Genomic DNA, 49,383 nt, shown 5'->3' on the forward strand with positions numbered 1-49,383 from the left:
AGTGGCCTGTGGATTGCCCGGGAAAGCGACGACGTGATCATGTACGGAGCCGACTCCGAATGGCATGCCGATCACATCATCGCCCACGAGATCGGACTCGCCGCCGCTCTCGCCGAAAACCTGGGGCGGTTGGTGAGGTGAACCCGGACGTGCGGTATGCGGGGTTCACTCGCAGTGGCACGGGGTCCTCCTGTGAGTCTGTCACCAGGGCACTGTTCCAGCGTCGGAAAAGAATCCGCCGGTCGGTCCGTCGTCGGGCAAGGTGGCGAGGTGAATCGCGATCGCCGCGCCCTGTTGGGGGGTTCGGACGCCGCGGAAGCCGTTGAGGTCGGTGGCGGTGAAACCGGGGCAGCCGGCGTTGATCAGGATGTTGGTGTCGCCCAGTTCCTTGACGTATTGGACGGTGACTGCGTTCAGGAATGTCTTCGATGCCGCGTACGCAGCGGAAATCGGGCCCGTGTCGGTGCCGGGGGTGGTCTGCAGCGTGAGAGAGCCGACGCTGCTGGACATGTTCACGATCCTCGGTGCTGCCGAACCGCGCAACATGGGCAGCATCGCGTTGGTGACACGGATGACCCCGATCACGTTGGTTTCCACGGCAGCTCGCACGGTCGCGGCATCGACCAAGGTGGGTTCCTGTGGCATGCCGCCGGTGATCGCGGCGTTGTTGACCAGGACGTCGAGCCCTCCGGCGCGGTCGGCGATCAGATCGGCCGCGGCGGCCACGCTCGCGTCGTCGGTCACATCGAGCGGAACGCCGAATGCATCGGTTCCAGCCGCGCGTAATTTCTCCACCGCCGTGTCGCGGCGTTGTCCATCGCGCGCGCCCACACCGATTCGCCAGCCGAGGGCGCCTAGACCCGCCGCGATCTCGTATCCGATTCCCTTGTTCGCACCGGTCACCAGCGCGATTGTCTGTTCACTCATACCGTCGATCCTGGTTCGGTCTCGGGTGGTGCGTCCAACACCAGCTGGGTGGCCGCTCATACCGCACGGGTATTGGTGGCGGTGAGCGCCGGATACGATGACATGGTGGAGACGCGGGAGTTGCGATACTTCGTCGCCGTCGCGGAGGAGTTGCATTTCGGGCGAGCGGCACAGCGACTCGCCATGGCGCAACCACCGCTATCACGGGCGATCCAACAGCTCGAGCGGCGGCTTGGCGTGGTTCTGCTGCACCGCACCACTCGCTCAATCGCCCTGACCGAGGCCGGGTCGGTGCTTTTGCGGGAGGCCCGCGCCGCGCTCGACGCGGTCGAAGCCGCGGAGCGGCGCACCCGCCGCGCCGCCGATCGGCCCGGTGTGGTGCTGGCCACGAAGGCCGGAGCGTCCAGCGAACTGCTATCGAAGCTGCTGGACGCCTACGCTGCCGAACCGGGCGCTGTCACCGTCGAGGTGATGCTGTGCGGGCCCGGCGAGCAGGAGGGACTGCTGCGCGACGGCCGTGCCGACGTCGCCCTGCTCCACCGGCCCTTCGACACGACCGCCGGATTCGACACCGAGGATCTGCACACCGAACAGCAGGTCTTGGTCCTGCCCGCGGGCCACCCCCTCGCCTACCGGCCCCACATGTCGTTAGCCGAGGTCTCCGCCCTGACGGATCTGCCCCTGCCGCGCTGGCCCCGACGGGACGGGAGCTATCCCGACGGCCCTGGCCCGCAGGTTCGCAACCACACCCAACTGGCCCAACTGATCGCGCTCGGACGAACCTGCGCAATCATGCCCGAGTCGGTCCGAACCCAGCTACGCGACGATCACGCGATCGTGCCGGTGCCGGACGCACCAGCGGTCACGACCGTCATCGCCTGGCCACCACACAGCAGATCCAAAGCCGTCGCCGACCTCGTCCGCACCGCGATACGTCTCTAGCCGACACCACTGCGACACCGTGGTTCCTCGGCCGCCTTGTGCCGATTTGTGATCGGGCGGGCGAAGGAACACCGGTTCGCAGGCATACAGTTCAACGCGGTGGCAGAGCGCAACCACCGGGCGGTTGACCTCTACCAGCGTCTGGGGTTCGAGATCACGGGAACCGTGCCTGATGCGTTTCGCCACCCCACGCTGGGGAGAGTCGGCCCGCACGTCATGTACTGCGAGTTCTAGGCATCGGCAGCGGATAAGGCCGGTATCGTCCCGGACCGATTCTATCGGTGGTCAACACACCCTCGTAACCGCATACCGCGCTGACCGAACCGGCCAGCATGGGCGCGGCCGACAGCGAAACCGACTGCGCCCCAACACATCCTCTTCCGCCGAGTTCAAGGGGGCAACTGACGCACAGAACGTCTTTCTATGCCGCTGATCGTGTGTCGGGCTCGCCGGTCATATCTTTGTGTCCGGGGTAGGCGACGTGCCTGCGCGTTCCAACAGCTCGGCGGTCGCCTCCCACAGGCGCCGCTCCCGGCCGCGGTCGTGGGCCACTGGCTGAACCTCGGTCAGCTTGGTCTTCACGACGAACGCGCCGTCACGCAGGTGTGCCCACCGCTTGTCGAGGGCCATCGCGGCCAGCAGCGGCCCCGAGCGCTGCGGCGTCGAGACCCCGGGAATCCGCCCCAGGGCGCGGCTCATCGCCTGGAACGCCGCGGGGGCGCCGCGACCCAGCGCGGTGCCGGGCATCCAGCCCGGCTCGAACACGGACACGTTGATCCCCGGGCCGGCCTGACGCTGCAACTCGTGGGCGTAATAGAGGATCGCGAGCTTGGCGTTGGAGTAGGCGATGCCGGAGGCCTCCATGCCCGGGGTTCGCTCACCACCGGCCGGGCGGGCGAGCTCGACGGGGTCGGTCCACTCGGCCTCGGCCACGTGTAGCAGCTTGCGCCAGAAGTTGGCGTGGTAGGTGTTCGAGCCGACCAGCACGACCCGCGCCGGGGCGGTGAACGAGATGAGTAGGTCGCCGATGAGCTGTGCGTGGGCGAGGTGGTTGACGGCGAAAGTCAGCTCGTAGCCGTCGGCCGAGACCCGCCGGGTGTCGGCCGACATGGTGCCGGCGTTGGCAACCAGCGCGCGCAGCGGACGGACGGCGCCGTGGGCGAGGAGGCCGTGAGCGGTAGCCGCGGCGGCACGGACCTCCGCCAGGCTCGCCAGGTCGCAGCCGATCTCGTGGACGCGCGCCCCAAGGGCACGAGCCTCGTCGGCGACCGCGGTCAGGTCACGCCCGGCGCGGCCGACGAGCAGCAGGTCGGGTCGCTGCCCGTCCGGGCGGTCGGCCATGGCCAGCACGGCGTGGCGGCCCAGGTTGCGCGTGGGGCCGGTGATGAGGACGGTTCCGGGTTCGGTCATGGCTCCAGCCTGCGAGCGCGAGCGGGTGGCAGCCAGTCGTCCGGTTTTCGTAGGACCGTCAGGACCAGGACAACCGGTGCAGACTCGTCCAGAATGGACCGCGTGGAAGCGTGGGAGTTCGGCCGGACGGTGCGTCGCTGGCGCGACCGGGTGGCACCCGAGGCCGTCGGTGTCTCGGCAGGCCGGCGGCGCCGGGCCAACGGGTTGCGCCGCGAAGAACTGGCCGCGCTCGCCGGCATCTCGGCCGACTACCTGACCCGCCTCGAGCAGGGACGCGCGACCGCGCCGTCGACGCAGGTCGTGGAGTCGCTGGCCCGCGCGCTGCGCCTGGCCGACACCGAACGTGACCTGCTATACCGGCTGGCCGGGTACGCCGCGCCCGGCCCGGACGTCGTGCCGTCGCGGGTCACCCCCAGTGTGCAGCGGCTGCTCGACCGGCTGTCGCACACGCCGGTGGTGGTCTACGACGCCACTTGGACGCTCGTGCTTGCCAATGCGCCGTACCACGCGCTCATGGGCGACACGACCACCTGGCGCGGGCTGGAACGCAACGCCGTCTGGCGCAACCTCACCCGGCTGCCCTCGCGGGTCGTGCACACCCCGCGCGAACAGGCCGAACACGAAGCCCGGCTCGTGGCCGACCTGCGCCTGACCGCGTCGCGCTACCCCGCCGACCGCGCGCTGCGGCGCCTGGTCGCCGACCTGGCCGGCGGTAGCGCGCGGTTCGCCGAACTCTGGGAAGTCGAAGCCCCGCCGTCCCTGGCCGCCCCATCCCGGCGCAAGACCATCGACCACCCGGCGGTCGGCCGGATCACCCTCGACTGCGACACACTGCTCGTTGCCTTGGACGACCTGCGTATCAGCGTCTACACCGCCGAGCCCGGCACCGAGGACGCCGACCGCCTGGCGCTCGCCGCCGTCCTCGGCACCCAGTCGCTACAGCTCTGAGCGCAAATGTTCGGAAGTGTCGGGTGAGACGCCGTCGGGCGTCCGGCCGGGTTTCTACCCAACATCCGCTCATAGCCGCATACCGCGACGACCGAACCGCCCAGCGTGCGGTGCCAGAGAAAACGACTGAGCCCCCACCCCGACACCGGATGGGGGCTCAGCAGAGTCTCTACCAGCAGCAGCGATACACGCGCCGCCCTACTTCTTCACAGAAGCTGAAACGCTATACGTTGAAACGGAACTCGACTACGTCGCCGTCGGTCATGACGTAGTCCTTACCTTCCATGCGGACCCTGCCTGCGGCCTTGGCGGCGGCCATGGAGCCGGCGGCGATGAGGTCGTCGTAGGCGACTACTTCGGCCTTGATGAAGCCTCGTTCGAAGTCGGTGTGGATTACGCCGGCGGCCTTGGGGGCGGTGTCGCCTTGGTGGATTGTCCAGGCGCGGGCCTCTTTTGGACCTGCGGTGAGGTAAGTCTGCAGGCCCAGGGTGTGGAAGCCGGTGCGGGCCAAGGCGTGCAGGCCGGGCTCGGATTGGCCGATGGATTCGAGCAGTTCCAGGGCGGATTCGTCGTCGAGTTCGAGGAGTTCGGCTTCCACTTTGGCATCGAGGAAGACCGAATCCGCCGGTGCGACAGCGGCTTTCAGTTCGGCGACCTTGGCCTCGTCGGTGAGCACGGACTCGTCGGCGTTGAACACGTAGAGGAACGGCTTGGTGGTGAGCAGCGAAAGTTCTTTCAGCAGTTCGCCATCCAGTTGGGTGCGGGCGGAGAAGAGGGTTTTGCCGCTGTCGAGAACTTCCTGGGCGGCCTTGGCCGCGTCGAGCAGCGGCTTGCGGTCCTTTTTGACCTTGGCTTCCTTCTCCAGCCGCGGGATCGCCTTTTCCAGCGTCTGCATATCGGCGATGATCAGCTCGGTTTCGATCACCTCGATATCGGCGAGCGGATCGACGCGCCCGTCGACGTGCACCACATCATGGTCGGCGAAGACTCGCACCACCTGGCAGATGGCATCGGCTTCACGGATGTTGGCAAGGAATTTGTTGCCGAGTCCGGCGCCCTCGGAAGCGCCCTTCACGATGCCCGCGATGTCGACGAACGACACCGTGGCGGGCAGGATGCGCTGGGAGCCGAAGATCTCGGCCAGCTTGTCCAGTCGCGGGTCGGGCAGCGCAACCACCCCGACGTTCGGCTCGATGGTCGCGAACGGATAGTTCGCGGCAAGCACGTCGTTCTTGGTCAGCGCATTGAACAGCGTCGACTTTCCGACGTTGGGCAGGCCGACGATTCCGAGGGTGAGACTCACGAGAGAGAGAGTCTACGCGGCAAGAAGTAGAGCTTCGGCAGCGGCCGAGCGAGCCGCCCACATTGCCGTAGCGCATCCGTAGCATGACCGTAGGCATTGCCGATATGGTGGGTACATGGGCATACCCGCCGAGCTGCCTGAGATCCCGCAGCGTGAACTCCGCAACGAGGCCAGCCGAATTCTGCGCGAGGTCCGAGCCGGACAGTCGTACACCGTCACCGTCGATGGCGCGGCGGTTGCCGATCTGGTGCCGCACCGCCCCGCGCGGCGGCGTACGGCGGTGCCTCGTGACGAGACGATCGCCGCGTTCGCAGGGCTGTCGGGCAGCGACGACCAAGACTTCGTCGATGACTCGTTGTACGACCCCTATGACCGCGCCTACCGCCGTGGGGAATTCGCGCCCGGAAGCGATTCATGACTGCCGTCCGCGAGCGAGGCTTGGTCGATACCAATGTCTTGATCCTCATCGACGCCGTCGACCCGGACGAACTGCCTGCCGAAATTGTCATCAGCTCGATCACAATGGCCGAACTCGCCGCAGGGCCGCACTTCACGACCGACCCCGGCGAGCGCGCCCGCCGAATCGAACGAGTCCAAAACGCAGAGGCATTGTTCGAGCCGCTGCCGTTCGATACGCGCGTAGCACGCCGTTATGGCCATGTCGTCGCGGCGGTGCTCGCAGCGGGGCGGAATCCGAAGCCGCGCCGGATCGATCTGATGATCGCCGCGATAGCGTCCGCGCATGGACTGGCGCTGTACACCGTCAACCCGGCGGACTTCGTAGGACTCGAGGATCTGGTGACGCTCTCGCCCGTGACGCACCCGGACGCACGCTGACTTCGTCAGGGAATCAGGACGACCTTGCCGAGGTTCGAGCGGTTCTCGATGACGGCGTGGGCCTCGGCGGCGTCTGCCAAGGGGAATTCCGCGTGGACGACCGGGCGCAGGAGGCCGGAGGCGAAGTATTGCCAGAGTTCTTGGCGCCAATGTTCGTAGCGATCCGGGGAGTTGCGGGCGATGCGGGCCATTTGGAAGCCGATGACCGATTTCGCGCCGACTAGCAGGTCGTAGGCCTGGATGGTGCCGCCGCCGGAGCTGTAGGCGACGAGTCGGCCGCCTGGGGCCACTGCCGCGATTGCCGGGGTGAGAAGGTCGCCCCCGACAGCGTCGAGGACGTAATCGACGGGTTCGCCCCATGATTCCTGGTCGTACGCGACGACTTCGTCGGCGCCGAGGCCGCGCAGGAAGTCGGTCTTGGCGAGGTCGGAGACCGCCGCCACCACTCGTGCGGCCCCGCGCACCCGCGCGAGCTGCAGGGCGAGATGCCCGACACCACTGGCGGCGGCCGTGATCAGGGCGGACTCCTCCGGCTTGGCATTCGCGGCATCGAGCGCACCGAGTGCGACCAAACCGCTGCGGACCAGCGCGACCGCGTCGACGGCCGAGGCGCCGTCGGGAACCGGCGATGCCATCGCGGCGGATAGCAGCGCGTAGTCGGCATAGCCGTGGCCGAAGACCAGACCGGTGACGCGATAGCCGGGCATACATGTGGTCACGCCCTCACCAACAGCGACCACCTCGCCCGCGACCTCGCCGCCCAGCGCGATCGGCTCCCGCGGCTCACGCACCTTACGAACGACCGGCAGCGTCACACCAACCGCCTCGACCCGGACCAGCAGTTCCCCGGGGCCCGGCGTCGGCACATCGGCCGACACCACCTCGAGTACCTCCGGGCCACCGCTGTGCTGGTATTGCACCCGCCGCATCACACCTCCAAAAATCCTTAGGAGAGGTAAAGGTAGCCCGGCGCTGCGACAACCCTCATCCACTTACCGCGCCGAGTGCGAAATCTCACCGCCGCGGCCGCCGGGTGAGCGGCACTACGATCCGAGCCCACGTACGAGCGTCTGCGCCAGGTCCTCGGCAAGTTCGTCCGGGGCGGGGGTGGCATCCGGGCCCTCCTCGTAGAAGCGCAGAAAGGCCTGGTGGAAGCAGGTGCCGTCGAGGAGGGCTGCTGCGGTGTCGACGTCGACTTCGGGGTCGACTCGGCCGAGTTGCTGTTCGGCACGCAGGTAAGCGGCGATTCCGGCGATGGCGTGGCCGGGGCCCGCGCCGTGCCGACGCATCGAATCGCGATGCGCCGCCATGCGTTTGGGTTGTGCGAGTAGTCCGCCGAGCAGGGGTAGGGACTGCTGATAGAAGGCCAGGGCGGCGCGGGCGAGTGCGGCGAGATTGGCTTCGACCGTGGCGGATCCTGGTTCGGGTCGGGTCGCGGCGGGGCCGGGCATACGGTGTTGGAGGACGTTCAGAATCAGGTCCTCTTTATCGCTGAAGTGCTTGTAGAGCGCGGCTTCGGAGTAGCCCGCCGCCTTGGCGATCTCCTTGGTCGTGGCCTCCACCACGCCGCGGTTGCGCATGATCTGCGCCGCGGCGTCGAGGATCTGGTCGCGCGTGCCCATGCGGCCTCCCGGTTGACAGGTTAGTAAGTACTCACCCATCCTAGGTTAGTAAATACTCACCAACCTGAAGGGCTCAACATGCGACTCACGATCTTCGGAGCTACCGGACGCACCGGCGGACATCTCGTGCGACAGGCACTCACGGCCGGCCACGAGGTGACCGCTGTCGTCCGCGGCCAGCACGCCATGACAGATCATCCACAACTGCGCGCGATCACGGCCGACATCATGAATCCCGACGACATCGCTATGGCCGTCCGGGGCGCCGACGCGGTGCTCGACACCATCGGATCACGGGACAAAGGCCCGACGACGGTCGCCACCGACGCAACACTCGCCATCACCAAGGCCATGGCATCGGTGGGTGCACGGCGGCTGATCCTGATCAGTAATAGCGCGAGAATCGCTGGACCGGGCGACGATTGGTTCACCCGCTTCGTAGTGAAGCCGCTCATTCTGCGTCCGCTGCTGCGGCACAGCCTCGACGATATGGCCGCGGCCGAACAGGCGGCGCGCGATACCGAACTGGATTGGACGATCGTGCGAGCACCGCAGCTCAATGACCATCCAGCGAAGGGTTCCTACAAAACCGCGGTCGACCGCAACGTGACATTCGGCATCCGGGTCAGCCGCGAGGACCTGGCCGCGTGCCTGCTCGAGCTGGCGGCGGACCCGCAGTCGATCCACCACCACATCAACGTTGCCGGCTGACTCACCTCGCGCTAGCCGACCGGCGGCGTAGCGTTGGCCGGTATGGAGCCGACCACCGAAGTGGTGACGGCGCGTCCGGCACCTGCGCTCGCGGCGTACATCGATGGGTACGTCGGGTATCGACTGAGCGGGTTTGCGTCCGGGTTGCATCGGGGACTGCCGTCTCGGCATATGACGTTCATCGTGTCGATCGGGCCGAGTATCGACGTTGTGGCGCAGACGGATTCGCTGCAGTCGCCGCAGGACTACCGGTGCGTGCTGAGCGGGTTGCAGGCCAGTTCGGCGGTTATTTCGCACAATGGCTATCAGGAGGGGATCGGGATCGAGTTGACGCCGCTCGGGAGCCGAGCCCTGTTCGGGATGCCCGCGAGTGCGCTGTGGAACACCTCGGTGGAATGCGCCGAGGTGGCGGGACCGGTCGGGCGGCAGCTGTGGGAGCAATTGCAGGAGTTGCCGTCCTGGCCGGAGCGGTTCGCCGCCTGTGATCGGGTTTTGACCGCGCTGGCCTGTCACGATCGCCTGGTGACACCCGAATTGACTTGGGCTTGGCGCACTTTGGTCCAATCCGACGGTGCGGCCCAGATCGGCCCGCTCGCCGAGGAAATCGGTTGGAGCCGCCAGCATCTGGCGCGACGCTTCGGTGCGGAGTTCGGGCTCAGCCCGAAGCTCGCCGCTCGGATCGCCCGCTTCGAACGCGCGAGGCGGATGATCGGGCACACACCGTCCTATGTGACGATCGCGCAGGTGGCCGCGACCTGCGGATATTACGATCAGGCCCACCTCAACCGCGACTTCGCGGAGCTGGCCGGTTGCAGCCCCACCGCATGGCTCGCGGAGGAGATTCCATCCGTCCAAGACCCGGAGGGGTCCCGCACGTGAGGCTGGATCCATGACAACACCAACAGGTTCAGCACAGACAACAACCCGCACCGCCGTATGGCCGTGCCTCAATTTCACCGACGCTCGTGCGGCAGTGGCCTTCCTGACCAGTGCATTCGGCTTCGAAGAAGTCGCGCTGTTCGCCAGGGAGGACGATGCGTCGTTCATCGAGCACGGCCAACTGCGCTGGCCGCTCGGCGGCGGAATCATGTTCAGTTCCATCGGCAAGGGCGATAACCCGTTCTGTGAACGGGGACCGGGCACCGACTCGATCTACCTCGTCTGCGAGGAACCCGATGCCCTGCACGATCGTGCGGTCGCCGCGGGCGCGGAGGTGGTGCGCGGTCTGCGCGATGAGGACTACGGTTCGCGCGGCTTCACCGTCCGTGATCCGGAGGGCAACCTCTGGAGCTTCGGCACCTACTGGGGCGAGTAAGAACGACGGCCGCCGTCGGCGCGGCCGTCAACGCCCGCCGAGACCCGATGCCGCGATGCCGCGCACGAACGCCCGTTGCGCGATCGCGTAGACGACCACCAGTGGCAGCAGAATGACCACGGCCGCGGCCATCAGAATCGGCCATTGCGTATGGTATTGGCCTTGCAGCCGGACCAGACCTAATGTGGCGGTGGCGATGTCATTGCGCTGGATCATGATCAGCGGCCACAGAAAGTCGTTCCAAACGGTGATCCAGGTCAGCACACCGAGGACCATGAGCCCAGGACGGGTGTGCGGCAACAAGACTCGCCAGAACACCTGCCAGGTCGTGCACCCGTCGACGATCGCCGCTTCCTCGAGCTCGGCAGGCAACGTTCGGAAGAACTGGCGCATCAGATAGGTGCCGAATGCGCTGCCGAACAGGCCGGGAACAATCATTGCCCACGGCGTGTCCACCCAGCCGAAGGCACGCATGATCAGGAATTGCGGGATTACCGTAACCGTCAAAGGCACCATAAGCGTGCCGAGGTAGGCGAGAAAAAGTACGTCGCGACCACGAAATCGCAAGCGCGCGAATGCATATCCAGCCAGCGAGCAGAAGAATACCTGCCCGGCCGTGACACATAACGCATAGCACGCGGTATTGAGCAGCATCCGCCCGAGCGGTAGTAGGTCGAAGACCTTCCCGTAGTTGGACCACTGCGGACGCGCGGGAATCAGTGTCGGCTCGGTGATTTCGCCATCGCGCTTCAACGAACCCGACAATGCCCACAGGATCGGAAACAACGCACACCAGGCGACACCAACGAGCGCCACGTAAATCAGGATGCCGCGCACCGTCCGGCGCAGAATGGCCCGCTCCACCCGGCTGGTACTGCGCGCCCGCACAACGATCCGCACCGGAAGCGACCGAACCACCTCGTGCGCATTCACAACTCGACCTCCGACCGGCGCGCGAACCGCAGTTGTAAGAGCGTCAGCACCAGCAGGATCGCGAAGATCACCCAGGCCAGCGCTGCCGCATAGCCGATCTCGTAGAATCCGAAGGCGTTCTGGAACAACATGATTCCGAGCAGGTATGTCCCGGTCTCCGGCCCGCCATTACCGCCGGTCAAAGCATAGGCCTGATCGAAGGCCTGCACCGAGTTGATGATGGTGATGACGAAAACAAAAGACAGCGGCCCACGAATCAACGGCAGTGTCACCGACCAGAACCGCCGCAGCGCCCCCGCGCCGTCGATTCGCGCTGCCTCGTACAGCGTCGCGGGCACGCCCTGCATAGCCGCCAGCAGGATGACCGTTGCGAAAGGCACGCTCTTCCATACGGTCACGATGCTCAGCGAAATCAGCGCCCAATCCGGGTCGGTGAGCCACGGAACCGGATCGAAGCCGACCCAGCCGAGCATAATGTTGAGCAGACCGTCATCGGTGGTGAAGATGAAGCGCCACACCACGGCCATGGCCACGGTCGAGGCGACCAGCGGCAGGAACGCGATGGTTCGAAAGATGCCGATACCGGCCAGCTTTCGATTGAGCACCGCCGCTACCGCGAGCCCGATCACCACCGTCGGCACCAGTGTCAACACGGTGAACACCGCGGTATTGCGTAATGCGATGAGGAACAACGGATCCGATGCGAACAACCGCCGATAGTTCGCAATCCCCACGAACCGTGGTGCACTGAACAAGTCCCACGAGTGCAGACTCAGATACAGCGATACCGCGAGCGGAACCAGCAAGAACACCAGCACCGCAGCTAGATTCGGTGCCACGAACATCCAGCCCGCCCGCTCACGCCGCCGCGCCAGCCGCGCTCGAATCAGTTTCATGAGGGTTCCAGAAGGGTATTGATATCGGCAGTCAGGGACGCACTCTCGGACTCCGCGGTGGCAGCTCCGCGTAGCACCCGATTGCCACCGCGTTCGAGCAGCGCGGAAACCTTGCCCCAAACCGGGGTAACCGGCAGCGGTCGCGAATTCTCCGGCCCCTCCGTGAGCACTTGAAGATTGCGTATCTCGCGATGCGCATTCGCGAATCCAGCAGAGCCCATTGCGGATTTCAACACCGGCACGAACAGACCGGAGGAGGCGATAATCGCTTGCCCCACCGGCCCGGTCGCGAATTTGACGAATTCCCAAGCTTGTTCGATGCGCGGACTATCGGCGGCGATCGACAACCCGGTACTCCCCACATCGGTAATCGCCCCAGGCCCGCCATGCGGGCCAGCCGGCAGCACCGTGACATCGATGGGCAAATCGTCCTGTCCGGCGAACTCGGAATACAGCCAATGCCCACCCATCGCCATTGCCGCCCGTCCTCGACGGAACAGATCGGGAGCCGAAACCGACTGCTGATCGGCGACTTTCGGCGCGACCCGATGGCGAACCGCGAGATCAGCATAGAACTGGAACCCCTCGGCGAACCGCGGATCGCCGAGATTGGTCCTGGTCGGATCCACCGACGGCGAGAACCACTCCGCCCCATTGTTCATACCGAAACAGGCGGCCGAGAAGTACGGCACCCAGGCATCGGCGAAACCCCACTGCCGGTTCCGCTCGGATGACTCTCGCCGCGTGAGTGCCCTTGCAGCATCGAGGAATTCGGCGAAAGACCAGGCATCGCGCCACCGCGTCGGCGCGGTCACTCCGGCTTCGGCGAAAAGCTTCCGGTTGTAGTACAGAAACACCCCCGACCACTGTTCCGGCAGCGCATATTGCCCGCCGCCATAGGTGAAGGTGTCATAGAGCGCCGGATAACTGTCGGCACGCAGTGCGGCAGCGTATTCGGGCTCCCGACCGAGCAGCGTACGCAGATCCAGCAGCACCCCGCGCTCGGCGAGTCCGGCATAAAGCAACTCCCACGCCATCATGACGTCGGGACATTTGCCACCCGCGCAGTAGGTCAACATCTGCTGCAGCGGATCCGGCCCGGACATGATGGTGCGAATCCGGATCTCCGGATGCCGCTGCTGGAACTCGTCGATGATCTTCAGCCGAACCCGCGCCTCCTCCGGCCTCGCCTGGAAGAAGAAAGTCAGCGCGTCGTCATCGGATCCACAGCCGGTGCCGGCGAGCAGCGGCGCGGTCAGCATCGAGCCGAGCAGCGTGCGCCTGCGCAACGAGGCCCTCCTCCAGGCGGGTGTGGAGCTTGGCGGAATCGCATGGCAGCATACGTTCGGCAACACCGAGGTGATGGCCGACACACGAACAAAACTTAACGTTGTCCAAAGCCGATCGGAAACGAGCCCGATCGACATCACCAATCGGATACGTTGTCAGATGTTTGAGCAGGATCCTGCGCGTTTTTCAGGAGAGTAAGCGGATGGCGACAATCGAATATTTGCGGACGGATCCCGATCTGCCGCCCGTCGGGGTGGTCGATCACTCCACGATCACGCCACGGAAGAAGGCGATCTTCGGGGCGATCGCAGTCGTCGGAGCGATAGCCTGGGCCGTCCTCGCCATCTCCCGCGGTGAGAACGTGAACGCGGTGTGGATCGTGATCGCGGCGGTCTGCACCTATGTGACCGCCTACCAGTTCTACGCCAGGCTGATCGAATACCGGATCACCAAGCCGCGCGACGATGTGGCCACGCCCGCCGAGGAATTGGAGAACGGCAAGGACTACATGCCGATGGATCGGCGGGTGCTCTTCGGGCATCACTTCGCCGCCATCGCGGGCGCCGGTCCACTGGTCGGACCGGTGCTGGCCGCGCAGATGGGTTATCTGCCGGGCACCATCTGGATCATCGTCGGCGTCGTCCTCGCCGGCGCGGTGCAGGACTACCTGGTGCTGTGGGCCTCGTCGAAGCGGCGTGGGCGCAGCCTCGGGCAGATGGCCCGTGACGAACTCGGTCCGATCGGCGGTGTCGCCGCGATCGTCGCGGTACTGGTGATCATGATGATCCTGCTCGCGGTGCTCGGCATCGTGGTCGTGCAGGCGTTGGCCGCGGTCAAGGGTCCGGACGGCGCGCTGCACGGCGGCAGCCCATGGGGTGTGTTCTCCATCGGCATGACCATCCCGATCGCCCTGTTCATGGGCCTGTACCTGCGCTTCGTGCGGCCGGGCCGGGTCGGCGAGGTATCGATCGTCGGCTTCGCGCTGCTGCTGTTCGTGATCATCTCCGGCCGTTGGGTTTCCGAGTCCGGTTGGGGCCGTGACCTGTTCACGCTGTCCGGCACAACGATCGCCTGGCTGCTGATCGTCTACGGTTTCATCGCCTCGGTACTGCCGGTGTGGCTACTGCTCGCACCGCGCGATTACCTGTCGACGTTCATGAAGATCGGCACCATCGGCCTGCTCGCGCTCGGCATCGTGTTCACCATGCCGGTGCTGAAAGCGCCCGCGGTGTCGCAGTTCGCGCACAACAGCAACGGTCCGTCCTTCGCGGGCAGCCTGTTCCCGTTCCTGTTCATCACCATCGCCTGTGGCGCGCTGTCCGGATTCCACGCCCTGGTCTCCTCCGGCACCACGCCCAAACTGCTGGAGAAGCAATCGCATGCGCGCATGATCGGCTACGGCGGCATGCTGATGGAGTCGTTCGTCGCGATCATGGCGATGATCACCGCGAGCATCATCGACCAGCACCTGTACTTCGCCATGAACGCGGGCGCGGGTCTCACCGGCGGAACCGCCGAGAAGGCCGCCGCCTACACCAATACCCTTGGTCTGAGCGGTGATCCGGTCACCGCGGGTGAGCTGACCCAGACGGCCAAGGATGTCGGAGAGACCAGCATCATCTCGCGCACCGGTGGCGCGCCGACGCTGGCGGTCGGCATGTCCCAGGTGATGTCCGGATTCCTCGGCGGCTCCGGGATGAAGGCGTTCTGGTACCACTTCGCGATCATGTTCGAGGCGCTGTTCATCCTCACCACCATCGACGCCGGTACCCGTGTCGCGCGCTTCATGCTCTCGGACTCACTCGGCAACCTTGGTGGCCCGGCGAAGAAGTTCAAGGATCCGTCGTGGCGGCCAGGCGCATGGGTGTGCTCGGCCATCGTGGTGGCGGCCTGGGGTTCGGTGCTGCTGATGGGTGTCACCGATCCGCTCGGCGGCATCTACACGCTCTATCCGCTGTTCGGCATCTCCAACCAGCTGCTGGCCGCGATCGCACTCACCGTCGTGCTGACCATTCTGATCAAGAAGGGCCTGGTGAAGTGGGCGTGGATTCCCGCGCTGCCGCTGATCTGGGATCTGATCGTGACGATGACGGCCTCTTGGCAGAAGATCTTCTCCGCCGATCCGAAGATCGGCTACTGGAAGCAGCACGATAACTACAGTGCCGCCCGTGATGCCGGAAAGTTGTTGGCACCGGCGAAGACTGCCGACGATATGGACAAGGTCGTGCGCAATACGTTCATCCAGGGCACGTTGTCGATCATCTTCGCGGTGTTGGTGCTGGTCGTCGCGGTGGTCGGTGTGGTGGTCTGCTTCCGTGCCTGGCGGGCGGGCGGCGGACCGAGCAGTGAAACGCCGGATGAACCGTCGAAGATCTTCGCACCGCGCGGCTTCATCGCCACCGCGGAAGAGAAGGCGGTGCAGAAGGAATGGGATGCCCTGATCGAATCGGGGCAGGTCCGAGCACCGGGCGCCGCACATACCAAGGGCACGACGGCGGAAACCCCAGCACATTGACCGCAGCAGCTCAGCCGAATGACGGCCGGTCACCTCGACCGGCCGTCATTCGGCGTCTGCGACTGGCCGCAAGTGCCTGTGCCACAAGGGGTCGCGCATTCGTTTCGTGGTTCAATGCGGTGCTGGGCGGGCAGGATTACCAGCGCTATGTGGACCATCTGCAGCGCAATCACCCCGGATGTGAAATTCCGTCCGAGCGGGAGTATTGGCGTCGACGGCATGCCGACGCGGATAGCAATCCACAGAATCGCTGCTGTTGAGCTCGCTATTCGGCGTGATCGCGCTCGAGACGTTGAGTCCGTCGCCCCGAGTGGGCCGAAACCGGCTCCCAGCGCAAGATGATTCGAGGCGCACCTCGGTGTAGAACGTGTCGGTCTACGCCATGCGCAACTGGACGTCGGACGTGCCGCCTTCGTGGTCCAACAGCCAGCGTTTCACCGGCAGCCCCCAGCGGAAGCCACCGAGCGCGCCGCCGATGCGCAGCACTCGGTGGCAGGGCACGAACAATGCCGCGGCATTGCGGGCGCAGGCATTGGCCGCGGCGCGGGTGGCGTCGGGACGGCCGGAGATGGCGGCGTATTCGGTGTAGGTGACCGGATCGCCCGCCGGGATCTTGCGCAGCACTTCCCATGCGTGCACCAGGAATTCACCGGATTGCTGGCGCACCTCGATCGCGTCGATCGCGGCCAGTTCGCCGCGGTGGTAGGCGGTGATCGCGCGGGTCACCTCGCCGAGGTCAGCACGCCTGCGAAGCTCGCTGGGCCGCAGACTCGGGTGGATCAACTGCCGCAAGTTCTCGGCGTCGGCGGTCCAGCCGGAGGCGAGTACGGCACCATCGACGTCGACCAGTGCGGTGAACGGCCCGATCGGGGTGTCGGATGTCGCGAAATCGGTTGTCACGATCGGGTCTTCACTTTCGTCGGGGATGCTTTCGGTGGTACTGCCTTGCGACCGGCGAGCGCGGCCTTCCACAGGTGCATGGATAGATATGAACGCCACGGCGCCCAGCGCGCGGTATCGGTGAGATCGACGCCGAGGAGGGTAGCGCCCTGGCGGACAACGAGATCGGTGTCGAGCAGGACGTCGGGATCGGCCAGCAGTCGCATGGTCACGTAATCGGCGGTCCACGGTCCGACACCCTCCAGAGCAAACAGGTCGCGGCGGAGGTCGGTGGCGGGGCGGCCCTGGTGCAGCACCAGATCGCCGGAGGCGAGAGCCGAGGCCACGCCGATAATCGAGCGAGTCCGCCGCGCCGGACCCGTCAATACCTCGGCTCCGCGGTCGGCGATCGAGGCCGGAGTCGGGAACAAGCGCGCGACCGGTCCGTCGACCGGTTCGCCGAGCGCCTCGACCAGACGAGCAGTGTGCGTCGCGGCGGCGGACACCGAAATCTGCTGACCGATCATGGTGCGCAGCAATAACTCCGGACCATCTAGGGAGCCGGGCACCCGGATGCCGGGAGTGAACGGTGGGCGGGCTCGGCTACGGCGAGCGGCCACACCGACATTGAAGGGATGGTCGGCCGGTGCCGCACCGACGTCCGGGAGATCTCGCCCGGATGTCTCGATAACGTCGGTGTCGGCGGGCACCACGCCGAGCGCCTCATCGATTCCTACCGGGTCCGCATCCAGGTCCAGCAGATGCCGCAAGCGTGCGACGGTCGGTGCGAGATCGCGCATATCGTGCAGCGACAGTTCGGCGCGCACGTGGTCACGCTGGAAACTCAGCCGCGTCGTCGCATATCCGTGTGGGGTGCGCAGGCTCCTGGTGTATGCGCGGTCCTCCCATAGCTCCATGCCCGCCACGACGTGTGAGGAGAGGAACCATTCGAGCCAGCCGCGGTCCAGCGGCTCGCGGAAAGGCAGCCGCAGCGTCAGCGAGCCGTTGGAGGCGGGCACCAAGTGGCTGTGGGAGCGCGTCACCCGCTGCGCCTCGGTGCGCATGGTCGTCGGACTGACCGCGAATACCTCGCGGACGGTGTCGTTGAACTGGCGAATACTGGCGAATCCGGCCGCGAAGGCGATATCGGACATCGGCATATTCGTGGTCTGGATCAGCAGCCGCGCGGTGTGCGCCCGATGCGCCCTGGCCAGCGCCAATGGACCGGCCCCCAGTTCGGTGGTCAGCACCCGAGTGAGCTGGCGCTGCGAATAGCCCAGCGTGGCGGCCAGTGCGGGCACGCCGCCGCGCTCGATGACGCCGTCGCCGATGAGTCGCATCGCCCGCGCGGCCAGATCTGCGCGGGTATTCCACAGCGGCGATCCGGGTGCGGCATCGGGCAGGCAGCGGCGGCAGGCCCGGTATCCGGCCTGCTGCGCGGCGGCGGCCGTCGGCAGGAACGTCACGTTGGTCGGTTTCGGCGTAATCGCCGGACATGAAGGGCGGCAATAGATTCCGGTAGTTCGCACGGCGGTGAAGAACTGGCCGTCGAATCGGGAGTCCCGGGTCGACACCGCCCGATAGCAGCGTTCGAAATCCAAAGCCGTGATCGTCACCCAATCCACAATTGCAGCAACCCGCACCGAACGCTAGCGGAAATCCGCCATTACCGCCACGGCGGGCTTGGACGAGCCAGCAGCCGCGGGGACCCGTAAACGTTTACTCAGGCGACGGTGGTGCGGAGTTGGGAACCCGCTCGCCCGCGTATGACGTGCAGGCGGCTCGGAATTCGCTGGCGCATCTCGTCGACGTGGCTGACCACGCCGACCACGCGCCCGCCCGCACGGAGTTCGTCCAGAACTCCCATGACCGCGTCGAGGGTGTCGGCATCGAGTCCGCCGAAACCCTCGTCGATGAAGATGGTGTCGAGCACCATGCCGCCGGATTCGGCTGCCACGGTATCGGCGAGGCCGAGAGCCAATGACAGCGCGGCCATGAATGATTCGCCGCCGGAAAGGGTCTTGGCGGGGCGGACGGCGCCGGTGTAGTCGTCGCGGATATCGAGGCCGAGGCCACCGCGACGGCCACGCGGGCCTGCCTTGTCGGAGTGCACGAATTCGTAGCGACCGCCCGACATTCGGCGCAGGCGAACCGAACCCGCCAATGCCACCTCTTCCAGCCGGGCGGCAAGTACATAGGAACGCAACGACATTCGGCGATTGTTCGCGCCTCGGCCCGCAACAACCTCGGCGAGCGTGGCAAGTTCCTCATGGGCGCGCTGCACCGGGGCGATCCGATCGACCGCGGCCCACAGCTGACCGCCCAAATCCTCCAGCAGGTTCACCCGTCGAGCGGTCTCCGCATGCGCGGCGACCGCGGCATTCAGCTGGGTCTGCGCGGCGGCCACGGCAGACTCCAACTCCTCGAGATCGCCGGGTTCGGTTGACGCCGCGGCCTGGATCTCCGGCTCGGCCAGGACTGCCTCGGCATGCGCACGAGCCCGATCGGCGGCGACCAGCTCCGCTTCGATCTGACTCTGCCGCTGGGCAGTTCGCGAGGCCGCGGTGACCACTCGCGCGTATGCCTTCAACAAGGCCACGTCATCGCGTGGCCGGGCGTCGGCTTCGACGACCGCCGAACCGGCGGCTTCCCGATGGTCGACACTCGCCTCGGCCGAATCGGCGACCGCACCAGCACCATCGGCGTCGATGACCGCATCACCACTGCCTGCGCCCTCAGGAGCGGTGCGCGGCGACGCATCCGGACCAGCCGCCTGACCGGGCGTCGCACCGCTCGCGACGGACTCCGCTGCCTGCTCGATAATGAAACCGGCTGCCAGAGCGAGGCTTTCAACTCGGTCAGCGATCATGGTGACCTGCTCGATTGCGGCCGACTCGTCGTTGCGGGCGTCGCGGAGGGCGGTAGCGTCGCCGATCAGGGTGTCGAGGCGGGTGCGGCGGCGGTCGATGGTTTCGTCGGCGCCTGCGGCAGTGCGCAGGCGGTCGGTGAGTTCGGTGAGGCGCGCGGTGGCGGCGGCGATGCGGGTGGTGACGATGCCGCGGCGGGTATCGGATTCGCGGAGTTCGTCGTGCAGGCGCGATTCGTCGGTGCGCAGGCGGGTCAGTTCGGCCGTGAGGCTGTCGGAGAGGGCGGCGAGTTCGGACACGTCTTCGTAGCGATCAGTGGCGGCGCGCAGGGCGGCGGCCAATTCGACGCGGTCGGCATCGCCACCGCGGGCGATGAGCGCGTCGATTTCGCGTTCCAGATCGGTGATTCGGGCCAGCACTCGGTCGCGTGCGTCCTCGGCCGCGCGCTCCGCGGCGGCCGCCGCGTCTTCGGCGTCCTTGGATACCGCGCTGGCCGCAGCGCGAGCCGGTGCGGGATGGTCGGCGGAGCCGCAGACCGTGCACGGCTCCCCGTCGGTCAACTGACCGGCGAGTTCGGCAGCCATCCCGGCCAGCCTGCGTTCGCGCAAGTCGAGTACGCGTTCCTTGGCGTCGAGGTGTGCGGCGCGGGTCGACTCCAATTCGATCCGTGCGTGGTCGAGAGTTGTTCTGCGACCGGCGAGTTCGACCGCCGCCAGTGCCGCGGTCTGCAGGCTTTCGCATTCGGCGGTCAGGGTGGGCAGTTTGGCTGCGGCCTCGGTGGTTTCGCGCAGCCGGGCCTCGATTGTGGCGATCGATTCGGGCAGCTGCTGACGTATCCGGGTCAGTTTGTCCACGCGGCCGGTGAGAGCGGTGTCCTCGTCGCGCAGCGTGGCCAGTTCGGAAGTAAGCCGGGTCGCGGTGGTCGCATCGGCGCTAACCTCGTCGAGCGCGCCCATCTGGGCGCTCCACCGTCGAATCGCCGCATCGACATCCGTGTCCGCGACGACAATCGGCGTACCGTCCGGGCCGGACTGGACCGTGATCAGCTCATTGCCGGCGACGTCCGAGCCAGCAGGATCGGCGAGCAGTAGGGCCAATCGTGCTGCGATGCGATGGGTTTCGTCCGATTTGCGCCTGGCGTGCATTACCGCGGCGCGCGCCTCAGCGATGGCCTCGGCGACCGGTGCGGCACGGCGGGCCGATTCGAGTTCGGCCTGCAGGTCAGCGCGGTGGCCGGCGGCGGCCGCGTATTCGTCGAGCCGCTCGCGGGCCGCGATCATGCGGCGACGCAGTTCGTGCAAGCGGCGTTGCTCCTCGGCACGAGACCTGATGCGCGCCGATTCCTGTTGGCACCGTTCGGCTTCCGCCGCAGTCATGGTGAGCGCAGCACGCGCGGTCGCGAGCAGATCTTGCGACCAGCCGACCGCTTCCAATGGCCCGACGGATTCGGCCGCCGTCTCCCCCGCTGCCACCGCGACCTGTGCGATCAACCGATCGATGCCCTGCTTGCGCGACTCCACGTCAGCTGCCGAGGCGCGACGTTTGTCGGCCAACCACTGTTCGGCACTACCGAAACGCTCTGTTTCGAAAAGCTTTTCGAGCAGCTTCTCGCGCTCCTCGTTCTCCGCACGCAGAAATCGCGCGAAATCACCCTGGGGCAGCAGCACGACTTGGAAGAACTGGTCCGCGCTCATGCCGAGCAGCCGGATGATTTCGTCGCCGATATCGGTCAGGCGAGCGAGGTTCGCGCCGCGCCCGTCCAACCATTCCAGCGTCGCGGCGGCATTCTCCTTGACCCAACCGCTTTTGGCTCGCTTGCTCGGCCGCTGGAATTCCGGCGTGCGCGTCAACCGCACTCGTCGGCCACCCAGCGTTGCCTCCAGCACGACCCGGGGCGGCGTCTGCTCGTCGGCATGATCGGAATGCAGCCGCTTACTCTCGCCGCGCGCGCCCGGCACGCTGCCGTACAACGCGAAGGCGATAGCATCCAGCACCGTCGTCTTTCCGGCCCCGGTCTGCCCGTGCAGCAGGAACAGCCCATCCGCTCCGAGCGTGTCGAAGTCGACAACCGTAGTTTCGGCGAACGGGCCGAATGCGGTCATCTCCAGCCGATGCAGCCTCATTCAGCGCCCCCGTCGAACGCGGTCGACGTCGCGGGCAGCACCAGTAAACGTCCTGGGTCGGCCTCGTCCTCGTGGAACCCATTCAGCGCGCGGACGCCTCGCGCAAGCCCGCTGCCGGAACCTACGCCCGAGGCAAAGCTGTTGCGATAACCAATGCCGCGAAGGGTTTTCGGCATGCGCGCCAGGGCTTCGCCGTAGCGATGTCCACTGGTGACCGGTCTGAGCGGGCCACACGTCAACCGAGGGCCGCTCACGCGGAGAGTTCCCCGGCCAGCGTGTCCAGTACCGCCACCGCCCGGTCCGGTTCGGCGACCGCCGCGGCGAGCGCACGTTCCAGCCAGGCCATTTCACCCGGTGTGGGTTCCCCGCGGACGTCAGTGAGGAAGCTCTGCGCTACTTCGGTATCGCGGCGGCCGTGCACGCGCTCACGGTAGCGCAATTCCGGGTTGCCCTCCGGGCGCGACCATTCCACGTGCACCGCATGCGGGAAGCGCTCGCGCAGTTTGCGCATCGCGTCGACGGGACGGGCGTAGTCGGTGAGCGTCGCCGAGACGTAGTGCTCCTCAGCGTCGGAATAGGCTGCATCACCGAGTAATTCGTCGAGGGTACCCGTGAGACGACTCAAACCCCGCACGAGCGGAAGATCGCGGCGCTGCACCGAATACAGGCCGGAAGCGTTCAGATCGACGAGCCATACCGCCTTCCGGTGCGAGGTCTCGGCGAACGAATAGGGCAGCGGGGAACCGGAATAGCGCACCGATTCCGAGAGCGTCTGCGGCGAATGCAGATGCCCGAGCGCCACATAGTCGATGCCGTCGAATGCCGACAGCGGCACCGTCTCCACGCCGCCGACCGAAATCGAACGCTCGGATCCGGTCGCCTCGCCACCGACAACGAAGGCGTGGGCCAGCACCACGGTGCGGGTGCCGGGACGCTCGGCGATATCGGCGCGGATCCGGCTCATCACCGCGTCCAGAATCTCCGCGTGCGAACGTGCTTGCGGTACACCGAGTTCGGCGCGGGTGATCTCCGGCTCCAGATACGGGATGCCGTAAAAGGCGATCGCACCGTGCTCGTCGGACAACAGCACCGGCTGATCGGCGGCGGCGACGGTAGTCCGCAGATGCAGCCCACCCGCCGCAGCGAAACTCGCACCCGCACCGAGACGTGTCGGCGAATCGTGATTGCCGGAGGTCGCGACGATCTGTGCCCCCGCCGCGCGGATGGCTTCGAATCCCTGGATACACACTGCGATCGCGTCGGCGCTCGGAATCGATCGGTCGTACACGTCCCCCGGCAGTACCACGACGTCAACGGATTCCGCCGACACCAATTCGGCAATGGCCGCGAGCCCGGCGGCCTGATCGACGAGCAGATCGACCCCATGGAATGTGCGCCCGATGTGCCAGTCCGAGGTGTGCAGCATCCGCATGTCGCGAAACCGTAGGCGATCGCACCGACAGAGTTCAATAATTCTGCCGCGCGGGCGCGGCGTGTTCGCGGCCCCTGGTGTCTCGCGTCCGACCCTTTCGAGCGACCTGCAAGCAGTCGCTAGCGAAGGCCGTCGAGACTCGCGACTGCGTCGCATGCGCTTCGACGACTCGGCTCTGTTGAATGGCCGCGCCTTCGGCGCGGACGCGAGACGGGCCGCGAACTCCTCGCTCGTAAGACTCGCTCCGTCGTGGTCAACTGAGCAGGAACCCGACCTCGCAATAGAGCACGCAATCGGTGTTGCTGCGTTCCGTCGATGACCGACCGATCAGTTCGAAACCGCGGCTCGTGGCCTTTCGTCGATGCGCTGCTGCCCGATTGCTCACGGGTTTCGAACTTGTCGGAGTCATGCGGCACTATCGGCACTATGACCGCACCGATGCTCGTCGCACTGATGCTGGTGTTCGCCGCGGGGGTAGGGCTGGGCTGGCTCGGACATGCCGCGCGCGCCGGGCAGCGCGCGACGGCCGCGGAGGCGAGACTGGCCGCCACCACCGATAACGAGCGGCTACTGCGGCAATCGCTCACCGCGGCGAATGAGGATGCGGCACGCCGACATTCGCATGCCATCGGCGCGATGGTAGATCCGCTGCGCGAGGCCGTCGGCGCGCTGAACCAGCACATTCAGCAGGTCGAACATCATCGAATCAATGCCTATTCGAGTCTGCGTGAACAGGTCGCGGGGATGCAGCGCACGTCACATCAACTCACAAGCCAGACCGGTCAGCTGGTGGCCGCGCTGCGCGCGCCGCAGGTGCGTGGGCGCTGGGGTGAGATTCAGTTGGAGCGGGTGGTGGAGCTGGCGGGCATGACCAGGCACTGCGATTTCGACACCCAGGTGAGCCGGGCCGCGCGCAGCGACGGCGCGACCGAACGCACCGGCATGGTGCGGCCGGACCTCGTGGTCAATCTCGCGGGCGGCAGGCAGATCGTGGTGGACGCCAAGGTACCGTTCACCGCCTATCTCGACGCCACCATGACCGACGACCCGGACGAGCGCGCCGAACTACTCGGCCGCCATGCCAAACATCTGCGTGCCCATATCGATCAGCTGGCGGATAAGGCCTATTGGCTGGCCTTCGATCCCGCGCCGGAGTTCGTGGTGCTGTTCGTACCGGGCGATCCGTTCCTCGATGCCGCACTGACCACCGATTCCGGCTTGCTCGAGTACGCGTTCGGCCGCAACGTGATCCTCGCTACTCCGACGACTTTGATCGCGTTGCTGCGTACGGTCGCCTTCGGATGGCGGCAGGAGGCGCTGTCCCGCGATATGGCAACTGTTCAGCAATTGGGTCGCGAGCTCTACAACCGGCTCGGCATGACCGGACGACATCTGGACCGCCTCGGCGCGCAACTCGGTAAGGCCGTAGACGCTTTCAACTACACCGTCGCCTCGGTGGAGTCGCGGGTGATGGTCACCGCGCGCAAACTGCACGATCTTGAAATAGCCGAACAGGAGGTGCCCGCAATCCATCGGGTGGATTCATTGCCGCGGGCGGTCGGCTTCGCCGACGCCGACGATTAGCCCTGCGACGGCCGTGCCGTAACGCCACCGAGCGCGGCGGCGGTTAGTGTCATGGTGTGGCTGCTTCCCAACGTGTCCGAACCCGGGTGCCCGCGCCGCATCGTTCGATCCTGCCCTCGGTGCCGGGTATTCCGGCCGGGGCGGCGGTTCTGATCGCGGTGGCGTGCGCGTTTTTGGGGTTCCTGATCGATGCCCACGGCGAGAATAACGAGCTGACCGGGACGTTCAACACGTTGTACGTCCTGGGCTGCGTCGCGGCTGTGCTCGCCGTTCGCTATCGCGGACTCTTCACGACGATGGTGCTGCCACCGCTGTTGCTGTTCGTCGCGGTGCCGCTGGCTTATCAGCAGCTGATCGGTCATGCCTCGACCGGCCTCAAGGACATCCTGCTGAATCTGGCGATCCCGCTGGTCAATCGCTTCCCGATCATGGCGCTGGCCACTGTGCTGGTGCTGGCCATCGCCGGTGGGCGGATCCTGCTACACAGGCGCGAGGAAGCCACGGGACGCGCCGACGAATCCCGTCGCGGCACCAGCTGGGGCCGCAGCAATGCTGCCAAACGCCCCAGGTCGGAGCGCGCCGACGGCGGTTCGCTCGCCAATGCCGCGCGCCGCCGCACCCGCCGTTCCCAGGTCGACACCTCCGACCTCGATACCGATCTGCATCTGCCGCGCCCGAGCCGGCGCGGGAGTTCGGAAGTAGCAGACACCCCACCGCGCGTCGGCAGCGCCGCAAAGAGCGCCCGGGGTGACGAGCGCCCGAGCCGCGAGCGCCGTTCGAGCACCCGCGCCGCGGCGAGCCGGGGCGCGGTCGAATCGCCCCGAGACGCACGACCGGCGGCAACCGCTCGGGGCGAAGGCGACACGACACGAGCCGCACGAGCAGCGGCAGCCCCTCGGGCCGAGGCCGATGCGAGCCGCGCCGCGCCGACAAGACGGCGCGGCGAGGTGCCGCCGCCCCATCCCCAGCCCAATGTGCGCTATCGCGAACGCGATTCGAGCCGGACCGAGCGACGGCGGCCGGAAAGCCTCTAACCGGAGGGTTTCTCATCCGCAGCTGCCTCCATGAGGCGTCGGATCTCGGCCCGAAACGATGGCTCACGACAGCCCGAATCCCGCTGGCACAGGCCGATAGTTCGAAGCGCACAGCCCCGGACAATGCGGATGCCAGTGCTGTGTGAAAGCCATTGGCACAGCTCAGCGGGACAAATCGCACGGCCCCAGTGCAGCACTGGATACGAACGTTGCGTGCAGGGTTGACAATCGTTGCAGCGCCCCGGTGATACAAGGGCACGCAGCTCTCGGGGCCAGCCCGAATGCCAGCACTATGTGGAATCGCTGGGACAGTTCAACGACGCGAAGTGCGCAATTCCCTGGGCAGTGCGAAGACAAGCGTCTCATTGGCCGTCGTGACCGGCTGCACATCCTCGAATCCATGCTCGGCGAGCAGATCCAGCACACCGCGCACCAGGATGTCGGGCACCGAAGCACCGGAGGTGACGCCGATCGTGCGCACCCCGTCCAGCCACGCCAGGTCCACCTCGCGGGCGAAGTCGACCAGGTAGGCAGCCTTGGCGCCCGCACCGAGTGCAACCTCGACCAGCCGCACCGAGTTGGACGAGTTACGCGAGCCGACCACGATCACCAGATCGCACTCGGGTGCCATCGCCTTCACCGCCACCTGGCGGTTCGAGGTGGCGTAGCAGATGTCATCGCTCGGCGGATCCTGCAGTGTCGGGAAACGCTGCCGCAGCCGCTGCACCGTCTCCATGGTCTCGTCGACGCTGAGCGTGGTCTGGGAGAGCCAGATCACCTTGGACTCGTCGCGCACGGTGACCCGGTCGACCGCATCCGGACCGTCGACGAGCTGCACGTGCTCGGGGGCCTCCCCGGCGGTGCCCTCGACCTCCTCGTGCCCCTCGTGACCGATCAGCAGAATGTCGTAGTCGTCGCGGGCGAAGCGCTTGGCCTCCTGATGCACCTTGGTCACCAGCGGGCAGGTCGCATCGATCGTGCGCAGATTGCGCGACGCCGCCGACTCGTGCACCGCGGGTGAGACACCGTGCGCGGAGAACACGACCAGCGCACCCTCGGGCACCTGGTCGGTCTCATCGACGAAGATCACACCCTGCTCACGCAGCGTATCCACCACGTGGCGGTTGTGCACGATCTCCTTGCGCACGTAGATCGGCGCGCCGTGCTTCTCGAGCGCCTTCTCCACCGTCTCGACCGCACGGTCAACACCCGCGCAGTAGCCGCGTGGTTCGGCTAGCAGCACGCGCTTACCACCATCGGCATCGACGGATCCGGAACCGGCCGAGCGGGCGATTCCGACGTTCAAAGGGATGGCCGAAGACATGCCCCTCAGCTTACGTGCGGCCGATGGATGGCGGGCCGCCCGGTCAGGTCGTTCTCGACACACTCATACCGCGCGAAATTGCGGCCTAATGGTGCAGAACAATGTGTCTGTGACACTAGTGCTTTGCAGAACATCCCGTATCGGGCAGGCTAGGAGCATGTTTCGACCACCGTTCCTGGCCCGGGTCGCCGCCGGCGCCGCCGCATACGCCATCGAAGAAACCCGTCGGCTACCAACTGCCGCAATGAATTTCCCGATCACCGCGATCAGCCAGATGCTGCAGACCACCATGCACGTCCAGCAGTTCGTGACCAGCCTCGCCCTCAAGGGCGACGGCGTATTCGACCGTCTCACGAACACCCCGGTCGAGCAGCCCGACTGGGCCACCTTCGACGAGGACAGCGAGCCGGAGTTCACCGCTCCCGCCCGCACCAGCCGTTTCGACCTTTACGCCGAGGACGAACCGACCGACTTCGCCGCCGATGCCGCCCGCGTCGGTGAGACCAATGGTCATGCCGCTCCGGTACAGACCATCGCCGTGCCGGAAACCGAGGTTTCCGAGGCGCCCGAACCCCAGCCGGAGCCCGAGGTTTCCGAGGCACCCGAGCCCGAGCCCGAGATCGTCGAGCCCGAGGTGGCCACCCGCTACGACTACGCCAATATGACCCTGGCCCAGCTGCGCGCACGCCTGCGCATGCTGACCGTCGAGGATCTGAACGCGCTGCTCGAGTACGAACAGCAGACGCGTGCCAGGGCGCCGTTCGTGACCATGCTGACGAACCGGATCGCCACCGTGCGGGCTCAATGAGTCCAGCATCGCGGAGCGATTCGACGGGGGTCGGTGGCCGGGAGGCGGGTGCGCCCGAACCAGCCGCGTCTTCGTCGACGGTTGGCCGGGAATCCGCCGGCCAACCCGACCGAGCGGCTCCCGCCAACTCCGCCGAACACCCGTGGCCGGTGCGTTCGGTCGCCATCAAGGTCGCACAGTGGATCGATCGGCTGGGCAGCATCTGGGTGGAGGGCCAGATCACCCAGATCAATCTGCGTCCCGGCACCAGCACCGCATTCCTGGTGTTGCGTGATACCGCCGCCGATATGTCGCTGTCGGTGACCTGTCATCCGGATCTCATCCGCCGCTCCGAGGTCCCGCTGCAAGAGGGCAGTCGGGTTGTGGCCTACGGCAAGCTGGCGTTCTTCACCGGTCGCGGCACGATTTCGTTGCGCGCCATGGAGATTCGCCCGGTCGGTATCGGGGAACTACTGGCCCGCATCGAACGGTTGAAGGCATTGCTCGCCGCGGAGGGACTCTTCGATCCCCGGCTGAAGCGGCCGATCCCGTTCCTGCCCAAGACAATCGGCCTGATCACCGGTCGAGCCAGCGCCGCCGAGCGCGATGTACTGACCGTTGCCCGAAACCGTTGGCCCGCAGTCCGTTTCGAGATCCGAAATACGGCGGTGCAGGGGGCGACCGCGGTGCCGCAGATGGTGCAGGCGCTGGCCGGACTCGATCGCGATCCGGCCGTCGAGGTCATCGTGCTGGCACGCGGTGGTGGCAGCGTTGAGGATCTGCTGCCGTTCTCCGATGAGACGCTGTGCCGCGCGATCGTCGCGGCGACCACACCGATCGTCAGCGCGATCGGGCACGAACCCGATAACCCGCTGTGCGATCTGGTCGCCGACCTGCGCGCTGCCACGCCCACCGACGCCGCCAAACGCATCGTCCCCGACGCGGCCGCCGAGCTGGCCGGAGTCCGCGATATGCGCGACCGCGCCGCCGCCGCACTGCGCGGCTGGGTAGACCGCGAGACCAGGGCATTGGCCCAGCTGCGTTCCCGGCCGGTACTGGCCGATCCGCTGCGCGAACTCGACCGCCGCTACGACGAGATCGAACGCCTGCGCACCGCCGCCCGCCGCACCGCCGAACATCTGATCAGCACCGAAACCACCGCAACCCGGCACCTGCGCGAGAAACTCACCGCGGTGGGCCCGGCCGCGACGCTGGCCCGTGGCTACGCTGTCGTGCAGCGCGTCAGCGGTAAGGAGCGGCATGTGGTCCGCTCGATCGAGGACGCACCCGCAGGTAGTCAGCTGCGGATCCGGGTCGCCGACGGTGCCATTACCGCCGCCGCGCTCGGTACCCGAGCATTGGGCAAGACCGATACAGGGAGGAACTGACCTTGGCCGATCCCGGCAAGGACGACGAACTGGCCGAGATCTCCACCTTCGGCTACGAGCGTGCCCGCGACGAACTGGTCAACGTCGTCAAAATGCTCGAACAGGGCGGCCTCGACCTGGACGAATCCCTCGCACTGTGGGAGCGCGGCGAAGCGCTGGCCACCCGCTGCGAGCAACATTTGGCAGGTGCGCGGCAGCGGGTCGAGAACGCGCTCTCGCGCACCGACCTCGAAGGCGACGAATGACCATCCGCCGCGCGACCCCAGATATCCGCACCGAGGACATGGCGGCCAGCCGCGAGTTCTACCGGCGGCTCGGCTTCGAAGAGGCCATGGACCTCGGCTGGGTGGTGACGATGGCATCCCCGACCAACCCGACCGCGCAGGTCCTGCTGGTCGGCCCGGAAGCCGAGCAGCCGCAACCGGATATGAGCGTCGAGGTCGAGGATGTCGACGCTGTATACGCGGACGTGGTCGCCGCGCGCGCCGAAATCGTCTATCCCCTCCGCGACGAACAGTGGGGTGTGCGCCGCTTTTTCGTCCGCGACCCCAGCGGCACCATCGTCAACGTAGTCAGCCACCGCTGAGCAGGCAGCACAGGCAGCCACTTCCTCTCGTGGCACAAATTCGCTCACGGTGGGACTCATGACCGCAATCCCCATGCGCGAACTCTCGCATCACACAGCTCGGTGCCTAGCGCCGCTCCGACTACCGCGCCAGCGGCTGGGCGGCGCCGATGGCGGCCGCCAGCGTGGTGAACCCGGCGTGATTGGCCGCGCCGGTGATCAGCACTCGGGACTGGCCGAAGTCGGCGATCCACGCCGTCTCGGAACCCTGCTCGGCGTAGACGACCCATTTCTGGTCGCCGACCTGCTCGGTACCGGTGCCGTAGCGGGAGCCGAGTACGAAGCGCGATAGCGCCTCCTCGGTCGCGCTGCTCTGGCTCATCCGCAGGTAGGTGCCCTGCGGTGTGATGAAACCAACAGTGCTGACCGGCCCGCCGCCGGTGCTGGTGATCGTGTCGCGGCTGCCGGAGTTCGGGGTCCAGTGTTCGGGCAGGCTCGGATTGCGGATCGGGAAGGACATCGTCTTCGCATCGTTAGCCAGCGCGGCCGTCACGTCGAAGTTCGGAATATGGCCCTGCGTCGGCCCCTTCGCCGCGAAGCTGCACTGGCTGGCGAGCCCGGCGAAGACCACGGCGATCAGCACCAACGGGATCAGTGACCAGAACAGATCCCGGTAGTCGTGCAGGATTCGCGGTTTTTGGTACGACACGCTCCCAGTATCCACATCCGTTCGGGTCCGCTCCCGTAGAGGTGGTCGGAGATCTGGAGCCGACCTTTTCGAGCGACCTGCAAGCAATCGCTACGGGTAGTACCTGATCGGGAACGGTCACGCTTCTGAGAGAATCAGCGGTAGCAACGACCGTAGGAGGCACACCGTAATGACGGCATCTTCGCCCGCACCCAGCCGCCGCGAGGCACCGGACCGCAACCTCGCGCTCGAACTGGTCCGGGTCACCGAGGCCGGTGCGATGGCCGCGGGCCGCTGGGTCGGCCGTGGTGATAAGGAAGGCGGCGACGGTGCGGCCGTCGACGCCATGCGGCAGCTGGTCAGCTCCGTTTCCATGCGCGGCATCGTGGTCATCGGTGAGGGCGAGAAGGATGAAGCGCCCATGCTCTACAACGGTGAGCTGGTCGGCGACGGCACCGGTCCCGAAGTCGACTTCGCAGTCGACCCGATCGACGGCACCACCCTGATGTCGAAGGGTTCGCCGGGCGCCATCGCGGTGCTCGCGGTCGCCGAGCGCGGCGCGATGTTCGACCCGTCCGCGGTTTTCTATATGCACAAGATCGCGGTCGGTCCCGATGCGGCGGGCGTGATCGATATCTCCGCCCCGATCGGCGAGAACATCAGCCGGGTGGCCAAGGCCAAGAGCCTGTCGAAGTCCGATCTCACCGTCTGCATCCTGGACCGCCCGCGCCATGCGGAACTGATCCAGGAGGTCCGCGACGCGGGCGCCCGCATCCGCTTGATCTCCGACGGTGACGTCGCCGGTGCCATCGCCTGCGCTCGCCCCGACTCCGGCACCGACATCCTGGTCGGCATCGGCGGCACCCCCGAGGGCATCATCGCCGCCGCGGCCATGCGCTGTATGGGTGGCGAGCTCCAGGGCATGCTCGCCCCGAAGGACGACGAGGAGCGGCAGAAGGCGATCGACGCCGGCCACGACCTCGGCCGCATCCTCACCACCAATGACCTGGTCGCGGGCGACAATGTCTTCTTCTGCGCCACCGGCGTCACCGACGGCGACCTACTACGCGGCGTCCGCTACTTCCCCGGCGGCGCCTCCACCGAGTCCATTGTCATGCGCTCCAAGTCCGGCACCGTCCGCATGATCGACGCCTACCACCGGCTCACCAAGCTCCGCGAATACTCCTCGGTCGATTTCGTCGGCGACGAAGATGCGGTGCCGCCGATGCCCTGATCTTCTCGAATGTGTCGAGCCCGGTCCGATTCGGATCGGGCTCGACACATTTTCCGCGCTGTGCGCGATCCGCGATGACATCGGTAAGCTCCGGAATCCCCTACAGACCAAGGAGTTCCGATGGCGATCCTCGGGAAACTGTTGAAGAATCGGCGCGCCGGAGACCATGGCCTCGCCTGGCATCTGCCGAACCTCGCGGCGGGGGCGACCTTCGAGGTCAACAGCCCGGATTTCACCCATGAGTCGCCACTGCCCGAGGTGCACGCGTCCAAGCGGATCGGCGGCCGAGACGTATCCCCCGCGCTGGCGTGGACCGCACCCGACGGTGCGGCCCAACTGCTGCTGGTCATCGAAGATCCGGACGCACCAACAGGATTGCCATTCGTGCATTGCGTAGCCCTGTTGGAACCGACGCTCGTTGAACTGCCCCGGGACGCGCTGCGCGCCGATGATCCCGCACCGGGCGTCAGTATCCTGCGCTCCGGCTTCGGCCGCGGCTACCAAGGTCCGGCCCCGATCAAAGGCCACGGACCACACCGCTACGCATTCCAACTCTTCGCCCTGACCGAGCTGATCACCACCGTTGGCGGCAAGCCCGCAGCGAAAGCGAAACCACGCGACGTCTTCTCCGCCGCAAAGGCAGTCGCCCGTGGCCGGATCGATGGATTCTACGAACGGCCGTGAAATATGTAGGTTCGCCCGGGGTGCGGGGATTGCGGTATTCCGGTGACTGGTGTGCGAATCGCCTCAGGCGTGGCAGCCCCATGGCGTGCGTCCGCGGCATAGGGTCGGGAATATGACGAGCGAGGAGACGCAGTACCGCATCGAACACGACACCATGGGGGAGGTTCGGGTTCCCGTGCACGCGTTGTGGCGGGCGCAGACCCAGCGGGCCGTGGAGAACTTTCCGATCAGCGGGCGCGGGTTGGAGCGGGCGCAGATCCGGGCGCTCGGGCTGCTCAAGGCCGCGTGCGCCAAGGTGAACAAGGATCTCGGGCTGCTCGATCCGGCCAAGGCGGATGCCATTATCGCCGCCGCGAATGAGATCGCCGACGGCCTGCACGACGACCAGTTCCCGATCGACGTCTTCCAGACCGGCTCGGGCACCAGCTCGAATATGAACGCCAACGAGGTGATCGCCTCGATCACGAAGGCCAACGGCGTGACCGTGCATCCGAACGACGACGTCAACATGTCGCAGTCATCGAACGACACCTTCCCCACCGCGACCCATCTCGCCGCCACCGAGGCCGCGATCAAGGATCTGATCCCGGCGCTGGACCACCTGCGGCTGGCGCTGCAGGACAAGTCGACCGAATGGCGCACCGTGGTGAAGTCCGGGCGCACCCATCTCATGGACGCTGTGCCGGTGACCCTCGGCCAGGAGTTCGGCGGCTACACCCGCCAGGTCGCGGCGGGTATCGAGCGCATGATGGCGGCGCTGCCCCGGCTCGGTGAGCTGCCCATCGGCGGCACCGCGGTCGGCACGGGCCTCAACGCGCCCGCGGGTTTCGGCGCGAAAGTCGTTGCCGAACTGGTGCTGTCGACCGATATCGACGCCCTGTCCGAGGCACAGGATCACTTCGAGGCGCAGGCCGCCCGCGACGGTCTGGTGGAAGCGTCCGGCGCACTGCGCACCATCGCGGTCAGCCTCACCAAGATCGCCAACGACATTCGCTGGATGGGTTCGGGGCCGCTGACCGGTCTCGGCGAACTCCGGCTGCCCGATCTGCAGCCCGGCAGTTCGATCATGCCCGGGAAGGTGAATCCGGTACTGCCCGAGGCGGTTACGCAGGTCGCCGCGCAGGTGATCGGCAATGACGCGGCGGTCGCGTTCTCCGGTGCGAGCGGCGCGTTCGAGTTGAACGTCTACATCCCGGTGATGGCGCGCAATCTGCTCGAATCGATTCGGCTGCTGGCCAATGTGTCTCGGCTGTTCGCCGACAAGTGCGTTCGCGGTCTGATCGCCAACGAGGATCATCTGCGCACCCTCGCCGAATCGTCGCCGTCGATCGTGACGCCGCTGAATTCGGCCATCGGATACGAAGAGGCGGCCGCGGTCGCGAAAGAGGCGCTGAAGGAGAAGAAGACCATCCGTCAGGCCGTGATCGATCGCGGTTTGCTCGACGAGAAGCTGACCCTCGAAGAACTCGATCGCCGCTTGGATGTGCTGTCGATGGCCAGGGTCGAAGACGCAAAGTAGTCGGAATCAGAAAACGCGGTCGAGCGTCACGTTGGACACTTCACGCCCGATCCAACGTGACGCGCATACGCGCAGGTACCGCGGCTGCCCGCGCTGGTCGTCACGGAACGATGCCGAGAGCCGCGAGAAAAGCGACGCGGTGCGCAAAGAAACCGGCCGACGCACAAAACTGTGCGCCGACCGACTCATTTTCTGGACGTGACCGCGAGAATCAGGCCAGCGATCCGGCCCGCAGATGCGCGAGTTCCGCGCGCGCCTTCTCACCGTCTTCACCGATATCGGTGCGGGTGAAGAACTGCCACCGCTCCAGCAGCGGGCCGAAAACCAATTCACCCTCCCTGGCACGGTCGTAGATGCCCGCTTCGGCGAGCACATCGTCGCTGCTGCGCCCATCGGACAGCGTCACCGACGGCACCTGGAAACGCGTCACGCTGTCGGCAATGGCGCGCATGGTCTGATCCGGTGCGACGCCGAACGCCGCGCTGACCAAGTTGGCGAAGAAGATCGACTGCAGCTCGTCGTCGGCCGCGATGCGCTCGGCGATGGCGGTGACCATCTTGTTCGCCCCGAGCGCCGCGGTGTTGCGATGCCGGATGGCGGCGGCCGCCTCTTCGAATGCACAGGTGGCGAGCACATCGAGCAGGTGCAGCGCGGGACGCCGGAAGCCCTTGGTCATGTGGTCCATCCGCAACCGCTCCAACTGCACCGGGTCGACCGACCGGGTGACCATGAGGTAGTTGCGGATCATGATCTCGTGCCGGTTCTCCTCGGCCGTCCACCGGCCGACCCAGCGCCACCACGACCCGGTGCGCAGGTACTTACCGACCTCACGGTGGTAGGAGGGCAGGTTGTCGGCGATGAGCACGCTGACCGTCAGCGCCAGCTTGGCGGTCTCGCTCAACTCGGATTGCTCCGGCTCCCAATCGATTCCGCCGAGGAAGCCGAAGTTTCGGCCGTCGTCCCACGGCACATAGTCGTGCGGCTGCCAGCCGTCGGCGGCGGAGATGTGGCGGCGCAGATTCAGCTCCACCTCATCGGCGAGGGACGCGAGCAGTTCGCGATCGGTCAAGAGAGTTTGCACTAGCACAACCTAGCGGCTGGGCCCCGCGATGCGGGGATCTACGAATAGGGAATCGGTACCGGCGTCCGAGCGTACAAGCACCAGCTCTTTCGAGCGAACCGCGAGCACTGACCAATAATGGCACGTGAGCGCCCGGACGCCGGCGCGGATCAGGACTTCGGTGTGACGGTCGTATTGCCGTCCACCCAGGTGATGGTGCCGCCGACGAAATCGCTCTCCTTGCCGCCGGGGATGTCCTTCTCGTCACTCGCCGGGTAGCCGATATTGCCGCCGGGTCCGCCGTTGTCCTCCCACGCCTTGCGGATCTCGCCCCATACGATGTGTGCGCCGTTGTCGTTGCTCCAGACGATCGCGCCGCCGGTGAAGTCCTGCCACTTGCCGTCGTTTGGAGCATCCTCCTGTGCCTTCAGCGGCGCGCCGAGCGGGCCGGTCGGACCGCCGGACTGCACATACTTGTCGAAGATGATGCCGGAGACGGTGATATCGCCGCCCTGGGTGGCGATCTTTGTCTCTTCCGCCGCACCGGACATATGCCCCTCGCCGTGCGCGGCCGCCGAGGTGGTCGTCATGGCCGCGGCGGAGTTGTTGTCCTTGTTGTCGTCTTTGCTGCAGCCGGTGGCCAGCAGCAGTGCCGCAGCCGCGGAGACCGCGGTGAATCCAGCCGTTCGTCGAGCGAAGTGGTGCATTTCCATCCTCTCGAAAGGTGGCTCTATCGATGCCACCGCGGAGGCGGTGACATCGCGCGTAGCCTAGGCCGATGTCCGGCAACGGCCCGGCGAATCCTTCCAAGACTCGCCGGGCCGCCGCTGAACAGGTATCACGCGGATATTACCCGTCCAATTGTGAGGAGAAACACACCCTGGATAGTTGCTGTTACCCGCTATGCACTCGGGCCGTACTCCTCCAACATCTCGGTCACCAGCGCCGCGATCGGCGACCGTTCGCTACGGGTCAGCGTGATGTGCGCGAAAAGCGGGTGCCCCTTGAGCTTTTCGATCACCGCGGCGACACCGTCGTGCCGACCGACCCGCAGATTGTCGCGCTGAGCCACATCATGGGTGAGCACGACGCGCGATCCAGTGCCCAGTCGGCTGAGCACCGTCAGCAGGACATTGCGCTCGAGCGACTGCGCCTCGTCCACGATCACGAACGAATCGTGTAGCGAGCGACCGCGAATGTGGGTGAGCGGCAAGACTTCCAACATGTCGCGGCTGAGCACCTCCTCCATCACCTCACGACTGGCCAACCCGTCGAGCGTGTCGAAGACGGCCTGCGCCCACGGGCCCATCTTCTCGCTCTCCGATCCGGGCAGATAGCCGAGATCCTGCCCACCGACCGCGTACAGCGGACGGAACACCACCACCTTGCGTTGTGTGCGACGCTCGAGTACCGCCTCCAAACCGGCCGTCAAGGCCAGCGCCGACTTGCCGGTACCGGCCCGCCCGCCGAGCGAGACGATGCCGACGCTCTCGTCCAACAGCAGATCCAGCGCGATGCGCTGTTCGGCCGAGCGGCCGTGCAGTCCGAAGGCCTCACGTTCACGCACCAACTGCACCCGCTTGTCCGGCGTGACCCGGCCCAGGGCGCTGGAGCTTGCGCCGAGCAACCGGATTCCGGTGTGGCACGGCAGTTCCCGCGCCTCGTCCAGATCGATCACAGTCTCGGCGTAGAGCTGATCGACCTGCGATTTGGAGACATCCACCTCCACCATTCCGGACCAGCCGGAGGTCACCACGTCCTGGGCGTGGTATTCGTCGGCGTGCAAACCCACCGCACTCGCCTTGACACGCAAGGGAATGTCCTTGGACACCAGCACCACTTGACGGCCCTCGGCCGCCAGGTTGAGCGCACAGGCCAGGATGCGGGAGTCATTGGTGTCGGTGCGGAATCCGACCGGAAGTACCGCGGGGTCGGTGTGGTTGAGTTCCACCTGCAGCGTTGCGCCCTCGGTGCCGATCGGCACCTGCTGATCCAGCCTGCCGTGCTGCAGGCGCAGATCGTCGAGGTTGCGCAGGGCTTCCCGCGCGAACCAGCCCAGTTCGTGATGGTGGCGCTTACCTTCGAGTTCGCTGATCACGACCAGCGGTAATACGACATCGTTTTCGCCGAACCTGGTGAAAGCCCAGGGGTCCGACAGTAGAACCGAGGTGTCGATAACGAAGGATTTCACACCGGAATTCTGGGAATGCGAGGGGCGGGCCCCCTTCGCGGCGGCTTCGCCTTTCGCGGAGCTGGAGTGCGCCGAGGGAGCGGGAACGGAGCGTGCAGCAGTCACGGTGGGCTCCTTTATGTTCGCGCGGCACCCGCACGAACGATCTCGCTGGACCGGTCCGTCCTGATGGGATCCGACTTGCGTCAGATGCCACGAGGGCCGGGTGCCGGCCCCCTCGTACTGAGTAGCTCAGTCACGGTTCAGGACCTCCCGAACGAGCCACAACGACGCGGCCCGCACCAACGACGCTACCGCCGACTGCCCGGTCTCCGCTCGGGCACTGGTAGGCATGTCCGTGAATTTGTCGTTAACCCCTGCTTCGTGTGCGAGATAGAGTCACAGGTATGGCCGGTAACGAGGAGTTGGAGAAGCTGTCGTCCAAGGAGCTGCACGACCGTGCGGTCCGGCTCGCGGCGCGGCGCGGCGACATCAAATATCTGTGGCGGCTACTGAAGTCGATTCCGGCCGCCGAAGCCGCCGCGGGTGATCTCGGCGAGAGCGAGGCCGACATCAAGTACGTGCTGCCGATGATCGACGACTACATCCACGCGGGCGACGGCAAGATCGCCGAGATCCTGCGCCCCTACTACCTCGACTACCTCACCAAACACACCTGACTCCGCACACCCGGTCCTCGGCGAAAGCGCCGACGGCAGTCGAATGGCGGCTGACGCGGCGGCCCGGAGCCACCATTCGACCACCGTCGGAAGCTGCCTCGAGTGTGCTGGATCAGCTGCGGGGCAACGCGGCGCGGACAAGTCCGACGGCGGTGCCGCGCAGGAAGTTCTCCCAGCTGAAGTGGTCATCCCACAGGATGATTCGGCCATCGCGCAGTTCGAAGGTGCCGCAGACCCAGAACGCGATCCGAAGCGGGCCCACGCGCAGGATGTCCGTGCGGTCGGTCAGCACGAAGTCGCCGTCGGCGGCGATGTGATGCATTTCAGCGGCGAAGCCGATGGTGTCGCGGTTCAGTCCGCGCAGTATCTTGCGCGTGAGGCCACCGCCGACCGTCGGCAGTGAGGTGTTCTTCCAGACGACATCGGGGTGCAGGAGGTCCAGCGCCTCGTCCACGGCACCGATCTCGAGTGCGGCGAAGAACTCCCGCACCGTGGTGATCGCGTCCTGTTTCAGTTCCAGTTCGTCGGTCATGCCCTGAGCGTAAGCGGTGGCCTCGCATTCGCTCGCCCAAGCGCAACAGACTAATGACGGACTTCGTCCGGCTGCGCCCGATTGTGCCGCTACGGTCGGCCACGCTCCGCGATGAGGACACCCAGACCATCGAGAATTCGGTCGATGCCGAAGCTCAACGCATCGCCCGGGCCGCCGGTCGTGGGTGATGCGCCAGTGGCAGCGGCCTCCTCGGCGAAAGCGGCCGCGACCAGGGGAAAACGGTCACCGGCGGCGACCATTATCTCGGCGAACTGGCCCGCGATCTGCTGCGCGGTCTCCTGCCGATCCGCGGTCGTCACCTGCTGCACGAGGCCGCGGACGTGCCCATTGAGCAGCACGATGGTGTCCAGCCGCTCCGGCCCGGTCAACCCGGTGCCGTCGAGTGCGGTCAGCGCGGCGTTCACCCAGCCCATTTCATTGGGGCCGATCGCGCGCACACCGATGGTCAGAGTGATCGACCAGGGGTGTGCACTGTAGCGCTCGAAGATCGTCTCGGCCCAGCGGCGCAGTCCGGCCCGCCACCGCTCCTCGCTAGAATTCTGTTGCGCCGCAACGACATCCGGCGGATCCCCCATCGCGGCATCCACCATCAGCGCGGTGAGCTGTTCCTTGCCGGGTACATACCGGTACAGCGACATCTTGGTGAAGCCGAGACGTTCGGCCAGACGCTGCATAGACAGGTTCGCCAGTCCTTCGGCATCGGCGAGAGCGATGGCCTCCGCGACGATCCCCTCCAGTGACAGCGCGGGCTTGGGTCCGCGCTTGGGCCGCTGCTGGGTCCCCCAGAGCAATTCGACGGTGGTCGGTGCAGGCATTTCCACATCCTTACGCATTGCGTGTTGACAAGTAACTGTGTCCACAATACTCTAATTCGTGTCCAGTGGATACAGATTCCATCGGACGCAGATATCGACCTCAGGAGACATCATGCGCAACAAGACCGTTCTCATCTCCGGCGCGAGCATCGCCGGCCCCGCACTCGCCTACTGGCTGTCCCGCTACGGATTCGCCGTCACGGTGGTCGAGCGCGCACCGCAGCTGCGACCCGGCGGCCAGGCCGTCGACTTCAAGGGCGAAACGCACCGGGATCTGCTGCAACGGATGGGCATCCTCGAGGAGGTCTACGCACACCGGACCGGCACCACCGACACCGTGTTCGTCGACGACAACGGCGAGCAGCTGGCCTTCATGTCCGGTGATTTCACCGGCGGCGATGTGGAGATCCTGCGCGGCGATCTGGCTCGAATCATGTACGAAAAGACCTATCAGAGCTGCGAATACGTCTTCGGGGATTCGATCAGCGCGCTGACCGAGACCGATTCGGGCGTGTGGGTCGAATTCGAGAAGGGCGCGCCGCGCAGCTTCGATCTGGTGCTCGGGGCGGACGGAATCCATTCGCGGGTGCGGCGTTTGGCATTCGGGCCGGAGAAGGACTTCGTCCAGCACAAGGGGCACTACTACTGCGTCGCGGGTGCGAGCCCGTGGGCCACCAGGCCCGAAGGCGAACCCGAGCGCGCGACCGCATTCGGCCACAACGCTCCGGGTCGGCTGGTCATCACCGGCGGGCCGAAGGCACAGCAGCTGTACATGTTCGTCGCTCCCGAACTCGACTACGCCCGTGACGATGTCGCGGCTCAGCGCCGGATCGTGCGGGACACCTTCGCCGGTATGGGCTGGCAGGTGCCGCGGATGCTGTCGGAAATGGAGGAATTCGACGATTTCTACCTCGATGCGATCGCCATGGTGCGGCCGATGAAGAGCTACGCCTGCGGGCGGATCGCACTGGTCGGCGATGCCGGATACGGAAATACGCTGGCGGGCTTCGGCACCGGCGCGGCAGTGGTCGGCGCGTACGTGCTCGCGGGTGAACTCGCCATCGCCGAGGGCGATCACACGGTGGCCTACGGCCGCTACAACGAGATCATGCGCAAGTACACCAAACTCGCGGACTCGGCGGACGCCGGTCGGTTCCTGTGCCCGAAGACCGCGCGCGGCATCAGGTTCCGCAACTGGTTCCTCGGTTCGAAGGGGATGGCCATGATGGAAAAGATGTCCGAGAATGCCAAGACCGTGGACCTGAAGGACTATCCGGCGCTGGTCAGCGCCGCGGATGCGCACTGAGCGGCCGACCGGATGGTCTGGCGTGGCGAGATCGGCTGTGTTTCGATGGAACCGGGGCGGGGCCGAGTGCGTCTATAAGGTCAGACGGCACTGACGGAAGGGGCTGGCTCGGCCATGACAGCACAGATGGACGGCCGCGCGATCACCAATCCCGAGAACGCGCAGAATTTCTCGCACGCGGAGATCAAACAGGCGGCCGACAAGATGAATCCGGGCGGACTCGACGGTGCGTTCGATGCCTGGGCGGCCATCGCGGCAGCGGTGACCAAGGCTGGACAGCAGTTCGAAACCGCGATTCAGCAAGCGGTGGACCAACATTGGGAGGGTGCGGCAGCCGACCGGGCGGTGCGCGGCATTCGGGAGTATGCCGCGCGGGTCGGTGAGCTGGGCGAGTCGCTGGATCAGCAGTCGACGCCGCTGTCGGCGGCGGCGAGTGCGGCGGGGCGGTTCAAGGTGGCGGTGCCGTCGGTGGTGGACAGCTCTGGGCCGGAGCTGCGGAATTCGCAGGAGGAGCAGGCTCGAGATGATATGAGTACCTTTTATATCCGGCCTTATGGATGTACGGCGCCGTTGCTTCCTACGTTGCCGGCGCCGGTTGATCCGATTTCTGGGGTGTCAGGGGTGCTGGGGGCTTTGCCGGGCGGGGATTCCGGGTGGGCTGCGGATACGAGCCCAGCGGAAGGCACCGGCAAGGGTGGGAATTCCGGCAAGGCAGACGGGATCGCTGGAGATACAGCCAAGGCGGAGGACACCAACGGGGCCGAAAATACCGGCAAGGCAGACGGGACCAACGGGGCCGAAAATACCGGCAAGGCGGAAGAGACCAGCGGGGCCGGGAACACGGGTAAGCCAGCGGACACCAGTAAGGCCGGGGATCCGAACGGGAGCGGAGACACAGTCAAGACGGAGCGGCCGGGTCAGGCTGAAGCTGCTGCCCCACAAACTATTTCGTCAGCTCAGAACGGTGACTCGTCGACAATGCCCGCCTCCGCTATGCATACATCCCCGACCTCGACGATCCCCTCGGCGGCCGGTACACAGATTTCACCGAGCACCGTCACCTCCGCTGGGATCACACCGGGTACCTCGACCTCGACGGGTACTTCCCCGAGTCCCGGTGGTGCGCTTAGTCCCGGTAGTGCGCCTAGTCTCGGCGGTGCACCCAATCCCGGTGGTGTACCCGGCACCGGTGAGACTCCGAGTCCTGGCAAGTCGGTGCCCGGTACTACACCGGGAGCGACGGCGACTCAGCCCACCACCAATACGCCGAGTCGGGTGGGCGCGACGGGTACCGCCGGATACTCCGGGATGCTTCCGCCGGGCGCGCGGCCCGGACGGGGTGAGGACGGTGAACACAAGTCGGCTAAGTACCTGCGCACCGAGGAGCACGGCGAGGAGTTGATCGGCGAAGTGGAGAAGACCGTGCCGCCCGTACTCGGAGCGCAATGATGACGCAGTGGACCTTGTCCGCCGAGCAATTCGCGGCGGCCTGGTTCGGCACCGGCCTGGATCGCATGCCCTTTCCGTTTCGCTTCACCAGCCGCTTTCCCGGACTCCACGAATATCGCGCCTACCAGCGCCAATTCCGTGCGGAACTGGCCCATGACGACAATGCTTCGCTGCAGCGCGCCATCGGTGTGCTCGCCAAACCCGAGTGGCGCATCGAACTGTTCGGCGTCGATAACTCCCGCGGCGCGATCGAACTGCGCGCCATCGGCTGCGCCACCCGCACCGGACCGGGCGTCATCGCACAGCAGGCGCCCGCACCGGATGGCGGCAAGGTTCGGCTGCGGCGCGTCCGCGTCGACCAACTAGCCGCCGAACTGATCCGCCTGCTCCCCGACCCACCACCCGGCACCGCAGCCGAAAAGAGTTATCTCCTCGACGATCTCAACGACGACCGCCCCGACCCCTTCGGCAACTCACCTTCCCGCGCCGTCCAGGACCGCTACCGCCGCTTCTGGCGCCAACCGTGCGCGACCAGCGGCACCGTCACCGTCCTGGTCGGCCCCCGCAATGCCGAGCCCCTTCGCACCGGAAAACTCCGCTGGATCGACACCAATGCCGGCCGCTACTGCGAAGTCCCCGCCAACCGCGCCCTCATGATCCGCCCCGCCACCAGCACCGACATCACCCGCTACCTCGATGACTCGATCGTCCGAGCCAAAGCCCGCGTCGACCAGTAGTACTCACAGGCCGAGGCAGGGCCGAACGCGTGCAGTCACGGACTAGAGCAGCCTGCGACAGCACGAGCGGATACGTGCGCGGAGGCCAACGGCCGCGCATAGCAAACCGCAGGCCTGGTCCCGAACACCACCGTCCACATCCTCGAACCCGGCAATCCGCTACCCCCTCCTGAACCATCGCGCATCCGATGCCGTCGAAGCGGGTGACGCCGGACTGATCTCACCCGAGGGGTGCCGCCGCGGAGCAGGACCAGGATAGCGTTCGGCCGAGGAGAAGCGCTTTCGGTTGTGCCCCCGAAAGAATTCGCCTGGGAACCCCCGCACACAAACGAATACCGTTGGTACGCAGCCGGATTCCCAGGCGAATAAGACAGACTCAGCCGAGCAGGTGCCAGTCCTCGAGGCCGTTGTAGAGCGGCAGGTCCCGGGCCAGTTTGGTAACGCGGGCACGCAAGGTGTCGACATCGGAGCCCCCAGCCAGTGCGGTGGCGATGATGTCGGCGACCTCGGTGAATTCGGCATCGCCGAAGCCGCGGGTGGCCAGGGCGGCGGTGCCGATGCGCAGACCGGAGGTGACCATCGGCGGGCGCGGGTCGAACGGAACGGCGTTGCGGTTCACCGTGATTCCGATTTCGTGCAGCAGATCCTCACCCTGCTGACCGTCGATCTCGGAATTGCGCAGGTCGACGAGCACCAGGTGCACATCGGTGCCGCCGGTGAGGACGCTGATGCCCTTGTCCTTGACATCCGCGCCGCCGAGCCGCTCGGCCAGAATCCTCGCGCCGGAGAGGGTGCGCTCCTGGCGCTCCTTGAATTCGGCACTCGCCGCGATCTTGAACGCGACGGCCTTGGCGGCGATCACATGCATGAGTGGGCCACCCTGCTGACCGGGGAACACCGAGCTGTTGAGCTTCTTGGCGTACTCCTGCTTGGCCAGGATCAGACCGGAGCGCGGACCGCCCAGGGTCTTGTGCACGGTGGAGGACACAACATCGGCGTAGGGCACCGGCGAGGGATGCAGACCGGCCGCGACCAGACCGGCGAAGTGCGCCATATCGACCCACAGCTTCGCGCCGACCTCATCGGCGATCTCCCGGAACGCCGCGAAGTCCTGATGCCGCGGGTATGCCGACCAGCCGGCGACGATCACCTTCGGGCGCGAGCTGAGCGCGGTCTTGCGCAGCTCCTCCATATCGATGCGGTGGTCTTCCTTGCTGACCCCGTAGGAGTGCACCTCGTAGAGCTTGCCGGAGAAGTTCAGCCGCATGCCGTGGGTGAGGTGACCGCCGTGCGCGAGGTCCAGGCCGAGCAGCCGGTCGCCCGGCTCCATCAGTGCCATCAGCACCGCCGCATTGGCCTGTGCGCCGGAATGCGGCTGCACATTGGCGAATTCGGCGCCGAACAGTTCCTTGGCACGGTCGCGGGCGAGGGTCTCGACGACGTCGACGTGCTCGCAGCCACCGTAGTAGCGACGGCCCGGGTAGCCCTCGGCGTACTTATTGGTGAGCACGCTGCCCTGCGCCTGCAGCACCGCGCGCGGCACGAAGTTCTCCGAGGCGATCATCTCGAGGGTGTCGCGTTCGCGGGCGAGTTCGCCTGCCATCGCGGCAGCGAGCTCCGGATCGAGCTCACCGAGGGATTGGGTATTGACAGAGGCGGTCGTCTGCGTCACCTGGCCGAGTCTATTGGCCGTCCGCGCCGCGCCGATCAGGGGGTTCTGTGTCTCGGTATGCATCGCAACCTCCGTGGTCCGGGTGCCCCGGAGTGCGCACCCCGAGGCCATGAGCCCGGCACCCAGGCGCGCGGTGCGGGGCGAGGGTGCTTCCCGGTGGTTGCTTCCACCTCGAGTGCGCCAGTCGCGGTCCAATCATCTTATCGGTGGGTCGGGGGCCGAGACCCGTCAAGCCCCGGGTACGGCGGACCGCAACAAGGCGGTGAGGTGCACTTGCGCGTCGTCGAGCGGCCGGGTGGATTTCAGCGCCCGCGATTGGATGATGGCCCCTTCCAGCGCACTGATGACGAATCCGGCCAGCGACCGCGCCTGCTCGGCCGATAAACCCTTGTCGCGCAAGCCGTTCGCGAGTTGGTCGGTCCAGTCGGAGAAAACGGTGCCCGCGGCGGCCTGCACCCGCGGTTCGGCTTCGGCGAGTGCGGCGCCGACGATCGGACAGCCCGTGGTGAACGCGGACTTTTCGAGCGTGTGTCGCCACCAGCCGACGAGCGCGGCGATCCATTGCTCAGCGGTTCCGGATCCGGTGATCTTGCCGGTTACCGCGGCGAGACGCGCACCCGCCGTCCTGGTCGCGACCTCGACCAGCTCGCTCTTGCCGGATGGAAAGTGCTGGTAGAGCGAGTTGCGGGAGGCACGGCTGCGTTCGAGCAGAGTGGCGAGCCCGGCAGCGTGCACGCCCTGTTCGCGCACCAGCTCGATGGCTCCCTCGATAAGCCGGTCACGCGGTCCCAAGGTCATCGCCATCCTCCTTGCCCATGCTTGCGTGAACCGATCGGTCCATGCTGCAATTATGACAGATATGGACCGATCGGTTCATCGAAAGGACGGGGTTCATGAGCGAGCGAAGAATCAACACAGCCGCCGGTGCGGTCGCGACGGAGCCGAGCGCCAGCGAGGTGCGGTCATGACCGCACCGACCGATCTGTCGCAGCTGCCGGGACTCGAACTACTGCGCACCGCGATGACGACCGACTCCCGGCCCCCGTTCATCGGCGACCTGCTCGGCCTGGAGGTCCAGGAACTCGAGTTCGGCAAGGCGGTCTTCGGGCTGCGGACCCGACCCGATTTCGCCAACCCGCTCGGCACCACGCACGGCGGCATCTGCGCCACCCTGCTCGATTCGGTGATGGGCTGTGCGGTGCACACCACCCTCGATGCCGGCGTCGGCTACACCACGCTGGAACTGAAGATCAACTACATCCGCGCGGTACCCACCGACGGCCGTCCCCTGATCGCGACCGGCACCACCATCCACGTCGGCCGCACCACCGCGACCGCTGAGGGTCGCGTCGTGGACGACCAGGGCAAGTTGGTCGCGCACGGCACCACGACCTGCGTCATATTCCGCTGAAAGGAGCACAGCTATGACTGAACGCAGCACTGCAGCAGCCGTGCGCAAGTTCCGTCGAGAACGGTTCATCGGGCACTATCTCGTCAATCCCGCTGTCGGACTGCTGGATCGGATCGGCATCCGCTCCACGATGCTCGCCGAACTGGAGACCATCGGTGCCAAATCCGGTCAGCCGCGCCGCGTGCCGGTCACCGTCTCCATCGATGACGAGGGCGCATGGCTGATCTCCCAGCACGGTCATCGCGCGGGCTGGGCCCGCAATATCGCCGCGAATCCGCAGGTCCGGCTGCGCCAGGGTAAGCGCTGGTACACCGGGACCGCGGCCTTCGTCCCCGATGACGATGTGACCGCCCGCGCCCGCACCTTCGCCAAGAGCCACGCCGCCGAATCGGCCACGGCATGGACGATCAAGGCACTGGAATCCGACCCCATCTCGGTGCGCGTCACCTTCACCGCCGCCTGAGGACGTGTCTCGCGCTCACCGGATGGATCACGGACCAGGCGGCCGCGCAGTCACCAGCAATCACATGGCGCGAAGGGCGCCAGGGGTGAGGGGTTCGTCGAGCAGGCGGCGGAAGCGGTCGGCGCGGTCATCGGCGTCCACAGCGCTGTCCAGCCAGCTGCCGAGCAGGCGGTAGCCCTCGACGTAGGTGCTGATGTAGGCGCGCCAGAGCGACGAGGACAGGAAGCGCAGCGATTGGCGGGCGCGTTCCTGTGTGGTCAGGCCCCAGCGCCGCAGGAATTCGGCGACCTCGTCGGCGTCGCGGCGCCGGTCGTGCAGCAGCAGTGCGGCGTCCTGCCTGACCCCGAGCAATTTCGCCGAGGCGTTCGAAAGCTGTTCGGCGCGTTCACCTTCGAAACGCAACCCCAGATCGGCGTAGATTTCCTGCGCCCACTTCCCCCAACCAGGTCCGACGATCGAGCGCAGCGCCAGATCCGCCAGCCCCTCCGCCATCAGGCACTGAGGGGTATTGACCAGGAACAGCGTCTGCTCGGCCTGGCCGTTGGCGACCAGACCGGCCTCCTTGCGGCAATGCTCGGTGTGATGCCCCGGATAGGCCTCGTGCGCGATGAGACCGGGCAGATGCGCCATATGTTGCTGGAGATCGGAATTGATCGCCACCCGGGAGTGGTAGTTGCCCAGGTAGTAATTGAAGCCGGACCATGGCTTATCCCCCACTACCTCATAGGTGACGTGCTCGTGGTCGGGCAGCGGATAACGCTCGCGCACCCGTTCCCGCAATGCACTCGAGAACGCCTCGACGCACACGCTCAACCGCTCCGGCGGAACCTCATCGGCCTTGCGGAATGCGGTCACCCGCTCGGCTAGCGGACCGTCACCGGGCAGCACCTCGTCCATCTGGCGGTGCGCGTCGCGGTAGTCCTCGACGTCGCCGGGTGCGATATCGACATCGAAGTACGCGCGCACCTCGTCGACGAACCCGATATCGTCCCCGGCGAACTTGCGACCGGAGCATTCCAGCGCGCGCAGGTGCACATCGAGGAATTCGGTCCGCTGCCGCGGCAATCCGGCCGCGGGAAGTTCCGCACGCAAGGCCGCCGCCCGCCGCGCCAACTCGCGCGGCTCGGGAGCGGGCGCGTTCTCCACCTCGCGACGCAACCTCGGATCACCGGTATAGGCGTCGACGAAACCTTCCTCGAGTCGGTCGAATGCCAAGCCGAGTCGCAGGTACTCGGTCACGAGGGGATGCGCTTCCATGACCGCCGACATTAGCCGCTGAGGGCCATGTCATCGACCGGATACCACCGGTATCGGCACCCCGCGTTTCACACGATGTTGACGCAGAGCAGAATTCGGCTATGCGAGAGCTGGACCGAATCTCATACAGTCGGCGCGCGACGTATGCGTGTTTGTCTGAACGGAGTGTCGGGTAAGTGGCACGAATGAGTGAGCCGAGTCCCTATGTGGAATTCGACCGGAAACAGTGGCGGACCCTGCGTAAATCGACTCCCTTGGTGCTCACCGAGGAAGAACTGATCGGTCTTCGCGGCCTCGGCGAACAGATCGATCTGGAAGAGGTCGCCGAGGTCTACCTCCCGCTCGCTCGCCTCATCCACCTGCAGGTCGCCGCACGTCAGCGGCTGTTCGCCGCGACTGCGACCTTTCTCGGGGAGACCCATCCCGATCAGCAGGTGCCATTCGTGATCGGTGTCGCGGGCAGTGTCGCGGTCGGAAAATCAACCACCGCTCGCGTACTACAGGCCCTGCTCGCGCGGTGGGATCACCATCCGCGTGTGGATTTGGTCACAACCGACGGATTCCTATATCCCACCGCGGAACTGACCCGGCGCGGCATCATGCACCGCAAGGGTTTTCCGGAAAGTTATGACCGCCGCAAACTTCTGCGCTTCGTCACCGAGGTGAAATCCGGTGCGGCCGAAGTATGTGCGCCGATGTATTCACATATCTCCTATGACATCGTGCCGGGCAAGTTCCACTGCGTGACTCAACCCGACATTCTCATCGTGGAGGGTCTCAATGTGCTGCAGACCGGTCCGCGGTTGATGGTCTCGGATCTGTTCGACTTCTCGATCTACGTCGACGCGCGCATCGAGGACATCGAGAACTGGTACGTGCAACGGTTTCTCACACTGCGCGAGACAGCCTTCGCCGATCCGAACGCGCATTTCCACCATTACGCGGGCTTCACCGACGACCAGGCGACGGCCGCCGCGAAGGAGATCTGGAACTCCACCAACCGGCCCAATCTGGTGGACAACATTCTGCCCACCCGGCCGCGCGCGACGCTGGTGCTGCGCAAGGACGCCGACCACAGCATCAACCGGCTGCGGTTGCGCAAGCTTTAGCCGTAGCGACTGCTTGCAGGCCGGTAGCGACTGCTTGCAGGCCGGTAGCGGCTGCTTGCAGGTCGCTCGCAACGGTCAGCTCGCAACGGTCACAGCTTCCAGGCCGCATCCAGCCGGGCGGCGACATCGATATCGCGCACCGCGGCGATATGCGGTTTGCGGATTTCGGTGGCGAGATAGCGCGCCACGAAGCGCCGGATCTCGTGATCGACGCTGGCCAGGATGCGCAGCAGCTGTCCGCGTTTGGTTGCGGTGGCCACATTGATGCGGACATCGCTCGGACGCGGTTCGGCGATATCGATGATGACGCGCAGCGGCTCGGCGGTGCGCACGGTCAAGTGCAGGTGGATATTGCCGTCGATGTGGAAGCGATGCCGGTCGACGGCGAGATCGAGCAGCAGATCGACCTCGAGCGGGATGACCAGTTCGAAGGCGATGACCTCGTCGACGAACCGTTGCAGCTTCGGCTCCCCGAGTTGCACCTGCGCGGCGACCTTCGCCAACTTGGCCGGCCCGACACCGATCGGGCCGAAATCGAAGGCGGCACCGGTCAACTGGTCGAATGCACCCGAGATGCGCTGCTCCGAGGCCGCGTATTCCAGAAAGCGCCGACCGAATTCCTCATACCCGATATAGGACATGTCCCCATCCACCCACCGCAGGTTCACTTTTCGGCCCCAACTCGCATCGCCGACACGACCACAACGGAGCGAGTCTTACGAGCGAGGAGTTCGCGGCCCGTCTCGCGTCCGAGCCGTCGTAGCGCATGCGCCCGCAGACGGGGCACTTGACCTTCGGGGACGCGTGTATCAGGTGCCGAACGTCCCGCCATCCCCAACCACAACGGAGCGAGTCTTACGAGCGAGGAGTTCGCGGCCCGTCTCGCGTCCGAGCCGTCGAAGCGCATGCGCCGCAGGCGCGAGTCTCGACGGCTCGGACGCGAG

At 66.2% G+C, this 49,383-nt stretch carries 50 protein-coding genes; 26 read left to right on the top strand and 24 right to left on the bottom strand.

Translation table 11 applies throughout. The annotated features are described in order from the left end of the window. Positions 1-201 precede the first annotated feature (201 nt). On the bottom strand, positions 202-927 hold the full coding sequence (locus AB0J47_RS37800) for an SDR family NAD(P)-dependent oxidoreductase (protein ID WP_364357924.1): 726 nt from the start codon (positions 925-927) through the stop codon (positions 202-204). A gap of 48 nt (positions 928-975) precedes the next feature. On the opposite strand from AB0J47_RS37800, the gene AB0J47_RS37805 reads away from it, so the two are divergent. Next, positions 976-1,869 (top strand): LysR family transcriptional regulator, encoded by an 894-nt coding sequence (locus AB0J47_RS37805; RefSeq protein WP_364357927.1) that lies wholly within the window; start codon positions 976-978, stop codon positions 1,867-1,869. 9 nt (positions 1,870-1,878) lie between these two features. After that, complete coding sequence (locus AB0J47_RS37810) at positions 1,879-2,103, top strand: GNAT family N-acetyltransferase (protein WP_364358064.1); 225 nt, start codon at positions 1,879-1,881, stop codon at positions 2,101-2,103. A gap of 219 nt (positions 2,104-2,322) precedes the next feature. Here AB0J47_RS37810 and AB0J47_RS37815 read toward each other — a convergent pair whose 3' ends face one another. Beyond that, complete coding sequence (locus AB0J47_RS37815) at positions 2,323-3,279, bottom strand: SDR family NAD(P)-dependent oxidoreductase (protein ID WP_364357929.1); 957 nt, start codon at positions 3,277-3,279, stop codon at positions 2,323-2,325. A 93-nt stretch (positions 3,280-3,372) separates the two neighbouring features. On the opposite strand from AB0J47_RS37815, the gene AB0J47_RS37820 reads away from it, so the two are divergent. After that, on the top strand, positions 3,373-4,227 hold the full coding sequence (locus AB0J47_RS37820) for a helix-turn-helix transcriptional regulator (protein WP_364357932.1): 855 nt from the start codon (positions 3,373-3,375) through the stop codon (positions 4,225-4,227). A 223-nt stretch (positions 4,228-4,450) separates the two neighbouring features. Here the strand turns inward: AB0J47_RS37820 and ychF are convergent, their stop codons facing one another. Beyond that, entirely contained in the window at positions 4,451-5,530 is a 1,080-nt protein-coding gene (gene ychF, locus AB0J47_RS37825; protein WP_364357935.1) for a redox-regulated ATPase YchF, read from the bottom strand. A 115-nt stretch (positions 5,531-5,645) separates the two neighbouring features. Here ychF and AB0J47_RS37830 point away from each other — a divergent pair, with 115 nt between their 5' ends. Both AB0J47_RS37830 and AB0J47_RS37835 read left to right on the top strand, forming a co-directional pair. Continuing rightward, complete coding sequence (locus AB0J47_RS37830) at positions 5,646-5,948, top strand: type II toxin-antitoxin system prevent-host-death family antitoxin (protein WP_364357939.1); 303 nt, start codon at positions 5,646-5,648, stop codon at positions 5,946-5,948. Then, positions 5,945-6,367, top strand: a complete 423-nt coding sequence (locus tag AB0J47_RS37835) for a type II toxin-antitoxin system VapC family toxin (RefSeq protein ID WP_364357942.1) — start codon at positions 5,945-5,947, stop codon at positions 6,365-6,367. The genes AB0J47_RS37830 and AB0J47_RS37835 overlap by 4 nt, the downstream gene beginning before the upstream one ends. Positions 6,368-6,372: 5 nt before the next feature. Here the strand turns inward: AB0J47_RS37835 and AB0J47_RS37840 are convergent, their stop codons facing one another. Together AB0J47_RS37840 and AB0J47_RS37845 are read right to left on the bottom strand one after the other, a co-directional pair. Further along, a complete protein-coding gene (locus AB0J47_RS37840) occupies positions 6,373-7,296 on the bottom strand; it encodes a zinc-binding dehydrogenase (protein ID WP_364357945.1) in 924 nt (307 codons plus the stop codon). A 114-nt stretch (positions 7,297-7,410) separates the two neighbouring features. Then, positions 7,411-7,989: a TetR/AcrR family transcriptional regulator gene (locus AB0J47_RS37845; RefSeq protein ID WP_364357948.1), complete on the bottom strand. Its 579-nt coding sequence runs from the start codon at positions 7,987-7,989 to the stop codon at positions 7,411-7,413. A gap of 78 nt (positions 7,990-8,067) precedes the next feature. Here AB0J47_RS37845 and AB0J47_RS37850 point away from each other — a divergent pair, with 78 nt between their 5' ends. Genes AB0J47_RS37850 through AB0J47_RS37860 form a run of 3 tightly spaced genes read left to right on the top strand, consistent with a single transcriptional unit; the run spans position 8,068 to position 10,015 of the window. Next, positions 8,068-8,700, top strand: a complete 633-nt coding sequence (locus AB0J47_RS37850; protein ID WP_364357951.1) for an NAD(P)H-binding protein — start codon at positions 8,068-8,070, stop codon at positions 8,698-8,700. Between the two features lie 42 nt (positions 8,701-8,742). Continuing rightward, complete coding sequence (locus AB0J47_RS37855) at positions 8,743-9,579, top strand: helix-turn-helix domain-containing protein (RefSeq protein WP_364357954.1); 837 nt, start codon at positions 8,743-8,745, stop codon at positions 9,577-9,579. A 10-nt stretch (positions 9,580-9,589) separates the two neighbouring features. Next, positions 9,590-10,015 (top strand): VOC family protein, encoded by a 426-nt coding sequence (locus tag AB0J47_RS37860; protein WP_364357957.1) that lies wholly within the window; start codon positions 9,590-9,592, stop codon positions 10,013-10,015. A 27-nt stretch (positions 10,016-10,042) separates the two neighbouring features. Here AB0J47_RS37860 and AB0J47_RS37865 read toward each other — a convergent pair whose 3' ends face one another. From AB0J47_RS37865 to AB0J47_RS37875, 3 genes are all read right to left on the bottom strand, one after another. Beyond that, positions 10,043-10,879 (bottom strand): carbohydrate ABC transporter permease, encoded by an 837-nt coding sequence (locus tag AB0J47_RS37865; protein ID WP_364358067.1) that lies wholly within the window; start codon positions 10,877-10,879, stop codon positions 10,043-10,045. Between the two features lie 65 nt (positions 10,880-10,944). Then, a complete protein-coding gene (locus AB0J47_RS37870; protein ID WP_364357961.1) occupies positions 10,945-11,844 on the bottom strand; it encodes a sugar ABC transporter permease in 900 nt (299 codons plus the stop codon). Beyond that, entirely contained in the window at positions 11,841-13,133 is a 1,293-nt protein-coding gene (locus AB0J47_RS37875; RefSeq protein WP_364357964.1) for a sugar ABC transporter substrate-binding protein, read from the bottom strand. Before AB0J47_RS37875 ends, AB0J47_RS37870 begins: the two co-directional genes overlap by 4 nt. Before the next feature lie 203 nt (positions 13,134-13,336). Here AB0J47_RS37875 and AB0J47_RS37880 point away from each other — a divergent pair, with 203 nt between their 5' ends. Then, on the top strand, positions 13,337-15,649 hold the full coding sequence (locus AB0J47_RS37880; RefSeq protein WP_364357967.1) for a carbon starvation CstA family protein: 2,313 nt from the start codon (positions 13,337-13,339) through the stop codon (positions 15,647-15,649). Beyond that, entirely contained in the window at positions 15,562-15,909 is a 348-nt protein-coding gene (locus AB0J47_RS37885; protein ID WP_364357970.1) for a YbdD/YjiX family protein, read from the top strand. Before AB0J47_RS37880 ends, AB0J47_RS37885 begins: the two co-directional genes overlap by 88 nt. Positions 15,910-16,024: 115 nt before the next feature. On the opposite strand, the gene AB0J47_RS37890 is transcribed toward AB0J47_RS37885, so the two are convergent. From AB0J47_RS37890 to AB0J47_RS37910, 5 genes are all read right to left on the bottom strand, one after another. Beyond that, positions 16,025-16,549 (bottom strand): methylated-DNA--[protein]-cysteine S-methyltransferase, encoded by a 525-nt coding sequence (locus AB0J47_RS37890; protein WP_364357973.1) that lies wholly within the window; start codon positions 16,547-16,549, stop codon positions 16,025-16,027. Then, on the bottom strand, positions 16,546-18,153 hold the full coding sequence (locus tag AB0J47_RS37895; RefSeq protein ID WP_364358070.1) for an Ada metal-binding domain-containing protein: 1,608 nt from the start codon (positions 18,151-18,153) through the stop codon (positions 16,546-16,548). Before AB0J47_RS37895 ends, AB0J47_RS37890 begins: the two co-directional genes overlap by 4 nt. A gap of 98 nt (positions 18,154-18,251) precedes the next feature. After that, on the bottom strand, positions 18,252-21,518 hold the full coding sequence (locus AB0J47_RS37900) for an AAA family ATPase (protein ID WP_364357976.1): 3,267 nt from the start codon (positions 21,516-21,518) through the stop codon (positions 18,252-18,254). Next, the gene (locus tag AB0J47_RS37905) at positions 21,515-21,694 is read right to left on the bottom strand and encodes a hypothetical protein (RefSeq protein ID WP_364357979.1); all 180 of its coding nucleotides are present in this window, start codon (positions 21,692-21,694) and stop codon (positions 21,515-21,517) included. Before AB0J47_RS37905 ends, AB0J47_RS37900 begins: the two co-directional genes overlap by 4 nt. 74 nt (positions 21,695-21,768) lie before the next feature. After that, the gene (locus tag AB0J47_RS37910) at positions 21,769-22,950 is read right to left on the bottom strand and encodes an exonuclease SbcCD subunit D (protein ID WP_364357982.1); all 1,182 of its coding nucleotides are present in this window, start codon (positions 22,948-22,950) and stop codon (positions 21,769-21,771) included. Between the two features lie 426 nt (positions 22,951-23,376). Between AB0J47_RS37910 and AB0J47_RS37915 the strand changes: the two genes are divergently transcribed. Both AB0J47_RS37915 and AB0J47_RS37920 read left to right on the top strand, forming a co-directional pair. After that, entirely contained in the window at positions 23,377-24,534 is a 1,158-nt protein-coding gene (locus tag AB0J47_RS37915; protein ID WP_364357985.1) for a DNA recombination protein RmuC, read from the top strand. Between the two features lie 56 nt (positions 24,535-24,590). Further along, positions 24,591-25,568, top strand: a complete 978-nt coding sequence (locus AB0J47_RS37920) for a DUF6542 domain-containing protein (protein ID WP_364357988.1) — start codon at positions 24,591-24,593, stop codon at positions 25,566-25,568. A 313-nt stretch (positions 25,569-25,881) separates the two neighbouring features. Here AB0J47_RS37920 and AB0J47_RS37925 read toward each other — a convergent pair whose 3' ends face one another. Then, complete coding sequence (locus tag AB0J47_RS37925; RefSeq protein WP_364357991.1) at positions 25,882-26,892, bottom strand: 4-hydroxy-3-methylbut-2-enyl diphosphate reductase; 1,011 nt, start codon at positions 26,890-26,892, stop codon at positions 25,882-25,884. A gap of 157 nt (positions 26,893-27,049) precedes the next feature. Here AB0J47_RS37925 and AB0J47_RS37930 point away from each other — a divergent pair, with 157 nt between their 5' ends. From AB0J47_RS37930 to AB0J47_RS37945, 4 genes are read left to right on the top strand one after another with little or no spacing between them, the layout of a single operon-like run. Beyond that, a complete protein-coding gene (locus tag AB0J47_RS37930; protein WP_364357994.1) occupies positions 27,050-27,700 on the top strand; it encodes a lipid droplet-associated protein in 651 nt (216 codons plus the stop codon). Beyond that, on the top strand, positions 27,697-29,067 hold the full coding sequence (gene xseA / locus AB0J47_RS37935) for an exodeoxyribonuclease VII large subunit (RefSeq protein WP_364357998.1): 1,371 nt from the start codon (positions 27,697-27,699) through the stop codon (positions 29,065-29,067). Before AB0J47_RS37930 ends, xseA begins: the two co-directional genes overlap by 4 nt. 2 nt (positions 29,068-29,069) lie before the next feature. Continuing rightward, positions 29,070-29,312: an exodeoxyribonuclease VII small subunit gene (locus tag AB0J47_RS37940; RefSeq protein ID WP_364358001.1), complete on the top strand. Its 243-nt coding sequence runs from the start codon at positions 29,070-29,072 to the stop codon at positions 29,310-29,312. Continuing rightward, complete coding sequence (locus tag AB0J47_RS37945; protein ID WP_364358004.1) at positions 29,309-29,653, top strand: VOC family protein; 345 nt, start codon at positions 29,309-29,311, stop codon at positions 29,651-29,653. Before AB0J47_RS37940 ends, AB0J47_RS37945 begins: the two co-directional genes overlap by 4 nt. Before the next feature lie 121 nt (positions 29,654-29,774). Here the strand turns inward: AB0J47_RS37945 and AB0J47_RS37950 are convergent, their stop codons facing one another. Then, positions 29,775-30,341: a DUF4245 domain-containing protein gene (locus AB0J47_RS37950; protein ID WP_364358007.1), complete on the bottom strand. Its 567-nt coding sequence runs from the start codon at positions 30,339-30,341 to the stop codon at positions 29,775-29,777. Between the two features lie 169 nt (positions 30,342-30,510). Between AB0J47_RS37950 and glpX the strand changes: the two genes are divergently transcribed. The 3 genes from glpX to AB0J47_RS37965 all read left to right on the top strand — a co-directional run bounded on the left by glpX (position 30,511) and on the right by AB0J47_RS37965 (position 33,757). Continuing rightward, a complete protein-coding gene (gene glpX, locus AB0J47_RS37955) occupies positions 30,511-31,554 on the top strand; it encodes a class II fructose-bisphosphatase (protein WP_364358010.1) in 1,044 nt (347 codons plus the stop codon). Positions 31,555-31,674: 120 nt separating this feature from the next. Continuing rightward, positions 31,675-32,238, top strand: a complete 564-nt coding sequence (locus AB0J47_RS37960) for a YbhB/YbcL family Raf kinase inhibitor-like protein (RefSeq protein ID WP_364358013.1) — start codon at positions 31,675-31,677, stop codon at positions 32,236-32,238. A 112-nt stretch (positions 32,239-32,350) separates the two neighbouring features. Next, the gene (locus AB0J47_RS37965) at positions 32,351-33,757 is read left to right on the top strand and encodes a class II fumarate hydratase (RefSeq protein WP_364358016.1); all 1,407 of its coding nucleotides are present in this window, start codon (positions 32,351-32,353) and stop codon (positions 33,755-33,757) included. Between the two features lie 211 nt (positions 33,758-33,968). Here AB0J47_RS37965 and AB0J47_RS37970 read toward each other — a convergent pair whose 3' ends face one another. From AB0J47_RS37970 to AB0J47_RS37980, 3 genes are all read right to left on the bottom strand, one after another. Then, complete coding sequence (locus AB0J47_RS37970) at positions 33,969-34,838, bottom strand: acyl-ACP desaturase (RefSeq protein ID WP_364358019.1); 870 nt, start codon at positions 34,836-34,838, stop codon at positions 33,969-33,971. 149 nt (positions 34,839-34,987) lie between these two features. After that, entirely contained in the window at positions 34,988-35,524 is a 537-nt protein-coding gene (locus tag AB0J47_RS37975) for an esterase (RefSeq protein ID WP_364358022.1), read from the bottom strand. A 194-nt stretch (positions 35,525-35,718) separates the two neighbouring features. After that, entirely contained in the window at positions 35,719-37,113 is a 1,395-nt protein-coding gene (locus tag AB0J47_RS37980) for a PhoH family protein (protein WP_364358025.1), read from the bottom strand. A 281-nt stretch (positions 37,114-37,394) separates the two neighbouring features. Here AB0J47_RS37980 and AB0J47_RS37985 point away from each other — a divergent pair, with 281 nt between their 5' ends. Then, positions 37,395-37,667 carry a hypothetical protein gene (locus AB0J47_RS37985; protein WP_364358028.1) on the top strand — a complete coding sequence of 91 codons (273 nt, stop codon included), beginning with the start codon at positions 37,395-37,397 and terminating at the stop codon, positions 37,665-37,667. A 112-nt stretch (positions 37,668-37,779) separates the two neighbouring features. On the opposite strand, the gene AB0J47_RS37990 is transcribed toward AB0J47_RS37985, so the two are convergent. After that, positions 37,780-38,199 carry a limonene-1,2-epoxide hydrolase family protein gene (locus AB0J47_RS37990; protein WP_364358031.1) on the bottom strand — a complete coding sequence of 140 codons (420 nt, stop codon included), beginning with the start codon at positions 38,197-38,199 and terminating at the stop codon, positions 37,780-37,782. An 89-nt stretch (positions 38,200-38,288) separates the two neighbouring features. Beyond that, the gene (locus tag AB0J47_RS37995; protein WP_364358034.1) at positions 38,289-39,035 is read right to left on the bottom strand and encodes a TetR/AcrR family transcriptional regulator; all 747 of its coding nucleotides are present in this window, start codon (positions 39,033-39,035) and stop codon (positions 38,289-38,291) included. Between the two features lie 112 nt (positions 39,036-39,147). Here AB0J47_RS37995 and AB0J47_RS38000 point away from each other — a divergent pair, with 112 nt between their 5' ends. The 3 genes from AB0J47_RS38000 (at position 39,148) to AB0J47_RS38010 (ending at position 42,527) form a co-directional block, all read left to right on the top strand. Further along, positions 39,148-40,341, top strand: a complete 1,194-nt coding sequence (locus AB0J47_RS38000) for an FAD-dependent monooxygenase (RefSeq protein WP_364358037.1) — start codon at positions 39,148-39,150, stop codon at positions 40,339-40,341. Positions 40,342-40,455: 114 nt separating this feature from the next. After that, positions 40,456-41,790 (top strand): hypothetical protein, encoded by a 1,335-nt coding sequence (locus AB0J47_RS38005; RefSeq protein WP_364358040.1) that lies wholly within the window; start codon positions 40,456-40,458, stop codon positions 41,788-41,790. Beyond that, positions 41,790-42,527 (top strand): ESX secretion-associated protein EspG, encoded by a 738-nt coding sequence (locus AB0J47_RS38010; RefSeq protein WP_364358043.1) that lies wholly within the window; start codon positions 41,790-41,792, stop codon positions 42,525-42,527. Before AB0J47_RS38005 ends, AB0J47_RS38010 begins: the two co-directional genes overlap by 1 nt. A gap of 376 nt (positions 42,528-42,903) precedes the next feature. Here the strand turns inward: AB0J47_RS38010 and glyA are convergent, their stop codons facing one another. Continuing rightward, positions 42,904-44,199 (bottom strand): serine hydroxymethyltransferase, encoded by a 1,296-nt coding sequence (gene glyA / locus AB0J47_RS38015; protein ID WP_364358073.1) that lies wholly within the window; start codon positions 44,197-44,199, stop codon positions 42,904-42,906. Between the two features lie 228 nt (positions 44,200-44,427). Beyond that, a complete protein-coding gene (locus AB0J47_RS38020) occupies positions 44,428-44,997 on the bottom strand; it encodes a TetR/AcrR family transcriptional regulator (protein ID WP_364358046.1) in 570 nt (189 codons plus the stop codon). 166 nt (positions 44,998-45,163) lie between these two features. Between AB0J47_RS38020 and AB0J47_RS38025 the strand changes: the two genes are divergently transcribed. Both AB0J47_RS38025 and AB0J47_RS38030 read left to right on the top strand, forming a co-directional pair. After that, positions 45,164-45,610: a PaaI family thioesterase gene (locus AB0J47_RS38025; RefSeq protein WP_364358049.1), complete on the top strand. Its 447-nt coding sequence runs from the start codon at positions 45,164-45,166 to the stop codon at positions 45,608-45,610. A 13-nt stretch (positions 45,611-45,623) separates the two neighbouring features. After that, a complete protein-coding gene (locus AB0J47_RS38030; RefSeq protein ID WP_364358052.1) occupies positions 45,624-46,073 on the top strand; it encodes a nitroreductase family deazaflavin-dependent oxidoreductase in 450 nt (149 codons plus the stop codon). A gap of 60 nt (positions 46,074-46,133) precedes the next feature. Here the strand turns inward: AB0J47_RS38030 and AB0J47_RS38035 are convergent, their stop codons facing one another. Then, positions 46,134-47,330 carry a DUF885 domain-containing protein gene (locus AB0J47_RS38035; protein ID WP_364358055.1) on the bottom strand — a complete coding sequence of 399 codons (1,197 nt, stop codon included), beginning with the start codon at positions 47,328-47,330 and terminating at the stop codon, positions 46,134-46,136. A gap of 176 nt (positions 47,331-47,506) precedes the next feature. On the opposite strand from AB0J47_RS38035, the gene coaA reads away from it, so the two are divergent. Beyond that, a complete protein-coding gene (gene coaA / locus AB0J47_RS38040; protein WP_364358058.1) occupies positions 47,507-48,439 on the top strand; it encodes a type I pantothenate kinase in 933 nt (310 codons plus the stop codon). 89 nt (positions 48,440-48,528) lie between these two features. On the opposite strand, the gene AB0J47_RS38045 is transcribed toward coaA, so the two are convergent. Beyond that, positions 48,529-49,080 carry a hypothetical protein gene (locus AB0J47_RS38045; protein ID WP_364358061.1) on the bottom strand — a complete coding sequence of 184 codons (552 nt, stop codon included), beginning with the start codon at positions 49,078-49,080 and terminating at the stop codon, positions 48,529-48,531. Positions 49,081-49,383: the final 303 nt, after the last annotated feature.

The sequence above is a fragment of the Nocardia sp. NPDC049737 genome (assembly GCF_040674755.1).
GTDB lineage: Bacteria > Actinomycetota > Actinomycetes > Mycobacteriales > Mycobacteriaceae > Nocardia.

Coding starts and splice junctions, on each gene's coding strand:
- AB0J47_RS38020 (WP_364358046.1), bottom strand. CDS start 44,997: ATGACCTTGGGACCGCGTGACCGGCTTATCGAGGGAGCCATCGAGCTG.
- AB0J47_RS37900 (WP_364357976.1), bottom strand. CDS start 21,518: ATGAGGCTGCATCGGCTGGAGATGACCGCATTCGGCCCGTTCGCCGAA.
- AB0J47_RS37850 (WP_364357951.1), top strand. CDS start 8,068: ATGCGACTCACGATCTTCGGAGCTACCGGACGCACCGGCGGACATCTC.
- AB0J47_RS38025 (WP_364358049.1), top strand. CDS start 45,164: ATGACCGCACCGACCGATCTGTCGCAGCTGCCGGGACTCGAACTACTG.
- AB0J47_RS37820 (WP_364357932.1), top strand. CDS start 3,373: ATGGACCGCGTGGAAGCGTGGGAGTTCGGCCGGACGGTGCGTCGCTGG.
- AB0J47_RS38000 (WP_364358037.1), top strand. CDS start 39,148: ATGCGCAACAAGACCGTTCTCATCTCCGGCGCGAGCATCGCCGGCCCC.
- glpX (WP_364358010.1), top strand. CDS start 30,511: ATGACGGCATCTTCGCCCGCACCCAGCCGCCGCGAGGCACCGGACCGC.
- AB0J47_RS37885 (WP_364357970.1), top strand. CDS start 15,562: ATGGGATGCCCTGATCGAATCGGGGCAGGTCCGAGCACCGGGCGCCGC.
- AB0J47_RS37880 (WP_364357967.1), top strand. CDS start 13,337: ATGGCGACAATCGAATATTTGCGGACGGATCCCGATCTGCCGCCCGTC.
- AB0J47_RS37945 (WP_364358004.1), top strand. CDS start 29,309: ATGACCATCCGCCGCGCGACCCCAGATATCCGCACCGAGGACATGGCG.
- AB0J47_RS38035 (WP_364358055.1), bottom strand. CDS start 47,330: ATGGAAGCGCATCCCCTCGTGACCGAGTACCTGCGACTCGGCTTGGCA.
- AB0J47_RS37800 (WP_364357924.1), bottom strand. CDS start 927: ATGAGTGAACAGACAATCGCGCTGGTGACCGGTGCGAACAAGGGAATC.
- AB0J47_RS37985 (WP_364358028.1), top strand. CDS start 37,395: ATGGCCGGTAACGAGGAGTTGGAGAAGCTGTCGTCCAAGGAGCTGCAC.
- AB0J47_RS38030 (WP_364358052.1), top strand. CDS start 45,624: ATGACTGAACGCAGCACTGCAGCAGCCGTGCGCAAGTTCCGTCGAGAA.
- AB0J47_RS38045 (WP_364358061.1), bottom strand. CDS start 49,080: ATGTCCTATATCGGGTATGAGGAATTCGGTCGGCGCTTTCTGGAATAC.
- AB0J47_RS37930 (WP_364357994.1), top strand. CDS start 27,050: ATGTTTCGACCACCGTTCCTGGCCCGGGTCGCCGCCGGCGCCGCCGCA.
- AB0J47_RS37975 (WP_364358022.1), bottom strand. CDS start 35,524: ATGCACCACTTCGCTCGACGAACGGCTGGATTCACCGCGGTCTCCGCG.
- AB0J47_RS37840 (WP_364357945.1), bottom strand. CDS start 7,296: ATGCGGCGGGTGCAATACCAGCACAGCGGTGGCCCGGAGGTACTCGAG.
- AB0J47_RS37905 (WP_364357979.1), bottom strand. CDS start 21,694: ATGCCGAAAACCCTTCGCGGCATTGGTTATCGCAACAGCTTTGCCTCG.
- AB0J47_RS37990 (WP_364358031.1), bottom strand. CDS start 38,199: ATGACCGACGAACTGGAACTGAAACAGGACGCGATCACCACGGTGCGG.
- AB0J47_RS37910 (WP_364357982.1), bottom strand. CDS start 22,950: ATGCGGATGCTGCACACCTCGGACTGGCACATCGGGCGCACATTCCAT.
- AB0J47_RS38010 (WP_364358043.1), top strand. CDS start 41,790: ATGACGCAGTGGACCTTGTCCGCCGAGCAATTCGCGGCGGCCTGGTTC.
- AB0J47_RS37815 (WP_364357929.1), bottom strand. CDS start 3,279: ATGACCGAACCCGGAACCGTCCTCATCACCGGCCCCACGCGCAACCTG.
- AB0J47_RS38005 (WP_364358040.1), top strand. CDS start 40,456: ATGACAGCACAGATGGACGGCCGCGCGATCACCAATCCCGAGAACGCG.
- AB0J47_RS37965 (WP_364358016.1), top strand. CDS start 32,351: ATGACGAGCGAGGAGACGCAGTACCGCATCGAACACGACACCATGGGG.
- AB0J47_RS37995 (WP_364358034.1), bottom strand. CDS start 39,035: ATGCCTGCACCGACCACCGTCGAATTGCTCTGGGGGACCCAGCAGCGG.
- AB0J47_RS37870 (WP_364357961.1), bottom strand. CDS start 11,844: ATGAAACTGATTCGAGCGCGGCTGGCGCGGCGGCGTGAGCGGGCGGGC.
- AB0J47_RS37835 (WP_364357942.1), top strand. CDS start 5,945: ATGACTGCCGTCCGCGAGCGAGGCTTGGTCGATACCAATGTCTTGATC.
- AB0J47_RS37855 (WP_364357954.1), top strand. CDS start 8,743: ATGGAGCCGACCACCGAAGTGGTGACGGCGCGTCCGGCACCTGCGCTC.
- AB0J47_RS37915 (WP_364357985.1), top strand. CDS start 23,377: ATGACCGCACCGATGCTCGTCGCACTGATGCTGGTGTTCGCCGCGGGG.
- xseA (WP_364357998.1), top strand. CDS start 27,697: ATGAGTCCAGCATCGCGGAGCGATTCGACGGGGGTCGGTGGCCGGGAG.
- AB0J47_RS37860 (WP_364357957.1), top strand. CDS start 9,590: ATGACAACACCAACAGGTTCAGCACAGACAACAACCCGCACCGCCGTA.
- AB0J47_RS37830 (WP_364357939.1), top strand. CDS start 5,646: ATGGGCATACCCGCCGAGCTGCCTGAGATCCCGCAGCGTGAACTCCGC.
- AB0J47_RS37960 (WP_364358013.1), top strand. CDS start 31,675: ATGGCGATCCTCGGGAAACTGTTGAAGAATCGGCGCGCCGGAGACCAT.
- AB0J47_RS37925 (WP_364357991.1), bottom strand. CDS start 26,892: ATGTCTTCGGCCATCCCTTTGAACGTCGGAATCGCCCGCTCGGCCGGT.
- AB0J47_RS37845 (WP_364357948.1), bottom strand. CDS start 7,989: ATGGGCACGCGCGACCAGATCCTCGACGCCGCGGCGCAGATCATGCGC.